The organism is Kitasatospora sp. DSM 101779, from assembly GCF_025655475.1.
In the GTDB taxonomy this organism is placed as follows: Bacteria; Actinomycetota; Actinomycetes; order Streptomycetales; family Streptomycetaceae; genus Kitasatospora.
The window spans coordinates 4,032,756-4,077,530 of the sequence record NZ_JAHTIK010000001.1 but is presented as its reverse complement, the minus strand read 5'-3'; the positions used below and the strand labels follow the sequence as shown (position 1 = coordinate 4,077,530).

At 73.7% G+C, this 44,775-nt stretch carries 35 protein-coding genes and 1 pseudogene; 21 read left to right on the top strand and 15 right to left on the bottom strand.

The genetic code is table 11. From position 1 onward, the window contains the following. Positions 1-493 (bottom strand): annotated as a pseudogene (locus tag KSNIM_RS18485) (hypothetical protein); the annotation flags it as partial. A 316-nt stretch (positions 494-809) separates the two neighbouring features. Between KSNIM_RS18485 and KSNIM_RS18480 the strand changes: the two are divergent. Further along, on the top strand, positions 810-2,201 hold the full coding sequence (locus tag KSNIM_RS18480; RefSeq protein ID WP_263104319.1) for a vWA domain-containing protein: 1,392 nt from the start codon (positions 810-812) through the stop codon (positions 2,199-2,201). A gap of 28 nt (positions 2,202-2,229) precedes the next feature. Here the strand turns inward: KSNIM_RS18480 and KSNIM_RS18475 are convergent, their stop codons facing one another. The 4 genes from KSNIM_RS18475 to KSNIM_RS18460 all read right to left on the bottom strand — a co-directional run bounded on the left by KSNIM_RS18475 (position 2,230) and on the right by KSNIM_RS18460 (position 6,958). After that, positions 2,230-3,093, bottom strand: coding sequence for a glycerophosphodiester phosphodiesterase (locus tag KSNIM_RS18475; RefSeq protein ID WP_263104317.1), 864 nt, complete (start codon positions 3,091-3,093; stop codon positions 2,230-2,232). A 168-nt stretch (positions 3,094-3,261) separates the two neighbouring features. Then, entirely contained in the window at positions 3,262-4,116 is an 855-nt protein-coding gene (locus tag KSNIM_RS18470) for a hypothetical protein (protein WP_263104315.1), read from the bottom strand. A gap of 260 nt (positions 4,117-4,376) precedes the next feature. Then, entirely contained in the window at positions 4,377-5,621 is a 1,245-nt protein-coding gene (locus KSNIM_RS39115; RefSeq protein ID WP_317634031.1) for a metallophosphoesterase, read from the bottom strand. A 170-nt stretch (positions 5,622-5,791) separates the two neighbouring features. Then, positions 5,792-6,958 (bottom strand): LacI family DNA-binding transcriptional regulator, encoded by a 1,167-nt coding sequence (locus KSNIM_RS18460; RefSeq protein ID WP_263104313.1) that lies wholly within the window; start codon positions 6,956-6,958, stop codon positions 5,792-5,794. Positions 6,959-7,298: 340 nt separating this feature from the next. On the opposite strand from KSNIM_RS18460, the gene hisC reads away from it, so the two are divergent. The 12 genes from hisC (at position 7,299) to KSNIM_RS18400 (ending at position 24,177) form a co-directional block, all read left to right on the top strand. Next, positions 7,299-8,378 carry a histidinol-phosphate transaminase gene (gene hisC, locus KSNIM_RS18455; protein WP_263104312.1) on the top strand — a complete coding sequence of 360 codons (1,080 nt, stop codon included), beginning with the start codon at positions 7,299-7,301 and terminating at the stop codon, positions 8,376-8,378. Positions 8,379-8,657: 279 nt separating this feature from the next. Continuing rightward, complete coding sequence (locus KSNIM_RS18450) at positions 8,658-10,031, top strand: efflux RND transporter periplasmic adaptor subunit (RefSeq protein WP_263104311.1); 1,374 nt, start codon at positions 8,658-8,660, stop codon at positions 10,029-10,031. A gap of 20 nt (positions 10,032-10,051) precedes the next feature. Beyond that, a complete protein-coding gene (locus KSNIM_RS18445) occupies positions 10,052-10,807 on the top strand; it encodes an ABC transporter ATP-binding protein (RefSeq protein WP_317634030.1) in 756 nt (251 codons plus the stop codon). Then, a complete protein-coding gene (locus KSNIM_RS18440) occupies positions 10,804-12,006 on the top strand; it encodes an ABC transporter permease (RefSeq protein ID WP_263104309.1) in 1,203 nt (400 codons plus the stop codon). Before KSNIM_RS18445 ends, KSNIM_RS18440 begins: the two co-directional genes overlap by 4 nt. A 16-nt stretch (positions 12,007-12,022) precedes the next feature. Next, positions 12,023-12,676 carry a DUF5666 domain-containing protein gene (locus KSNIM_RS18435; RefSeq protein ID WP_263104308.1) on the top strand — a complete coding sequence of 218 codons (654 nt, stop codon included), beginning with the start codon at positions 12,023-12,025 and terminating at the stop codon, positions 12,674-12,676. Between the two features lie 108 nt (positions 12,677-12,784). Continuing rightward, a complete protein-coding gene (locus KSNIM_RS18430) occupies positions 12,785-13,480 on the top strand; it encodes a VC0807 family protein (protein WP_263104306.1) in 696 nt (231 codons plus the stop codon). A gap of 117 nt (positions 13,481-13,597) precedes the next feature. Next, the gene (locus KSNIM_RS18425) at positions 13,598-14,356 is read left to right on the top strand and encodes a response regulator transcription factor (protein ID WP_263104305.1); all 759 of its coding nucleotides are present in this window, start codon (positions 13,598-13,600) and stop codon (positions 14,354-14,356) included. Positions 14,357-14,791: 435 nt separating this feature from the next. Then, a complete protein-coding gene (locus KSNIM_RS18420; RefSeq protein WP_411543870.1) occupies positions 14,792-15,937 on the top strand; it encodes a sensor histidine kinase in 1,146 nt (381 codons plus the stop codon). A 263-nt stretch (positions 15,938-16,200) separates the two neighbouring features. After that, complete coding sequence (locus tag KSNIM_RS18415) at positions 16,201-17,742, top strand: cytochrome ubiquinol oxidase subunit I (protein ID WP_263104303.1); 1,542 nt, start codon at positions 16,201-16,203, stop codon at positions 17,740-17,742. 13 nt (positions 17,743-17,755) lie between these two features. Continuing rightward, positions 17,756-18,766, top strand: coding sequence for a cytochrome d ubiquinol oxidase subunit II (gene cydB, locus KSNIM_RS18410; RefSeq protein ID WP_263104301.1), 1,011 nt, complete (start codon positions 17,756-17,758; stop codon positions 18,764-18,766). Further along, positions 18,763-22,197, top strand: a complete 3,435-nt coding sequence (cydD, locus tag KSNIM_RS18405) for a thiol reductant ABC exporter subunit CydD (protein WP_263104300.1) — start codon at positions 18,763-18,765, stop codon at positions 22,195-22,197. The genes cydB and cydD overlap by 4 nt, the downstream gene beginning before the upstream one ends. A gap of 216 nt (positions 22,198-22,413) precedes the next feature. Next, positions 22,414-24,177: a GAF domain-containing protein gene (locus KSNIM_RS18400; protein WP_263104299.1), complete on the top strand. Its 1,764-nt coding sequence runs from the start codon at positions 22,414-22,416 to the stop codon at positions 24,175-24,177. Between the two features lie 48 nt (positions 24,178-24,225). Here KSNIM_RS18400 and KSNIM_RS18395 read toward each other — a convergent pair whose 3' ends face one another. After that, a complete protein-coding gene (locus tag KSNIM_RS18395) occupies positions 24,226-25,041 on the bottom strand; it encodes an HAD family hydrolase (RefSeq protein WP_263104298.1) in 816 nt (271 codons plus the stop codon). Between the two features lie 137 nt (positions 25,042-25,178). After that, positions 25,179-25,934 (bottom strand): hypothetical protein, encoded by a 756-nt coding sequence (locus KSNIM_RS18390; RefSeq protein ID WP_263104297.1) that lies wholly within the window; start codon positions 25,932-25,934, stop codon positions 25,179-25,181. A 109-nt stretch (positions 25,935-26,043) separates the two neighbouring features. Between KSNIM_RS18390 and KSNIM_RS18385 the strand changes: the two genes are divergently transcribed. Beyond that, positions 26,044-26,934: an LLM class flavin-dependent oxidoreductase gene (locus KSNIM_RS18385; RefSeq protein ID WP_411543737.1), complete on the top strand. Its 891-nt coding sequence runs from the start codon at positions 26,044-26,046 to the stop codon at positions 26,932-26,934. A 90-nt stretch (positions 26,935-27,024) separates the two neighbouring features. Here the strand turns inward: KSNIM_RS18385 and KSNIM_RS18380 are convergent, their stop codons facing one another. Then, positions 27,025-28,140, bottom strand: coding sequence for a hypothetical protein (locus tag KSNIM_RS18380; protein ID WP_263104296.1), 1,116 nt, complete (start codon positions 28,138-28,140; stop codon positions 27,025-27,027). A 40-nt stretch (positions 28,141-28,180) separates the two neighbouring features. After that, a complete protein-coding gene (locus KSNIM_RS18375) occupies positions 28,181-29,857 on the bottom strand; it encodes a M48 family metallopeptidase (RefSeq protein ID WP_263104295.1) in 1,677 nt (558 codons plus the stop codon). Between the two features lie 266 nt (positions 29,858-30,123). On the opposite strand from KSNIM_RS18375, the gene KSNIM_RS18370 reads away from it, so the two are divergent. The 6 genes from KSNIM_RS18370 to KSNIM_RS18345 all read left to right on the top strand — a co-directional run bounded on the left by KSNIM_RS18370 (position 30,124) and on the right by KSNIM_RS18345 (position 36,094). Further along, on the top strand, positions 30,124-31,365 hold the full coding sequence (locus KSNIM_RS18370) for a hypothetical protein (protein WP_263104294.1): 1,242 nt from the start codon (positions 30,124-30,126) through the stop codon (positions 31,363-31,365). A gap of 657 nt (positions 31,366-32,022) precedes the next feature. Next, positions 32,023-32,400, top strand: a complete 378-nt coding sequence (locus KSNIM_RS18365; RefSeq protein WP_263104293.1) for a hypothetical protein — start codon at positions 32,023-32,025, stop codon at positions 32,398-32,400. A 93-nt stretch (positions 32,401-32,493) separates the two neighbouring features. Further along, positions 32,494-33,468, top strand: coding sequence for an ABC transporter ATP-binding protein (locus KSNIM_RS18360; protein ID WP_263104292.1), 975 nt, complete (start codon positions 32,494-32,496; stop codon positions 33,466-33,468). Beyond that, positions 33,452-34,360, top strand: a complete 909-nt coding sequence (locus tag KSNIM_RS18355; protein WP_263104291.1) for an ABC transporter permease — start codon at positions 33,452-33,454, stop codon at positions 34,358-34,360. Before KSNIM_RS18360 ends, KSNIM_RS18355 begins: the two co-directional genes overlap by 17 nt. A gap of 9 nt (positions 34,361-34,369) precedes the next feature. Beyond that, positions 34,370-35,287: an ABC transporter ATP-binding protein gene (locus KSNIM_RS18350; protein ID WP_263104289.1), complete on the top strand. Its 918-nt coding sequence runs from the start codon at positions 34,370-34,372 to the stop codon at positions 35,285-35,287. 90 nt (positions 35,288-35,377) lie between these two features. Beyond that, a complete protein-coding gene (locus tag KSNIM_RS18345; protein ID WP_263104288.1) occupies positions 35,378-36,094 on the top strand; it encodes an ABC transporter permease in 717 nt (238 codons plus the stop codon). Positions 36,095-36,122: 28 nt separating this feature from the next. On the opposite strand, the gene KSNIM_RS18340 is transcribed toward KSNIM_RS18345, so the two are convergent. Then, complete coding sequence (locus KSNIM_RS18340; protein ID WP_263104287.1) at positions 36,123-37,370, bottom strand: CynX/NimT family MFS transporter; 1,248 nt, start codon at positions 37,368-37,370, stop codon at positions 36,123-36,125. 71 nt (positions 37,371-37,441) lie between these two features. Continuing rightward, positions 37,442-38,173, bottom strand: a complete 732-nt coding sequence (locus KSNIM_RS18335) for a FadR/GntR family transcriptional regulator (RefSeq protein ID WP_263104286.1) — start codon at positions 38,171-38,173, stop codon at positions 37,442-37,444. Between the two features lie 270 nt (positions 38,174-38,443). Between KSNIM_RS18335 and KSNIM_RS18330 the strand changes: the two genes are divergently transcribed. Then, on the top strand, positions 38,444-40,204 hold the full coding sequence (locus KSNIM_RS18330; RefSeq protein ID WP_263104285.1) for an LCP family protein: 1,761 nt from the start codon (positions 38,444-38,446) through the stop codon (positions 40,202-40,204). Between the two features lie 103 nt (positions 40,205-40,307). On the opposite strand, the gene KSNIM_RS18325 is transcribed toward KSNIM_RS18330, so the two are convergent. The 4 genes from KSNIM_RS18325 to KSNIM_RS18310 all read right to left on the bottom strand — a co-directional run. Then, complete coding sequence (locus KSNIM_RS18325) at positions 40,308-41,132, bottom strand: HAD family hydrolase (RefSeq protein ID WP_263104284.1); 825 nt, start codon at positions 41,130-41,132, stop codon at positions 40,308-40,310. Then, entirely contained in the window at positions 41,129-42,406 is a 1,278-nt protein-coding gene (serS, locus tag KSNIM_RS18320; RefSeq protein WP_263104283.1) for a serine--tRNA ligase, read from the bottom strand. The genes KSNIM_RS18325 and serS overlap by 4 nt, the downstream gene beginning before the upstream one ends. Before the next feature lie 682 nt (positions 42,407-43,088). After that, positions 43,089-44,024, bottom strand: coding sequence for a prephenate dehydratase (pheA, locus tag KSNIM_RS18315; RefSeq protein WP_263104282.1), 936 nt, complete (start codon positions 44,022-44,024; stop codon positions 43,089-43,091). A gap of 148 nt (positions 44,025-44,172) precedes the next feature. Then, positions 44,173-44,775, bottom strand: a 603-nt coding sequence (locus KSNIM_RS18310; protein ID WP_263104281.1) for a FixH family protein, incomplete at its 5' end; no start/stop codon positions are given.

Below are 44,775 nucleotides of genomic sequence, written 5' to 3'. Positions count from 1 at the left end.
GGAGCCGGCGGTCCGTCTCGTGCAGCAGCCACTCCGGGTCCACGCCCTGCGGGGCGGGCAGGTGGTGCCGGGTCGGACCGCAGGCCAGGGTGCATCCGTCGACCCGTCCGGCGGCCACCGCGAAGGCACCGTCCAGGGCGGCCATCGTGCACATCAGCTGGAGCTCGGCCGCGCCCAGCAGGTCCCGCGCGACCAGTTCCGCGCCGGTCCGGTCACCGGCGGCGCCCGCCCGGCAGGCGGCCTCCCAGTCGGTGGTGCTGACCCGCCCGGAGCGCAGCAGCAGGGTGGCGACGTCCGGCGCGCCGGGGGAGTCGACCGCGGTGACGACGCCGGCGGCGAGGTGGAACACCCCGCCGGGGTCGCCGAGCACGGTGAGGGTGCCGGAGGGGTGCCCGCCCGGGGTGGTGGCGAGGGCGGTGGCCAGCCGCCCGGCGGCGTCCGTCCGCACCACGGCGGGCAGCGCGGAGCCGGCGGCAGGCCGCGGTGCCGTCACGCCTGAGCTCCGCGGTCTGCGCGGCGATCGGAAACGATCAGAAAAAGCCCCGCACCGGCAGCGCGGAGAAATATTCGGCCGGTCCCGGCGAATTCATGCACGACTCCCCCTCGGCGGAGGCCGAATACCGGCGAATTCCCCGCCGATGGCAACGTGCGACATCCAACCGCTCCTGTCGATCCGTAGTCAAGCCACTCCACCGTGTGATGGACAGCGGCAATTCCGGCGTGATATCCCACGGGCGTTTCATGGAATGTCCACGGCAACAACGCCGCTGGGACTGCCGCCCGTCCGGCCCGGTTGGCAGACTGGCGGGATGACGTCGAGTTCGCTGGGCAAGGGCGCCAACGTGATCGTCGCGGCGCCGGAGGTGCGGGCCGCGTTCTCCTGGGCGCAGGCGCCGGACGGTCCGGAGGTCCGGGTCTGGGCCGTCCTGCTCGGTGCGGACGGCCGGGCCCTCGGGGACGGCGGCGCGGTCGGCGGCCCCCGCCCGGCCGACCCCTCGGGCCGGATCCGGCTGAGCGGCGCCCGCACGGTCGATGCGGACCTGGCCGGCCTCCCACCGGAGGTCGAGCGGATCCTGCTCTGCGCCACCGTCGAGGACGGGCGGCTGGGACAACTGCGCGGCCTGGAACTACTGCTGACGGACGGCCGGACGGGCGTGCCGCTGGCGCACTTCCCGGTCGACGCCGGCCGGGAGACCGCGGTCGTCGGCGGCGAGCTCTACCGGCGGGCGGGCCAGTGGAAGTTCCGTGCCGTGGGCCAGGGCTGGGACACCGGTTGGGCCGGCCTCACCGCCGACCACGGAGCCGTCGAACCGTCCGGAGCCGTCGAACCGTCCGACGAGCAGTCGCCCGCCACGACAGCGCCCGCCACGGCACCGCCCGCCACGGCACCGCCCCCTCCGCCGCACCTGCCTCCCCTGCAGGAGACCCCGCGGACGCCGGCGGCCGAGCAGGCGCTGCCGGTGGACATCCGCAAGCGGCTCTCGCTGCGCAAGCAGCAGGTGGCGGTGAGCCTGGAGAAGCACGGTGCTGCCGGCGTCCGGGCCCGGGTGGTGCTGGTGCTGGACGCCTCCGGGTCGATGTCGGGCCTCTACCGCCGCGGCACGGTCGCCGGCGTGGTCGAGCGGATGGCCGCGGTCGCCGCGCAGTTGGCCGAGGACGGCCGGATGCACGCGTGGACCTTCGCGACCCACCCGGCCCGCCTGCCGGACCTGCACCTCGCCGAGCTGCCGGAGTGGATCCCGACCCACGTACGGGTCGGCGAGCTGACCCTGTTCGGGCGGCCCAGGAAGCCCCGGCGCGGCCTGCTGCCGGGCCAGGTCGACATGCGGACGGTCGGCATCCAGAACGAGGAGCAGAAGGTCATCGCCGAGGTCCGCGCGCACGTCCGGGCGCACCCCGTGGCGGATCCGACCCTGGTGCTCTTCTTCTCCGACGGCGGCGTCTACCGGAACGCGGCCATCGAGCAGGAGCTGCGGGCGGCCGTGGAGGAGCCGGTCTTCTGGCAGTTCGTGGGGCTCGGGCAGGCCGACTACGGGGTGCTGGAACGGTTCGACACGCTGCCCGGCCGCCGGGTGGACAACGTCGGCTTCTTCGCCGTGGACGACATCGACCTGATCTCCGACCCCGAGCTCTACGACCGGCTGCTCACCGAGTTCCCCTCCTGGCTCGCCGCCGCCCGGCGGGCGGGCATCCTGCGCTGACATTGCGGGGTGATCACCCGGCCGTGCGTCAGAGCACCGGCGGACAGTGGACGTCCGCCCACACCCGGGCGGCCGCCGGCACATCGGTGATCAGGGCGTCGGCGTGCCGGTCGGCCGCCGTCCGCCAGTCGGCCTCCCGGTCGGGCGTCCACACGTAGACCTGGCGGCCGGCGGCGTGCTCGGCGGCGATCCGCCCGGGGGTGGCGAGCGCCAGGTCGAGGGCGATGCCGTCGAGCCGCAGCCCGCCCGGGTCCTGGGCGACGGCCCGGCCCTGGAGGAGGACGACCGGCAGCCCGGGAGCGGCCTCGTGGGCCGCCCGGAGCACGGCCGGGAAGAAGGAGTACAGCACCACGTCGGCCCCGCTCGCCGCGGCTGCGCGGGCCGCCCGGGCCGCGTCCCCGGGGCTGTGCTGGTCCTTGATCTCCATGAGCAGTCTCGTCCGGGTGCCGGAGAGCTCGCGGAGCAGTTCGTCGAGGGTGGGGACGGGCTGCGCCGGTCCGGGGCCGGCGGTGACGTGCAGGGCGGCGACCTGTGCGGCCGTCAGGTCGGCCACCCGGCCGTGGCCGTCGGTGACCCGGTCGACGCTGTCGTCGTGCATCAGCACCGGCACGCCGTCCCGGGTGGTCCGCACGTCGGTCTCCAGCCAGTCCGCCCCGCCCGCCAGCGCGGCCCGGAAGGCGGCCATGGTGTTCTCCGGGGCGGCCTCCGGCGCTCCGCGGTGACCGGCCACCGCGAGCGAGGGGCAACGAGGGTCCGAGGGCAGGGGCGCGGGTCGGCGGACCGTGCGCAGGCTGCTGTCGTGCATGCCGCCGGCGGGCAGCACGAATGCGGTGATCACCAGGGTTGCGGCGACCACCGTTGCGGTCCGTACGGTCCGCCGGGAGGTTCTCATGCCGCGGATGATGGGCCGGCGTGCCTCTCCGGCCCGCTGTGTCACGGCTGATCTGCGCCGCTCGGCCCAGCCCGACCGCCCGTCCGGGTGACGGCCGTGACGGCGGCGGGGTGACGGAGCGGCAGGTGCCGGCCGGCGCGGCGGGTGCGCCCCGGTCGGGGCCCCGCCTCAGCCGGCGACCTCGTCGGGCCCGGTGAAGCCGGGCGGGGTGTAGCCGGGGCTGGTGAACTCGGCCGTCCGCGGCTCGCGTCCCTCCGGGTCGGTGAGCCCCTCCACGCCGGGGCTGGTGAATCCGGCGCTGCTGTACCCGGGCCGGCTGTAGCCGGGGCTGAGGAGGTCGGGCGGCACCGGCCGGCCGGCGGGCTGCGGGGACAGTGCCGGAGTGGAGCCGAGGTTGTCGTGGAGGTAGGGGAGCAGGGCGCGGTCACGCAGGGCGGTGTGCCAGGCCCCGCGGGCCTCGGCGACGTCGGCGGCGAGGCTCGGGTCCTGTCCGGCCGGCCCGGCGGAGCCGTCCCGCAGGGCGGTCAGCAGCAGGCCGACGATGCCGACGGCCATGGCGGCGGTGCCGACCGCAATGGCGGCCCAGCCGGCGGTGACCACGCTCCGGCCGAGCGGCAGGGCGGGCCGGGCGGCGCGCAACGCGTACCCGATGGCGAGCAGCAGCGCGGCGGCGGACCAGGACAGGATCGGCGCGAGCACGGTGAGCACCGGGAACAGGCCCGCTCCCTCGTCGGAGCGCAGTCGGCCGGAGAGCTCGCCGCCGAGCCCGCCGCCGTGGACGTGGGTCTGGCCGGGCGTGCGTCCGAGGTTCTCGCGCAGCCCGAGGTAGTGGCGGTACTCCGGTGCGGCGGCCGCTGCCACGGTCTCCGCGTTGAGCATCGCCTTGGTGCGCAGCTGTTCGGCGTTGAGATGGGGTTCTGGGGCGCGCAGTGCTTCGAGGATGGTGGCATCGCGCAGTGCTTCGTCGAGGATGCGCTCGTAGTCCGGGCGGTCCTCGGCGAGCAGGTGCGGGGCGTCGGTCATGGGGACCCCGTTCCGCTGATTCACGGAGGTGGACTGGTGCGACGCGGCGGCCCGGGTGGCGGGCGGGCGGCTGCGTGGTGCCTCGATGGTAGGGGTGACCACCGAGGCTCAGACAGTCGCTTTCCGGATTTTCAGCGCCTTCCGCGGACGTTCCGGGCCGTTCGTCGACGCTCCGTCAGCCGGTGCCGACACCGCGTCAGGAAACGGCCGTGGTGTTCAGCCCGCGGCGGCGGTGTTCAGTCCGCCGCGGCCGGCGGAGTTCAGTTCACCGGCAGCCGGGCGATCAGCAGGCGGCCCTCCATGGTGACCCCGCCGTCCATCGCGACGGCCAGCTCGTCCGCGTAGATGTACGGGCCGGGGACGTGCGGCGGCGCGCCGTCGTCCGCGTGCACCGCGCCGGTGAGGTACGGGATCGGGCTGTGGCCGTGCACCACGCGGTAGCCGCCGTACGCGGCGAGCAGCTCGTGGACGGCGTCCGGGCCGTTCTCGCCGCGGAAGGCGAACCGCTTGGTGAAGCGGCGGAAGCAGTCCCACCACTCGTCGACGCCCTCGTCCGCGAGCAGGACGTGGACGGCGTCGTTGACCTCGGCGATCGACTCGCCGTACTCCAGGTAGGCGGTGGTGTCGGAGTGCAGCAGCAGGTGGCCGTCCTCCAGCGCCATCGCGGGCAGCCGGGAGAGCCAGCTGATGTGGTGCGACTCCAGCCGGTCCAGGTCGTGCTGCTGGCCGCCGTTGAGCCGCCAGGCGGCGAGGAAGGACGCGGTGCCGGCGGTGGACTGGACGGGCTCGTCCCCGTACTTGGCGGCGCCGAGGAAGAGCAGTTCGTGATTGCCCATCAGGGCCCGGCAGTAGCCACCGGCCGCGGCGGCCTCCGCGGCGAGCTGCATGACCAGCTCGATCACGCCGATGCCGTCGGGGCCGCGGTCGGTGAAGTCGCCGAGGAACCACACCCGGGAGCGGCCGGCCGCCCAGTGGCCGTCCGCGTCGATCAGCGAGGCCTGGCGGAGCGCGGCGAGCAGTTCGTCCAGGTAGCCGTGCACGTCGCCGATCACGTACAGCGGGCCGGGTGCCTCGCCGGGCTCCGGCTGCGGGTACGGGAAGTTCACCGGCTGCTCGGTGAGCGGCGGCCCGAGCTCGATGGTCGGCGGGTCCTCGCCGGTCGTGGCGGCCGCGGTCGGCTGCTCGTGGGCGGCCTGCTCGTGAACGGCCTGCTCGTGAACGGCACGGTCGTGGAGGGCCTGCTCGTGACCGGGCCGGTGCAGGGTGCCGAGCTGCACGGTGGCGTCGTGGCCGCCGGGGTGCGCGCCGTGCTGGGCCGGGGAGTGCCAGTGCTGTTCGAGGTAGTGCGCGCCGCCGTAGCCGCTGTAGGTCTCGTCGTAGCCGTAGCCGGCCGGCGGCTCGGACGGTTCGTAGTAGGAGCCGTACGGGAGCACGTCGAGGTCCTGGTGGTGGCGGGGGCCTGAGTGGGGCAGATCAGGCCCGGGGAAGCGGTCCTCGGGTGTCATTCGACCATCATAGGAAGACCACTCTCCCGGCGTCCTCACCTGGTGGGCATCCAATCCTTCGGAGCGTCACCGGGTCGGGCCGGGCGGCCCGGTCCGACCCGGTCTGGGATGGTCTGGACCTCGTGCCGGAGCCTGCCGGACCCCGGCCCGGCACGGTGGGCCGCCGGGGCTCAGCCACCGCCCGGCGAGCGGGGCGGACTGACCGTCCTGCGGGGGCTGCGCCGCTGCGAGGAGGCGCGGACGATCAACTCGGTCGGCATCAGGGTGCCCGGCGGCGGACCCGTCCCCGCGGTGCGGAAGCGCGGCGGGAAGAGTCGTGATCCCTCCGCGCGGTGGCCGCCCGCCGAGCCGGGGTCGACTCCCTCGATGGCGTCGATCAGCAGGTTGACCACGGTGGTGCCGATCTTGCGGGGCTTGAGCGAGAGAGTGGTGATCGGCGGTTCGGTGCCCGCGTACACGTCGCTCTCGCTGCAGCAGACCAGCAGCAGGTCCTCCGGGACGCGCAGGCCGTACCGGCGGGCGGCGGCCAGCAGGTCGGTGCCGTTGGGGTCGAAGAGGCCGTAGACCGCGTCCGGCCGGTCCGGCCGGGCGAGCAGCCGGTCGGCCGCGACGGCGCCGGCCGCCGGGTCGTGCGCCGGGTAGGTCTCGTAGACCGGCTCCTGGCCGACCCGCCGGCACCAGCCGAGGTACGCCTCGGTGGAGAGCCGGGTGTAGGTGTCGGTGCTGGTGCCGGTGAGCAGGCCGATCCGGCGGGCGCCGGCCTCCGACAGGTGGTCCAGGATGTCCAGCACGGCGGCCTCGTGGTCGTTGTCGACCCAGGCGGTCACCGGGCAGTTGCCCGGCTTGCCGTCGCTGACCACGGGCACGCCGGACCGGTAGAGCTCGGTCACCAGCGGGTCCTGGTCGGGCGGGTCGATGACCACCGTGCCGTCCAGGGCGATGTTGCTCCAGACGTCGTGCCGGGACGACGCGGGGAGCACGACCAGGGCGAAGCCGCGGCCGAGCGCCGCGCTGGTGGCGGCCCGCGCCATCTCCGCGAAGTAGGCGAACTCGGTGAAGGTGAACGGCTCCTCGCCGTACGTGGTGACGGTGAGGCCGATCAGCCCCGATCGGCCGGTGCGCAGGGTGCGGGCGGCCGCGGAAGGTCGGTAGCCCAGGCGCTCGGCGACCTCGCGCACCCTGCTTCTGGTCTCGTCGGGCAGGCGGCCCTTGCCGTTGAGGGCGTCGGAGACCGTGGTGATCGACACTCCGGCGGCCGCCGCCACGTCCCGGATGCCGGCCCGCTCCAGGCGCCGCGAGGTGGACCGCCGACCGCTCTGGTTTGCTGCTGCTGTCATGGCGGACCGATCGTATGGCGCATGACAGCAGGCTGTGACCGGCCCCGGCCACCGGTCTGAAGATACGTTTCTCCAAGAGTCGGAACGGATCACACCCTTCGATACCCGCTCCGATCAGGGCCTGTTACCTCTGACATGTGCCGTGGGAACGCGGCAGAATGGCTGATCTGCACCCGTAACCCGATCGGGCATCTCACCCGCATGGGTGAGCCCGGCCGGTATCGTGCGGGGCACCCGACCGGGGTGGCGCGGGTGTGTGGCGAGGGGCGGCGCGGGATCGGCGAACCCGGCGTGCGCGGCCCGGCACGTGCGCCCAAGAGAGCACAGAAGGAGAACGACCGTGAGCGGTACCGCAGCGCAGGGGCCCCGGCTGAGGCCGACCCTGGACGGCATCCCCACCTACAAGCCGGGCAAGCCGGCCGGTGCCGACGCGTACAAGCTGTCCTCCAACGAGAACCCCTACCCGCCGCTGCCCGGCGTGCTGGAGGCGGCCACCGCCGCCGCGGGCTCGTTCAACCGCTACCCGGACATGGCCGTCACCGGCCTCACCGAGGAACTCGCCGCCCGCTTCGGCGTCCCGGCCGAGCACATCGCCACCGGCACCGGCTCGGTCGGCGTCGCCCAGTCCCTGGTGCTCGCCACCGCGGGCCCCGGCGAGGAGGTGATCTTCGCCTGGCGCTCCTTCGAGGCCTACCCGATCATCACCCAGGTGGCCGGTGCCACCCCCGTGCCCGTGCCGCTGACCGCGGACGAGGCGCACGACCTCGACGCGATGCTCGCCGCGATCACCGACCGCACCCGGCTGATCTTCGTCTGCAACCCGAACAACCCCACCGGCGCCGTGATCCACCGCGCCGAGCTGGAGCGCTTCCTCGACGCCGTGCCCGGCCACATCCTGGTCGTGGTCGACGAGGCCTACATCGAGTTCATCCGGGACGCCGAGGTGCCCAACGGCATCGACCTCTACCGCGACCGGCCGAACGTCTGCGTGCTGCGCACCTTCTCCAAGGCCTACGGCCTGGCCGGCCTGCGGGTCGGCTTCGCGGTCGCCCACGAGCCGGTGGCCACCGCGCTGCGCAAGACCGCGGTGCCGTTCGGCGTCAGCCAGCTCGCCCAGGACGCCGCCGTCGCCTCGCTGCGCGCCGAGGAGGCGCTGCTGGAGCGGGTCGAGACGCTGGTCGCCGAGCGCAGCCGGGTGCTTGCCGGGCTGCGCGCCCAGGGCTGGACGGTCGTCGACTCGCAGGCCAACTTCGTCTGGCTGCGGCTCGGTGAGCGCACCGTGGACTTCGCCGCCGCCTGCGCCGCCGCCGGCGTGGTCGTCCGGCCGTTCCCCGGCGAGGGCGTCCGGGTGTCGATCGGCGAGACCGCCGGCAACGACATCTTCCTGGCGGCCGCCGAGGCCTTCCGCAAGGAGCTCTGAGCGGAGAGGGTCCCGAGCCCTTCCGTACGGGCCCGCTGCCGGTGACGGTGGCGGGCCCGTCGTGTGCCCGCGTCCGGTCCCGTCCGCACCCCGGCAAGTTCAGAAGGTCGGACGTAAAGACTGGGAACTCCCTGGGAGGCGGATCAACGGTTCATCCCCAAGGGGTAGAGAAAGCCGCCCTGGTGCGGTGATGCGCGTTGATTGTCCGGATTGGCATCACCAGTCCGCTCCCAGGAAGGCGCCAGCAACCGGAAAGAGCACAGGACGAAGCTGTCCGCCATGAAGGTGCTCCCGCGACGGCGCCGTGCCGTCCTCGTCAACTCCGCGCTCGGTGTGGCCCTGCTCGGCGGGGCCGCGCTGGCGTACACCACCGTGGACTCCGGAACCAGCTCCGCCGCGAGCGGCTCGCGTGTGCGGACCGCCACGGTCGCCAAGGGCACGGTCCTGGCCACCGTGTCCGGTTCCGGCACGCTGTCCTCGCCCTCCGACACCGGGCAGGACTTCGTCACCGGCGGCAGGCTCACCTCGGTCAAGGTCGCCGTCGGCGACACCGTGACCAAGGGCCAGGTGCTGGCCACAGTCGACACCACCGCCGCCCAGCAGGACGTGGACGCCGCCGAGTCCGCGCTGTCCACCGCCAAGGCGAACCTCACCAAGGCCAAGGCCGGTGAGACCGTCACCACCACGTCCGGCGGCTCCGGCGGATCGACCGCCGGCACCAGCGGCGGCCGCGGCGGCAGCGCCGCCCAGCAGACGCCGACCACCACGACCACCACCAAGGTGGACGCCGCCCAGGTCGCCCAGGCCCAGCAGCAGGTGGACGCCGCCGAGACGGCCCTCACCAACGCCGAGACGGCCCTCGCCGGCACCACCCTCAAGGCCACCGCGGACGGCACCGTCGCCTCGGTCGCCGGCAAGGTCGGCGACACCGTGAGCGGCACCGGCGGCTCCTCCTCCGGCGGCGGCTCGGGCACCGGCAGCAAGACCAGCAGCGGCACGGGCACGGGCAGCAGCGCGTCCTCCTCCACCACTCCCACCGGCTTCGTGGTGCTGACCAACCCGACCGGCATGCAGGTGACCGCCAACTTCTCCGAGCTCGACTCGCTCAAGCTCAAGAAGGGCGAGTCCGCCACCGTCACCCTCAACGCGCAGTCCGACACCAAGCTGAACGCCACCGTGCTGTCCGTCAGCTCGCTGCCGAGCTCCTCCGGCGGCAACGGCGGCAGCGCCGCCGTCCAGTACGGCGCGGTGCTGCAGATCAGCAGCGACACCAGCAGGCTGCGCACCGGCCTGAGCGCGACCATCTCGGTCGTCGTCGGCGAGGCCGACAACGCGCTCTCCGTGCCCACCGCCGCACTCGCGGGCACCGGCAGCTCCCGCACCGCCACCCTCGTCCACGAGGACGGCTCCACCGAGCGGGTGTCGGTCACCGTCGGCATCGAGGGTGACACCACCGTCCAGGTGGTCGAGGGCCTCGCCGAGGGCGACAAGGTCGAGCTGACCTCCACCACCGCCGGCACCGGCAACGGCTTCCCGAACGGCGCCTTCCCCGGCGCGGGCGGGGCGGGCGGCGGGCTCGGCGGAGCCGGCGGCTTCGGCGGCGGCGGTGCCCGCACCACCGGCGGCACCCGCACCGGCGGCGGCACCCGCTGATGGCCGCCACCAAGCCCCCGGTGATCCGGATCAGTCGGGTCACCAAGTCGTACGGCCAGGGCGACTCCGCCGTGCACGCGCTGCGCGGCCCGTCGGCACCGGGCACCGGCGAGCCGCTGGGCGTCAGCCTCGACATCGAGGAGGGAGACTACGTCGCCGTGATGGGCAGCTCCGGCTCCGGCAAGTCCACGCTGATGAACATCCTCGGCTGCCTGGACGTACCGACCTCAGGCCGCTACCTGCTCGACGGCACCGACGTCGGCCACCTCGACGAGGGCCGGCTGTCGCTGGTGCGCAACCGCAAGATCGGCTTCATCTTCCAGTCGTTCAACCTGGTGCCCCGCACCACCGCCCTGGCCCAGGTCGAGCTGCCGCTCGCCTACGCCGGGGTGCGGGCCGCCGAACGGCGTCGCCGGGCGCTGGCCGCGCTGGAGCTGGTCGGCCTCGCCGACCGTGCCGGGCACAAGCCCAACGAGCTCTCCGGCGGTCAGCAGCAGCGCGTCGCGGTCGCCCGCGCCCTGGTCACCGCGCCCGCCATGCTGCTGGCCGACGAGCCCACCGGCAACCTCGACTCCCGTTCCACCGCGGAGGTGCTGGCGATCATCGACCGGCTCAACGCCGCCGGCCGCACGGTTGTGGTGATCACCCACGAGGACGAGGTCGCCCTGCACGCCAAGCGGGTGCTCAGGCTGGTCGACGGCGCGATCGTGGACGACGTCCGCCGCGCGCCGGTGGACGGCCCGCCGCCCGCCCTCGCCGCGGAGGTGCCCGCATGATCCTCTGGCAGATGATCCGCTTCGCGGTCGGCGGCCTGGTCGCCAACAAGGTCCGCTCCGCGCTCACCATGCTCGGCGTGCTCATCGGCGTCGCCTCGGTGATCCTGCTGCTCGCCGTCGGCAACGGTTCGTCGGAGGCGGTGAAGGCGTCCATCACCTCGCTCGGCACCAACGCGCTGACCGTCTCCTCCAACGCCGGCCGCGGGTCCGCCACGGCCGCCAAGGCGCTCACCGTGGCCGACGCCAAGGCGCTCGCCACCGACGCCGACGCCACGTCGATCAAGTCGGTGGCGCCGGTCGTCACCACCACCGGCACCGCGCTGTACGGGAACATCTCGTACCAGCCGGGCTCGATCGTCGGCACCTACCCGGCGTACTTCGAGACGTCCAACCTGAGGATCAAGGACGGCGACTACTTCTCCAACGACGACGTCCTCAACTCCCGCAAGGTGGCGGTGATCGGCGCCACCACCGCCAAGCAGCTCTTCGACACCGAGGAGCCCGTCGGCAAGCGGATCACCATCGGCGGCACCCCGTTCACCGTGGTCGGCGTGCTCACCGCCAAGGGCTCCACCGGCTTCAACGACCCGGACGACGTGGTGATCGCCCCGCTGCCCACCGTGCAGAACGCCTTCACCGGCTTCGGCTCGGTCAACCAGATCATGGTCCAGGCCGCCTCCGCCGAGGCCACCACCGAGGCGCAGAGCGACATCACCCGGATCCTGATGGGCACCCACGCCATCACCGACGCGACCAAGGTCGACTTCCGGATCAGCAGCCAGACCTCGCTGCTCACCGCCCGGGAGTCCACCACCAAGACCTTCACCGTGCTGCTCGGCGCGGTGGCGGCGATCTCGCTGCTGGTCGGCGGCATCGGCATCACCAACATCATGCTGGTGACCGTCACCGAGCGGACGAGGGAGATCGGCATCCGCAAGGCGCTCGGCGCCCCGCGCGGGGTCATCCTCGGCCAGTTCCTCACCGAGTCCACCCTGCTCTCGGTGACCGGCGCCGGTCTCGGCGTCGCCGCCGGCCTGATCGGCTCGCACTTCACGATCGTCGGCATCGAGCCGGTGGTCATCCCGGAGTCCGTCCTCGGCGCCTTCGGCATCGCCGTCGCCATCGGACTGTTCTTCGGCAGCTACCCCGCCAGCCGGGCCGCCTCGCTGCGCCCGATCGAAGCCCTCCGCCACGAGTGACCCAGGAGCACCCGACATGACCAGCGAGAACGAGCCCGGCCGCACCCTCGGCCCGGTCGAGGCGACCGAGCTGCTCAACACCGCGCCCGACGCCCGCGACATCGCCGCGGAGCTCGCCGCCCCGCCCCGCCCCCGGCTGCCCTGGCCCACCCTGGTGCTGGCCGGCGCGGTGATAGCCACCGCCGCCTTCGCCGGTGGCGCCTGGTACGCCAAGGACGACGGCAACGGCGCCGGCCGGCAGGCGGCGGCCGGCCGGCAGGGCGCCGGCCCTGGCGGCTTCGGCGGCTACGGCGGCTTCCCCGGCGCCGGCGGCAACGGCCGGGCCGGGACCGCGGGCGGGAACGCCCCCGGCGGGCAGAACGGCGCCGGTTTCACCCGCGGCACCGTCGCCTCGGTGGACGGCACGACCGTCTACCTCACCGATGCCTCCGGCAACACCGTCAAGGTGACCACCGGCGACAGCACCAGGGTCAGCCTCAACAAGGAGGGCAAGGTCGGCGACCTGCAGCCCGGACAGACCGTCACCGTGCTCGGCCAGAAGGGGTCCGACGGCTCCTACACCGCCACCCAGCTCACCGAGGGCGCGGCCGCGGGCGGCTTCGGCGGCTTCGGCGGGCGGGGCGCCGGCGGTGGTGCGGGCGGCGCGGGCAACGGCACCGGCAGCCGCTGACCCACGGCGGGCCTCGACCGGAGTCCTTGACCTTTTCTTTCATGGCGAACCTGACGCAGCCTCACTAGGCTGTCATGGCTCGACATGTACAGATAAATCGGGGGAATCGTGTCGGAGAACAAGCCTGCCCGCGGTGGCGGTGGCGGCGGCGCGACCGCGCTGGGCTGGGTGCTGACCATCGGCCTGAACGTGGTGGCGCCGCTGCTCACCTACAACAACCTGGTCGACCACGGCCACAGCGAGGTCACCGCCCTGCTGCTCTCCGGCCTGTGGCCGGTGGTCGACGTGATCATCTACCTCGCCTGGCACCGGCGGGTCGACGAGTTCGCCGCGATCACCCTGGTCTTCCTGGCGATCACCGTGCTGGTCACGGTGGCCGGCCCGAACAGCGCCCGCCTCCTGCTGGTCAAGGACTCGCTGGTGACCGGGCTGTTCGGGGCGGTCTGCCTGGCCTCGCTGGCCGCGCCCCGGCCGCTGATGTTCTACTTCGGCCGAAAGTTCGGCACCGACGGCAGCGCCGAGGGCCTGGCCCGGTGGAACGGCCTCTGGCAGTTCGAGGGCTTCCGCCGGGTGCAGCGCAACCTGACCCTCGGCTGGGGCCTCGGCTACGTCGCCGAGGCGCTCGTCCGGGTCGGCCTCACCTACGTGCTGTCCACCGGAGCGATGGTCGCGGTGAACTCGGTGCTCTCCTACGGCGTCACCGGCCTGCTCGTGCTGTGGACGGTGCTCTACGCCAAGCGCGCCCGGGCCCGCGGTGCGGCGGCAGCGGCAGCCGCGGCGACTTCGGCGGTGACCGTCGGGTAGCCCGGCGGAGCGCTTACGATGGCGGGGCCCATCATCCAACTTTCATCAACCCCGCATAGCCTTCCCGGGCTATCGTCCGATGAGAAGATTTCGTGAGGACCGGGAGGCGTAGCGCACGTGTCAGGGACAGTACAGACCGCAAGCGGGCCGGCCGCTCCCGGTGAGGCGTTCCTGCTGGTCGTCGACGACGAGCCGAACATCCGCGAACTGCTCTCCGCCAGCCTGCGGTTCTCCGGCTTCCGGGTGGCCTCGGCGGCGACCGGCGAGGAGGCCCTCGCCGCCGTCGCCGCCGAGCGGCCCGACCTCGTCGTCCTCGACGTGATGCTCCCCGACCTCGACGGCTTCACCGTCGTCGAGCGGCTGCGCGACCAGACCCGGTGGCCGACCGCGGGCGAGCACGTGCCGGTGCTGCTGCTCACCGCCCGGGACGCCACCGGCGACAAGGTCCAGGGCCTCGCCCTCGGCGCGGACGACTACGTCACCAAGCCGTTCAGCCTGGAGGAGCTGATAGCCCGGATCCGGGCGATCCTCCGCCGGGCCGGCGGCCCCGCCGAGGACGGCCGGCTGGTCGTCGCCGACCTCGCCCTCGACCCGGTCGCGCACGAGGTGACCCGGGCGGGCCGGCCGGTCTCGCTCTCCCCCACCGAGTTCAAGCTGCTTCACTACCTGATGGCCAACGTCGGCCGGGTGGTCTCCAAGGCGCAGATCCTGGACCACGTGTGGGCCTACGACTTCGGCGGCGACCTCTCGATCGTGGAGTCCTACATCTCCTACCTGCGGCGCAAGCTCGACTCCGGCGCCACCGTGCACGGGCCCAAGCTGATCCACACCGTCCGCGGCATCGGCTACGCGCTACGGCGCCCGCCGCAGGCCTGACCGGTGCTCGCCCGGCTCTCCCTGCGCGTCCGGCTGCTGGTGCTGGCCCTGCTGCTGGTCACCACCGGCCTGGTGGTCAGCGACACCCTGGTCATCGCCACCGTAGAGTCGCAGCTGATCGAGCGCACCGACCAGCAGTTGCAGCGCTTCGGCGAACCGCTCTCCCGCCGTGTGCCCGGCCGGATGCCCGGCCAAGGGGGCGGCCAGGGCACTGGGCAGGGTGCGGGTCAGAGCGGCACCGGCCAGCGGGCCGGGGCGGGCAACGGCCAGGCCGACGGCAGCGGGGGCGGCACCGGGCGCCGGATCAACCAGTTCCTGCCCAGCCAGTACGTCGTCCAGTACCTGGCCGCGGACGGCGCGGTGGAGATGGTGCTGCGCCAGCCGGTCAGCGACTCCGACGGCGCCCCGTACCTCGGCGGCCTCACCGGCGGCACCCTGGCGGCACACAGGAGCACCGCCTTCGACGTCCCCGCCGAGCGCGACGCCGGCGAGTGGCGCGTCCTGGTGCTGCCGGTCGACCCGGGTGCCGCGGTCGGCATGCCGACCGGCAACCCCGGCGCCGCCGCGACCGGGCAGGGCACCCAGCTCCCCGCCTACGTGCTGGTGGCGGTCTCCCTGGACGACGTCCGTGGCACCGTCAACCGGTTGCGCACCGCCTTCCTGGCGATCGGCGGCGCGGTGCTGCTGCTGATCGCCGTGCTCGGCCTGTTCGCCGTCCGGGCCGGACTCGGCCCGCTGCGCCGGATCGAGGAGGGCGCCGCCCGGATCGCCTCCGGCGAGCTCTCGCACCGGATGCCCGAGCTGGCGCCGGGCACCGAGGTCGGCCGGCTGTCCGCCGCGCTGAACGGGATGCTGGCCCAGATCGAGGCGGCCTTCGCGGCCCGGGCGGAGTCCGAGGCCCGGATGCGGCGCTTCGTCGCCGACGCCTCGCACGAGCTGCGCACCCCGCTGGCGGGCATCCGCGGCTTCGCCGAGCTGCACCGGATGGGCGCGCTGCCGGACACCGACCGGGCGATGGACCGGATCGAGGCCGAGGCCGTCCGGATGGGCGGCCTGGTCGAGGACCTGCTGATGCTGGCCCGGCTCGACGAGGAGCGCCCGCTCGACCTCGCGCCGATGGACCTGCGCACGCTGGCCGCGGACGCGCTGCACGACCTGACCGCGCTGGACCCGGGCCGGCCGGTCTCGCTCACCGGCCCTGCCGGCGCCGGGGCCCCGCAGGCCGCGCCGGTCATGGGCGACGAGGCGCGGCTGCGCCAGGTGGTCACCAACCTGGTCGGCAACGCGGTGAAGCACACCCCGCCGGGCACCGCGGTGCGGATCGGCGTCGGGTCGGTGGACGGCCGCTGCCTGCTGGAGGTCGCCGACCGGGGGCCGGGCATGACGGGCGACCAGGCCGCCCTGGTCTTCGAACGGTTCTACCGGGTGGACGCCTCGCGCAGCCGTCGGGATGGCGGGGGAGCGGGCCTCGGCCTGGCCATCGCCTCGGCCCTGGTGAATGCGCACGGCGGCACCCTGACCCTGGACACCGCGCCGGGCGACGGCGCCGCCTTCCGGATGCTGCTGCCGCGCCAGCTCTGAGCCGGTCGTACGCCGGCCCGTCCTGTCAAGTGCCAGGTCGTCGAACCGACGTGCCCGGACGCCGCTTGTGACCGCCGTGGATCACGTCGGATCATCCGATGGACGCACGAACACACCCCCGCCTCATCTGCCGATGTAGGGGTGGTGCATACTTCGCTTGTGAACGTGTTCACTTTCACAAGCGGACAAGCTTGGCACGCTTCGTCGTGGATGCGTGCTAGACACCCGTTTGTCCGGATGATGGCGGATTCAAGGAGAGCGCTGTGGACCTGGCAGTCGCGCACGAGACGGTCGCCAGATGGCAGTTCGGCATCACCACCGTCTACCACTTCCTGTTCGTCCCGCTGACGATCAGCCTGGCCGCGACCGTCGCCGGTCTGGAGACGGCCTGGGTCAGGACGGGCAAGGAGAAGTACTTCCACGCCACCAAGTTCTGGGGCAAGCTCTTCCTGATCAACATCGCGATGGGCGTGGTCACCGGCATCGTGCAGGAGTTCCAGTTCGGCATGAACTGGTCCGACTACTCGCGCTTCGTCGGCGACGTGTTCGGCGCCCCGCTCGCGATGGAGGCGCTGATCGCCTTCTTCTTCGAGTCCACCTTCATCGGCCTGTGGATCTTCGGCTGGGACCGGCTGCCGAAGAAGATCCACTGCGCCTGCATCTGGATGGTCGCGATCGGCACCGTGCTGTCCGCGTACTTCATCCTGGCCGCCAACTCCTGGATGCAGCACCCGGTGGGCTACAAGGTCGACGCGGCCACCCACAAGGCGCAACTCACCGACATCGCCCGGGTACTGTTCCAGAACACCACCCTCGTCCAGGCCTTCCACACCCTCACCGCCGCCTTCCTCACCGGCGCCGCCTTCGTGGTCGGCATCGCCTCGTACCACCTGTGGCGGGCCAAGCGCGGCAAGGAGACCGACGGCCGGAAGACCGCCGCGATGCGCACCTCGCTCCGGGTGGGCCTCGCCATGGCCGTGGTCGCCGGCCTCGGCACCGCCGTCAGCGGCGACACCCTGGCCAAGGTCATGTTCGAGCAGCAGCCGATGAAGATGGCCGCCGCCGAGGCGCTCTGGGACACCCAGTCGCCCGCCCCGTTCTCGATCTTCGCGGTCGGCGACGTCTCCCGCGGCCACAACTCGGTCGAGCTGGAGATCCCCGGAATACTGTCCTTCCTCGCCCACAGCGACTTCTCCAGCTCCGTCCCCGGCATCAACGACACCGCCGCCGCGGAGGCCGCCGAGTACGGCGGGCAGCCGCAGGACTACATCCCGAGCATCTTCGTCACCTACTGGGGCTTCCGCCTCATGATCGGCTTCGGTATGACGTCCTTCGTCGCCGCGCTGATCGGCCTGTGGACCACCCGGCGGAAGTTCTGGCTCGCCGAGGAGTACCGCACCGGCGAGGAGGAACCGCCCCGCCTGATGCTCACCAAGCACCGCGAGATGAACACCTTCTTCACCCAGTGGAGCTGGCGGATCGGCATCCTCACCATGGGCTTCCCGCTGATCGCCAACAGCTTCGGCTGGATTTTCACCGAGATGGGCCGCCAGCCCTGGGTCGTCTTCGGCCTGATGAAGACCGCCAACGCCTCCTCCCCCAGCGTCGGCGTCGGACTGCAGACCGGATCGCTGATCACCCTCACCGCGCTCTACGCGATCCTCGCCGTCGTCGAGGTCGGACTCCTGGTCAAATACGCCAAGCCCGGCCCCGACACCTCGGAGCGGCCGCCCGCGAAGGACCCGGTGCTGCGCGGCCCGTCCGACGGCGACGACGCCGACAAGCCCCTCGCCTTCGCCTACTGAGGACGGAAACGGCATGCACCTCCACGACCTCTGGTTCATCCTCATCGCCGTCCTGTGGACGGGCTACTTCTTCCTCGAGGGCTTCGACTTCGGCGTCGGCATCCTCACCCGCACCCTCGCCCGCAACACCAACGAGCGGCGCGTCCTGATCAACACCATCGGCCCGGTCTGGGACGGCAACGAGGTCTGGCTGCTGACCGCAGGCGGCGCCACCTTCGCGGCCTTCCCCGACTGGTACGCCACCCTGTTCAGCGGCTTCTACATCCCGCTGCTGGTCATCCTGGTCTGCCTGATCGTCCGCGGCGTCGCCTTCGAGTACCGGGCCAAGCGCACCGAGCAGAACTGGCAGCGCAACTGGGAGCTGGCCATCTTCTGGACCTCCCTGATCCCCGCCTTCCTCTGGGGCGTCGCCTTCGCCAACATCGTCCACGGCGTCGACATCGACGCGCAGAAGAACTACGCCGGCACCTTCTGGGACCTGCTGAACCCCTACGCGATCCTCGGCGGGCTCACCACCCTGGTGCTCTTCACCTTCCACGGCGCCGTGTTCACCGCGCTCAAGACCGTCGGGGAGATCCGCGAACGCTCCCGGGCCCAGGCCCTGCGGCTCGGGCTCGCCACCGCCGTCCTCGCCGCCGCCTTCCTGATCTGGACCCAGGTCGACTCCGGCGACGGCTGGAGCCTCGCCGCCCTGGTCGTCGCCGTCCTCGCCCTGCTCGGCGCCCTGGCGGCCAACCAGGTCGGCCGTGAGGGCTGGGCGTTCGCCCTCTCCGGGGCCACCGTGGCCGCCGCCACCGCGATGCTCTTCCTCGCACTCTTCCCCGACGTCATGCCCTCCACCCTGAACCCGGCGTTCAGCCTCACCGTCGAGAACGCCGCCTCCTCGGCCTACACCCTCAAGGTGATGACCGTCGTCGCCCTGGTCTTCACCCCGCTCGTGCTGCTCTACCAGGGCTGGACGTACTGGGTGTTCCGCCGGCGGATCGGCGTCCAGCACATCCCCGCGCCGGTACAGCACCGATGAAGCCCGTCGACCCCCGGCTGCTGCGGTACGCCGCCGCCACGCGCGCCTTCCTCGCCGGCTCCGTCCTGCTCGGCGGAGCCGGGGCCGTCCTGGTCGTCCTCCAGGCCGGCCTGATCGCCGAGATCGTCGTCCGTGCCTTCCAGCAGCACCGGTACGACCTCACCGGACCGCTGCTCGCCCTGGCCGCCACCGCGGCCGGGCGGGCCGCCGTCGCCTGGCTCACCGAACTCACCGCCCACCGCTCGGTCGCCCGGGTCAAGTCCACCCTGCGCGGCCGGCTGCTCGACCACGCCACCGCACTCGGCCCCGACGCCCTCGACGGCCGCCGCACCGGCGAACTCACCGCCCTCGCCACCCGCGGGATCGACGCCCTCGACGACTACTTCGCCCGCTACCTGCCGCAGCTCGCCCTCGCCGTCGTCGTCCCCGCCGTCGTCCTCGCCCGGATCCTCGGCGCCGACTGGGTCTCCGCCGCGATCATCGCCGTCACCCTGCCGCTCATCCCGCTCTTCATGGTGCTGATCGGCCTCGCCACCCAGGCCCGCACCGACCGCCAGTGGCAGCAGCTCGCCCGGCTCTCCCACCACTTCCTCGACGTGGTCGCCGGCCTGCCCACCCTCAAGGTCTTCGGCCGGGCCCGGGCCCAGGCCCGCACCATCGCCCGGATCACCGACGAGCACCGCCGCGCCACCCTGCGCACCCTGCGGATCGCCTTCGTCTCCTCCTTCGCCCTGGAACTCCTCTCCACCCTCTCCGTCGCCCTGGTCGCCGTCTCCGTCGGCTTCCGGCTGGTCGACGGCACCCTCGACCTGGAGACCGGGCTCCTCGTCCTCGTCCTCGCCCCCGAGGTCCACCTGCCGATCCGCCAGGTCGGCGCGCTCTACCACGCCAGCGCCGAAGGGCTCAGCGCCGCCGGACAGGTCTTCGACCTGCTGGAGACCCCGCTGCCCGCCGCCGGCACCCGGCCCGTCCCGCCGCTCGCCACCACCCCGGTCGAACTCGACGGGGTCACCGTGCTGCGCCCCGGCCGCAGCACCCCCGCCCTGGACGGCGCCACCCTCACCCTGGAACCCGGCACCACCACCGCCCTCACCGGGCCCAGCGGCGCCGGCAAGTCCACCCTGATCGCCGCCCTGCTCGGATTCGTCCGGCCCGACGCCGGCACCGTCCGGGTCGGCGGCCACGACCTCGCCGACCTGGACCCGCAGGAGTGGCGCCGGCAGATCGCCTGGGTACCCCAGCACCCCCACCTGTTCGCCGGAACCGTCGCCGAGAACGTCCGGCTCGCCCGCCCCGAGGCCACCGACAGCCAGGTCCGTGCCGTGCTCGCCGCCGCCCACGCCCTCGACTTCGCCGACCCCGACACGGTGCTCGGCGAAGGCGGCGCGGGCCTCTCCGCCGGCCAGCGGCAGCGCCTCGCGCTCGCCCGCGCCCTGCTCACCGACCGGCCGCTGCTGGTGCTCGACGAACCCACCGCCCACCTCGACAACACCACCGAGGCCGCCGTCGTCGACGCCGTCCGGGCCCTGCACGGCACCCGCACCGTCCTGCTGGTCGCCCACCGGCCCGCCCTGCTGGCCGCCGCCGACCACGTCCACCACCTGCCCGGCCCGACCGCCGACACCGCGGCCGAACCGCTGCCCGCCCGCCCGGCCACCGTCCGGCCCGTGCAGGTCCGGCCCGCCACCGAGGACGGGCCCGAGCCCCACCCGCCGACCCGCCCCCGGCTCGCCGGCGCCGTCCTGCTCGGCACCCTCGCCCTCGGCTGTGCGGTCGCCCTCCTCGGCACCTCGGGCTGGCTGATCTCCCGCGCCTCCCAGATGCCGCCGGTGCTGTACCTGATGGTGGCCGTCACCTCCGTCCGCGCCTTCGGCATCGGCCGGTCCGTCTTCCGCTACGCCGAGCGGCTGGTCTCCCACGACGCCGTCCTCAAGGCCCTGGCCGGGGTCCGGGTCGCCGTCTACCGCCGCCTCGAACGGCTCGCCCCCGCCGGCCTGCCCGCCTACCGCCGCGGCGACCTGCTCGCCCGCCTGGTCGCCGACGTCGACGCCGTCCAGGACCACCACCTGCGCTGGCGGCTGCCCGCGGCCGTCGCCGTGCTCGTCTCCGCCGGCTCCGCCGCCGCCCTCGGCCTGCTGCTGCCCGCCGCCGGGGCCGTCCTCGCCCTCGGCCTGCTGCTGGCCGGCGCCGCCGTCCCCGCGCTCGCCACCAGGATCTCCGGCCGCGCCGAACGCCGCCAGGCCGCCGCGCGCGGCGCCCTCACCACCGCCGTCGTCGACACCCTCACCGGCACCGCCGAACTCACCGTCGCCGGCGCCCTCCCCCGCCGCCTCGCCGCCGCCCGCGACGCCGACGACCGGCTCACCGCCCTCGCCGCCCGCTCCGCCGCCGGCACCGCCCTCGGCGCCGGACTCACCACCCTCGTCACCGGACTCACCGTCGTCCTCGCCGCCGCCGTCGGCGTGCACGGCGTCAGCACCGGCGCCCTGTCCGGGGTCTGCCTCGCCGTCGTCGTGCTCACCCCGCTCGCCGCGTTCGAGGCCGTCGCCGGGATGCCCACCGCCGTCCGCTTCCGCGAGCGCAGCCGCACCGCCCGGGCCCGCCTCGACGAGGTCCTCACCGCCCCCGAACCCGTCACGGAACCCGCCGAACCCCGCCCGCTGCCCGCCGACCCCTTGCCGGTCGCCGTCCGCGGCCTCACCGCCCGCTGGCCCGGACAGCACACCGACGCCCTGCACGACGTCGACCTCGACCTCGCCCCCGGCCGCCGGATCGCCGTCGTCGGCGCCTCCGGCTCCGGCAAGACCACCCTCGCCCACGTCCTCCTGCGGTTCCTCGACCAGACCTCCGGCAGCATCACCCTCGGACCGGACACCGTCGACACCCGCAACCTCACCGGCGAGGACGTCCGCCGGGTGATCGGCCTCTGCGCGCAGGACGCCCACGTCTTCGACAGCTCCCTGCGGGAGAACCTGCGGCTCGCCCGGCCGGACGCCGACGAGGACGCCCTCCGTGAGGCGCTCGCCGCCGCCCGCCTGCTGCCCTGGGTCGACACCCTCCCCGACGGGCTCGACACCATGGTCGGCGAACACGGCGCCCGCCTCTCCGGCGGCCAGCGCCAGCGGCTCGCCCTCGCCCGCGCCCTGCTCGCGGACTTCCCCGTCCTGATCCTCGACGAGCCCGCCGAGCACCTCGACCTGCCCACCGCCGACGCCCTCACCGCGGACCTCCTCGCGGCCACCGCCGGCCGCACCACCCTCCTCATCACCCACCGCCTCGCCGGCCTCGACGACACCACCGTCGACGAGGTCCTCGTCCTCGACCACGGCCGCATCGCCGAACGCGGCCGCTGGTCCGACCTCATCACCCGCCCCGGCTCCCACCTCGCCACCCTCGCCCACCACGAAGTCACCCCGGTGGCACAGGGGTAGCCGGTCAGGGGCGCGGGGGACTGCGGGGATCACCCCCCGGGGGCGGAACTGCGCAGTCCGGGGCGGGGCATACCTACGGGACTGGGGCAGCCACAGCAGGGACGCCGCGGACTGCAGGGACACCCCCAGCGCCCCTGGGGTTGACCTCCGCCGTTCCCAACTCCCCTGGCGGTGCCCTCCCTGCGGGGTGGCTTGGTGCGGCATACGCTCGGCTGCATGGAGTCGCCTGCCGACCGGGGCCGGGGTCGGGCCTCGGAGATCTCGTCGCTGGGCCTGGACACCCTGGTCAGCGAGGTGTCGGAGCGCCTGCAGTCGGCCGCCGCGGTCACCGACCGGATGCAGCGCCTGCTGGAGGCCGTGGTCTCGGTCGGTGCGGGTCTGGACCTGCACGTGACGCTGCAGCGGATCGCCGCCGGCGCGGCCGAGCTGGTCGACGCCGAGTACGCCGCCCTGGGCGTGGTCTCCCCGCAGGGCGGGCTCTCCGACTTCATCCACGTCGGCATCGACGACGAGACGGCGGCCGGGATCGGCGAACTCCCCTCCGGCCGCGGCATCCTCGGGGTGCTGATCGACCACCCCGAGTCGCTGCGCCTGGCCGATCTGCGACAGGATCCGCGCTCGTCCGGATTCCCGCCGCACCACCCGCAGATGACCTCGTTCCTGGGTGTGCCGATCCGGGTCCGCGGCAAGGTGTTCGGGAACCTGTACCTCACGGAGAAGCTGGGTGGCGGCGGCTTCACCCCGGAGGACGAGCAGGTCGTCCAGGCGCTGGCGACGGCCGCCGGCGTGGCGATCGAGAACGCCCGGCTGTACGAGGCTGGGCGCCGCCGCGAGCGGTGGATCGCCGGTGCGGCGGCGGTGACCACGGCCCTGCTCTCGACGGACGAGGCCGAGGTCGCGCTGACGGTCGCCGCGGAGCAGGTCCGGGAGCTGGCGGCCGGCGCCCTGGGGATGATCCTGCTGCCGACCTCGGACGGCAGGCTGCGGGTGGCGCACGCCTCGGGCGAGGCCGCCGAGTTCGTCCGGGGCGAGCTGATGCCGCAGGGCGGGTTCGCGGGGCGGCTGCTGGCGGGGGAGAGCGTCTACTTCGACGACATGTCCACCGATCCGGCCGTCGTGCTCCGGCTGGCCCGCCGGTTCGGTCCGGCGATGGCGGTGCCGATGGTGTCCTCGGGCCGGGTGCTCGGCGGGCTGGTGGTGTGGCGGACGAGGGGGGCGGCACCGTTCACGGGCGGCGAGAAGCAGCTCGCGCAGACCTTCGCCTCGCAGGCGGCGCTGGCGCTTCGGCTCGCCGAGGGCCAGCGGGACCAGCAGCGGCTGGCGGTGTTCCAGGACCGCGACCGGATCGCCCGCGACCTGCACGACCTGGTGATCCAGCGGCTGTTCGCCACCGGGATGATGCTGGAGGGGGCTGCCCGCAGGGCGGTCGTCCCGGAGGTGAGGGAGGGCATCGGCAAGGCGGTGGACGAGCTGGACGCGACGATCCAGGAGGTCCGCACCACGATCTACGCCCTGCAGCACGACACCGGGAACGAGCCGGACACCCTGCGCACCCGGGTGCTGCGGGAGGCCAGCCAGGCCGCGGCGGCGCTCGGGTTCAAGCCGTCGGTCGGGTTCACCGGTCCGGTGGAGAGCCTGGTGGGGGCCGGTACGGGCCGTCAGCTGCTGGCCGCGCTGCGGGAGATGCTGTCGAACACGGCCCGGCACGCGCGGGCCTCCCGGGTGGCGGTCGAGGTCGACGCGACGGTGCATCTGGACGACGAGGGGCGGCCGCTCGCCGGCGATCCCGAGGCGCTGGAGAGTGGGCGGCCCGGGGTGCTGCTGACCGTGACCGACGACGGCGTCGGGATCCCCGTGGGCGGTCGCCGCAGCGGGCTGCGCAACCTCACCCGGCGTGCGGAGGCGCTGGGCGGCGACGCCTGGCACGAGCCCGGCCCGCGCGGTCGCGGCACCCGGGTCCGCTGGACGGCCAGGCTCTGACCGTCCGCGTCCGCGTCGCCGTCCCGTCCGGGGGGTCGGACCCGGGGCTCAGAAGAGTGTCTCGATGACGGCCGCCACGCCGTCGTCCTCGTTGCTCACGGTGTGCTGGGCCACGGCGGCGAGCACGTCCGGATGGGCGTTCGCGACGGCGTACGAGGCGCCGGCCCAGGCGAGCATCTCCAGGTCGTTCGGCATGTCTCCGAAGGCGACCACCTCGGAGCGGTCGATGTCCTGTTCCCGGCACCACCGGGCCAGGGTGCTGGCCTTGGTCACGCCGGCGGCGCTGATCTCCAGCAGGCTGACCGGGCTGGACCGGGTGATCTCGGCGAGGTGCCCGGCGGCCTCGCGGGCCCGGCGGAGGAAGGTGTCCGGGTCGAGGTCGGGGTGCTTGGCGAGCAGCTTGAAGAGACCGGCGACGCGGCCGTCGGCGATCAGCTTCTCGGCGTCCGCGACCGGGTGCTCCTTGTCCGACTCCCACATCACCAGGGTGTACTCGGGCTCCCGCGCGAAGCCGCCGGGGAACTCGAAGGCGAAGGCCGTGCCGGGCAGCCGCTCGCGCAGCGCGCGGACCACCGCCAGGGCCTCCTCCGCGTCGAGCGGGAAGGTCTCCAGCAGTTCGCCCCGCCGGACGTCGACGACCGCGCCGCCGTTGGAGCAGATGGCCACCCCGTGGCCGCCGATGTGGCCGCTGAGCTGAGCCATCCAGCGCGGCGGCCGGCCGGTCACGAAGACCACCTGGAGCCCGGCCCGCTCGGCTGCGGCCAGTGCCGCCGCCGTCCGGTCGGAGACGGTGCCGCCGCTGCACAGCAGCGTGCCGTCCAGGTCGGTGGCGATCAGGCGGGGGCGAGGGGTGGTGGGGGTCACCGGTCCATCTTCGCGTACCGTGCGGCGGCCCCGGGAGGGGGCGGTCCCTGGAGGGGGCGTCGCCGGACCCTCCCGGGCACCGGGATCGGGCCGCGCACGGCGGCGGCGCGGCGGTGCGTGCCGCCCGCCGCCGGGGACTACTGCGGCGGCACCTTCGCCAGCAGGGCGGCCAGCACCGTGCGGGACTGCTCGCGGGCGGCCGTCAGGCCCTGTGCCTGCTCCACCTCGACGAACACGCCGACCACCGTCGCGCCCTTGCGGGCCGCGACCCGGACGAACGGGAACTCGCCCGCCGTGCCGTCCAGCGCGGAGGCCTGCCCCTCCTCGGCGTAGACCTCGTCGGCGGCGGTGGTCCGCGGCGGTGCGACCTCGCGGGTGGCCCGGTACTTCCGGCCGTACCGCCCGTCGACCACCTGCTGGCACCGGCGGGCGTCGGTCCGCAGGGCGGAGACCGCCTCGTGCGCGTCCTCGGCCCGTACGTACACGTCGGCGGACGAGCGGCCGGTCACCGCGGTGGCCGCGCCGGCGGCCGGACGGCGTACCGCCCGCGTCATCGTGCCGATCCGGCCGGTGCCCTCGGAGCTCGGCACGTACTCGCAGGAGGTGTCGACCATCCGCTCGGCCAGGGCGGCCACCTCGTACGGCTCGCCGGGAACGAACCCGGCCGCCCACTCCTGCGGCTTCAACGCCACCGAGGCGGCGAGCGCGGGCGCGTCGGGCGCCTCCCGCACCGCGGGCGCACTCGAGCCGGCCGCCCCCGTGGCGGACGGCGCGGCGGCCGCGGACGAGGGCGCGGTGGCGCCGCCCGAACCGGACCCGGCACACGCGGAGAGCAGGAGGACGGAGGCGAGGCCGCAGACAGCGGTGGTCTTTCGTATGAATGGATGTGTCACGGAGAACAACTAAATCATCATCAGATCGCACCGGAGGGTCACGGTTCGCGATCGTCGCGGGGCGGCGGGAAGCCGCTGCTCGGGGCGCGGTCCGACTAGGGTCGACGGCATGCGACTGAGCACGGTGATCCTCCCCGTCCACCGGTGGGCCGAGGGACAGAAGATCTGGCGACGGGCCGAAGAACTCGGCTTCCACGCCGCCTACACGTACGACCACCTGTCGTGGCGGACCTTCCGCGAGGAACCGTGGTTCGGTTCCGTCCCGACGCTGACCGCGGCGGCGACGGCCACCGAGCGGCTCCGGCTGGGGACGCTCGTGACGTCGCCGAACTTCCGCCACCCGGTGACCCTGGCGAAGGAGCTGATCACGCTGGACGACGTGTCCGGCGGGAGGGTGACGCTGGGGATCGGGGCCGGCGGGACGGGCTTCGACGCCACGGCGATGGGGCAGGAGGCGTGGTCGCCGAAGGAACGGGCGGACCGCTTCGGCGAGTTCCTGCCGCTGCTGGACGGCCTGCTCCGCAACGATGCCACGACGAGCGAGGGCACCTACTACTCGGCGATCGAGGCGCGGAACATCCCGGGCTGCGTCCAGACACCGCGGCTGCCGTTCTACGTGGCGGCGACCGGGCCGCGCGGGCTGCGGCTGGCGGCGGAGTACGGGCAGGGCTGGGTGACCTACGGCGACCCGAAGGGCCCGGCGGAGGTGCCGGTCGAGCAGGCTCCCGCGGTGATCGCGCGGCAGATCGAGAAGCTGACCGCGGCCTGCGCGACGACGGGCCGGGACGTGGGCGAGCTGGAGAAGGTGCTGCTGCAGGGCTCGACCGCGGAGAAGCCGCTGCAGTCGGTGGACGCCTTCGTCGACTGGGCCGGCACGTACCGGGAGCTGGGAATCACGGAGCTGGTGGTCCACTGGCCGGTGCCGGACTCGATCTTCGAGAACGACCTCGCCGTCTTCGAGGAGATCGCCACCGAGGGCCTCGCCCAGCTGGACCGGTGAGGAACCGGCCGCCGACGGGGCCGGGGCGCTCCCCGCGGTCCGCGCCGCCGGTCCGCGTGGAGCGGCCGGCGGCGCCCGTCGCCACCCGTCTCAGACCTGCGGCACCGCAGGCCGCCCGGCGTCCTCCCAGCCCGCCACGGCAGTGGCGCGGGACCCGCCGAACGCCTTGAGCGGGCTGCCGTAGTAGGTCCACGGGACCGCCCCGCAGAACGGGCCGATCAACTGGAACTGCTCCACGGCCTCGGCGTACCGGCCGCTGCACTCCAGGGCGTTCGCCAGGATGTGCCGGACCTCCGGCAGCCGGTGGTGTCCGGCAGGCGCCGCAGCCACCACGCGCCACGCCGCATCCACCGCGGCCGCGGTGGCAGGCAGCCGGTAGATGTCCTCGTTCCCGTCCCGGTACTCCTGCTCGAAGACGGCGAACAGCGGCAGCGCTGCCAGCAGGTCGCCGGGCGGCGCCGACGCGGCTGCCTGCCGGGCGAACTCGTGCATCAGCTCGTGGGAGCCCTGCCACTTCGCGCAGCAGTACTGCAGCGCGGCCCGGTGCGCGCCGAAGTGGTGCGGCGCCCGGGACACGACCTCGGCCCACAGGGTCCGGAACCGCTCGTGCGACCAGCCCAGACCCCTCGCGATCGTGATCCGGGCGATGTACGGGCTCGGATCCTCCGGGGCGAGCTCGGCGGCCCGGAGACAGGCGGCCTCCGAGTCGGCGAGCACCCGGTGGAAGGCGTCGAACTGCTCGTGCGTGGTGTGCTGGGCGCCCAGCGCGCCACGCAGCTTCCCGGCCAGCATGACCATGCCGTCCGCGTGCACCAGGGCGGCGCTCGGGTCGTCCGGACGAGCGGCCTGCCACGCCTTGACGAACGCGTCGTCCTCGGCCGCCGCCTCGGCGAGGTAGCCGAGCCGGCGCCACCGCAGGTCCCAGTCGGAGCCGGCCGCTTCGAGGTAGGCGGCGGGCGTCCGCCAGTCGCCCGCCAGCGCAGCCGCCCGCGCGGCCTCGCCCTCGGGGTCCGAGGAGGCCTTGGTGGTGTCGATCCGGTCCCCGGGAGCCATCCCGTAGGCGGTGGGGTCGATCGCCCGTCCGCCACCGGCCGGGGCGGGCGCGGCCGCAGCGACCCGCTGGGCCCGGCGGGACTTGCGGTAGGCGGACACGGCGGCGACGACCATCACGCCGGTGCCGCCGCCGAGGGCGGTGAGTACGTCCATGGTGAGCTCGATTTCTCATGACGGGGGACGAAGCGGGGGATCAGCAGGGGGCCGGAGGGAGGGGAAGGCCGGCATCCGCCAGCAGGGTGCGCAGTGGCTGCCGGTCCGGGACGTCCGCGACCGCGGCGTCGAGCGCGGCCGGCAGCCCCCGGGCCACGGCATCGGGCAGGCGCAGCCGCACCGGCTCCGCCCACGAGACGTCCCAGTCGGCCGTCCCGGCGTCGGCCAGCACGATCAGGACCAGGTCGGACAGTGCGCTCCGAAGCACCGGCCGGGTGAACTCGCGGGCGGCCCGGCCGGTCGCGGCCCGGGCCTGCGGACTCTTCGGCAACCGGTCGGCGATCTCCCGGAGGTGACCGGTCATCACCTCGGCCAGCAGTGCGGCGGCCGGCAGGTCCCGGCCGACGGCCTGCCGCAGGGCGTCCACGCCCGCGGCGTGCCGGGCCCGGCCGGTCCGCCGGGCCAGCTCGGGCCAGTCCAGCCGGGTCATTCCGGCGGACTCCGGTGGCAGGGTGACAGCCTCGACCTCCGCGACGGTCCGCTCCGGAGCGGACAGCAGGGCCAGGGCAGGTCCGGAGCCGGTCGTAGCCCGTCCGTCCGGCGGCAGCGACTCGACGGCGGCGATCCGGGCCGGGAGCGGCGGGTGCGAGTCGTACGGGTCGTGCTCGGCGTCGGCCGCCTCCGGCTCCAGCCGGCCCAGCTCCTCCCGGCGGCCCGGTTCGGCCAGCAGGTGGGCCAGACCGCCGTAGACCTGCCCGGGCAGTGGCAGCAGGCCGTCCTCCCAGCCGACCATCGCGTACCGGTGCAGGTGGTACTCCAGCGCCGTGTCGATCACCGGGAGCCTGCGCAGTGCCGAAGCCGTCGCGTCCCGGCCGACGAGCCGGACCGCGGCGAGGTCGGCGGCGATCTCCTGCCGGCGGCTCACCGCGGCCGAGACGGTGAGGTACAGCCCGGCGTACGCCGCGAAGATCCGCGCGAGCACCTGGTCGACACCTCCGGACGCCTGAGGTGTCCGCGTCCGCCTGCCCTTGGCACGCCGTACCGCCGCCGACGCCGCGAGCTCGGCGGCATGCGCGGCCCGGTTCCGGGCGGCACGCTCGTGCAGGGCGTGGACGGTGTGCGCGACCGCTCGCCGGCCCGAATGCGTCAGCCCACCGATCCGGGTGTCCTTGTTGCCGAAGTGACCCAGTTCGTGGGCGATCACCGCGTCGAGTTCCGCCTGGTTGAAACCGATCAGCAGCGGGATCCCGAGCTCCATCCGCCGGCGCCCGGGCAACAGCCCCAGCAGCCGGACGTCCTCGCAGACCTGAGCGTTGGCCTCGGCGACGAGCCGCAGCTCGTCCGGCGCGCGGGTGCCGTACTCATCCGCCAGCTGCCGCACGCGCTCCCACAGGACCGGCTGCTCCGCCGGGCCGACGGACAGCCCCGGCAACGGCTCCGGGGCGGGCTTGTGACGGTGCGTGAGGAAGACCGTGCGCAGTACCGGGTACGCGAGGACTGCGCTCACCGCGTACACCTTCAGCCCGCCCAGGCCGAACGGGTGCGCCGAGTTCACCGCGAGCAGGACATCGACGGCGAGCAGACCGCCGACGATACCGAGGGCCAGCAGGTAGAAGCCGGCGAGCAGCGCCAGGGCCAGCAGACCGCGTGCCAGGAACCCGATGCCGCCGGGCGGCAGGAGCGCAGGACCGTCGGCCGGCCGGGGCGCAGTGCGCATGCTGGAGCTTCCTCGCCGGACAGGACATGGTCGGACCGCCGACACGGACTGTGACAACGGGCGGCGATCGTATCCAGGGAGCGTTCGGTTGGAAAGCGCTGCCCCGGCCGGGGCCGACGCGGCCGAGCACAGCCGGGCGGTGTGGCCGGCGGGGGGCTCCGCGCCCCTTGCTTCGTCCCCGACCCCCTGGCGGCGGGCGTCGGGGGCGCCTTCTACGCTTCGGTCTCGCGCCGCGGCCGCGGCGGGTCGAGGGGAGAGGACCGACGATGAGCAGCAGCGGGGACTGGCGGGGGCCGCACCACGGGCCCGGCGGGCCGGGCGGGGTGCCCTGGGGGTACGCCGTGGAGGCGCCGAAGCCCGGAGTGGTGCCGTTGCGGCCACTGGGCGTCGGCGAGATCATCTCGGGCGTCTTCACGACCGTGCAGCGCTACCCGGCCCAGTTGCTCGTGCCGGTGCTGTGGACGGCCCTGGGCGCCGTGGCGGCCTTCGGCGCGTTCGCCGTCGTCGCCGCCGCCGCGCTGGACGGGCCGTGGCAGGCCGTCCGCAACGAGGAACTGCCCTCCACGGCGGACGCGGTCGCCGTCACGGTGACCGTCGCCGGCGCCGTTCTGCTCCTCATGGTGGTGCTGACCGCGCTCTACGCGGTGTCCTCGGCGACCGCCACGGTGGTGCTGCGGTACGCGGTGATCGGCCGCAGGATCGCCACCCGGGCCGTCTGGGCCGAGGCGCGGCCGATGCTGTGGCGCGTGGTGGCGACGCAGGTGCTCACCGGCCTGCTCGCCGGCGGGATCCTGGTGGTCTCCTTCCTGCTGCCGCTGCTGGCCGGGCTGCTCTTCGGCTCCGAGACGGGACTCGTCCTGGGCGTGCTGTTCTTCGTGCCGGGCTGGGCGGCCGCGGTCTACGTGCAGGTGCGCCTGGTGCTGGAGGTGCCGGTCCTGGTGCTGGAGAACGCCCGACCGGTTGCCGCGCTCCGCCGCGCCTGGCGGCTGAACGAGGGCAACTGGTGGCGCAGCCTGGGCATCCCGTACATCGTCGGACTGGTCGGCTCGTTCGCCGCCCAGATCGTCGCGGTGCCGTGCATGGTGGTCGGAATGTTCGTGCTGTTCGCCTCGACGGGGAACGCGGCGGCGGCCGACCCGTACGCGCAGAGTGCCGCGCCCGGCGTGGGCGCGCTGGTGACCTTCGCCTTCTGCACGGTGACGGGCGTCGTGCTCGCCACCGCACTCACCGTGCCGCTGACACCGCTCACCAACGGCCTCCTGTACATCGACCGCCGGATCCGCCGCGAGAGTCTGGACGTCACGCTCGCCGAGGCCGCCGGACTGTCCGGCGGGCCCGCCGCGTACGTCCCGGGCCAGGCCGGTGCCCCGGCCGCGGAGGAGACGGCCGCGCAGCCGACGCCGGATCAGACCCCGACGGGTCAGGCCCCGGTGGATCGGACCCCGGCGGACGGGCCGCAGGCCGCCGCACCGGGGACGGCGGCGAAGCAGGAATCCGGCGAGGACTGACACCGGCAGAACTGCCGCTCGTTGCGGTTCGATCACGACGTGTCGGACATGGGCGGACCTCGGCGGAATGTCTCCGGGAACTCCATTGTCGGCCGGCTCGCCGCTCCCACAATTCCGTGTCACGCGTGGTCAGAGGCTCGGACGGCGGCGAACGGGGTGCCCGTCCGGAGCCCGCGCGCGGCAATCCGGCTGCCTCTCCCGGGGGAGTTCCCTGTCTGCGCCCGAAAACGCGCCCGTGCCCGAAGGCGCGCCCGCGCCCGAACCCGCGCCCGAACCCGCGCCCGGAGCTCCGGCAGCGCCGGTCGGCGTGCCGCCCGCACCCGCACCCGCTTTTGCCGCACCAGGTGCTGACGCCCCGGCAGCCGACACCCCGGCCGCCGGGGTGCGGCAGCTGCCGCGCGGAGTGCGGTGGGCGCCGGCCGCGGTCGGCCTGCTCGCCGTGACGGCGGCCAGTGCCACCGCCGCCGTGGCCGTTCGGACGGCCCGACAGCCCGTCGCGGGCCGTCGCGGCGCCGTCCGCCGCACCTGTGCCCCGGCGTCCGCCACGCCGTCCGCCGCACCTGTGCCCCGGCGTCCGCCACGCCGTCCGCGGCACCGTCCCCGGCGGCCCCCGCGCCCTCGCCGACGCTCCCGCCGACACCCTCCCCGGCGAGCACCGTGCACGGCACCGTCGACGGCTCCACGCACGGCGGCGACATCCGCTCCTTCCTGCTGCCGATGCCGGCCGGCGCCGAGTCCTGCGGACCCTCGAACGGCACCGCGCTGAGCACCGACGACGTCGCCGAGCAGTTCGGCCACGCCTCCGAGATGCCGGCGATCCTCCGCTCGTACGGCTACAAGGACGACGCCGCCGAGCGCCGCTACCGCACCGCCGACGGCACCCAGGAGGTGTACGTCCGGCCGCTGCGCTTCAAGAGTCGCCAGACGGCGGAGGAGTTCGCCGACGGGCTGAGTCGCAGATGCTGCGCTGACCCCGGGCCGGTCCTGCGCCGACGAACCGCCCGGTGCAGGTCACGGGGCGGCGGCGACCCCTAGGGGACGCCGCCGCCCCGTCATACCGGAGCATCACGCCGGGCTCGTCATCCCAGCTCATTCCCGTGGGGGCGCCGCACCACTACGTTGAGGGGCGTGTCCACAGTCATCGCAACGGACGGCCTCACCAAGAGGTTCCCCCGGGTCACCGCCCTCGACCAGCTGACCGTAGAGGTGCAGCCCGGGGTGGTCGGCCTGGTGGGCGCCAACGGTGCGGGCAAGTCCACCCTGATCAAGATCCTGCTCGGGCTCTCCCCGGCCACCTCCGGCACCGGGCGCGTGCTCGGCCTCGACATCGCCACCGAGGGCGCCGCGATCCGCGAGCGGGTCGGCTACATGCCCGAGCACGACTGCCTGCCGCCGGACGTCTCCGCGACCGAGTTCGTGGTGCACATGGCCCGGATGGCCGGCCTGCCCGCCGCGGCCGCCCGCGAGCGTACCGCCGACATCCTGCGCCACGTCGGCCTGTACGAGGAGCGCTACCGCCCGATGGGCGGCTACTCGACGGGCATGAAGCAGCGGGTCAAGCTCGCCCAGGCGCTCGTCCACGACCCGCAGCTGGTGCTGCTCGACGAGCCGACCAACGGCCTCGACCCGGTCGGCCGCGACGAGATGCTCGGCCTGATCCGCCGCGTGCACACCGACTTCGGCATCTCGGTGCTGGTCACCACGCACCTGCTCGGCGAGCTGGAGCGCACCTGCGACCACCTCGTGGTGATCGACGGCGGACGGCTGCTGCGCTCGTCCTCCACCGCCTCCTTCACCGAGGCGACCCAGGTCCTCGCGGTCGAGGTCACCGACCACCCGCAGGACGCCCTCGCCGACCCGGACGCCGCCGTGCGCGAGCGCCTCGCCGCGGCCGGGCTCTCCGTCGCCATGGACGGCTCCCGCATCCTGCTCGTCGAGATCAAGGACGACAGCACCTACGACACCGTCCGCGACACCGTCGCCGACCTCGGCCTCGGCCTGGTCCGCCTGGAGCAGCGCCGCCACCGGGTCGCCGAGATCTTCACCCAGCCCGCCGACCGGGCCGAGCGGACAGGAGGTCCCGCCGATGCATCCGTCTCCTGACGCCCGCACCGCCGCCGCCGACGGCGGCGTGATCCACAACATCGGCTACCGCCGTTACGAGGGCCCCCGGCTCGGCCGCGGCTACGCCACCCGCTCGCTCTACCAGCAGAGCCTGCGCGCCGCCTTCGGCCTCGGCCGCTCCGGCCGCTCCAAGGTGCTGCCGATGGTGGTGCTGGCGCTGCCGCTGCTCTTCGCCCTGGTCGTGGCCGCCGTGCAGATCTTCATGAAGATGGAGAAGCCGGTCCTGGACTACACCGAGCTGCTGGACGGCATCGGTGTGCTGACCTGGATCTTCCTCGCCGCCCAGGCGCCGGTGCTGCTCTCCCGCGACCTGCGGCACCACACCGTCCCGCTGTACTTCTCCCGCCCGATCACCCGCGCCGACTACGTGCGGGCCAAGTTCGCGGCGATGACCAGCGCGATGCTGATCGTCACGGCCGGTCCGCTGCTGGTGCTGTACATCGGTGCGCTGCTCGGCCGCATGGACTTCGGACACCACACCGTCCACCTGCTCTACGGACTGGCCGCCGCACTGCTCTACGCGGTGCTCTACTCCGCGATCGGCCTGCTGATCGCGGCGAGCACCCCGCGCCGGGGCTTCGGCGTCGCGTCGATCATGGGCGTGATGTCGATCAGCGCCGTCATCGCCCGGATCGTGTACGCGCTGGCCGGCGGCGAGTGGGCGGACGTTCCGGAGAAGGCCAACTGGGCCGCGATGCTCTCGCCGAGCTGGCTCGTCAACGGCTTCACCAACCAGGTCTTCGGACTGGTCACCGACTCGCGCGTGGTGCACGCCCCCGGCGCCGGCGCCGCCGTGCTCTTCGGTGCCGAGATCCTGCTGCTCACCGCCGCCTGCTACTGGTTCACCGACCGCCGCTACCGGAAGATCTGAGAGCTCGCCATGGCCGTCATCACCATCGACCGGGTCTCCCGCTGGTTCGGCAACGTCGTCGCCGTGAACGACGTCTCCATGCAGATCGGGCCGGGCGTCACCGGCCTGCTCGGCCCCAACGGCGCCGGCAAGTCCACCCTCATCCACATGATGAGCGGCTTCCTGCCGCCGTCCGCCGGCGAGGTCGCCCTGGACGGCGTCCCGATCTGGCGCAACCAGGAGGTGTACCGGGCGATCGGCCTGGTCCCCGAGCGGGAGTCGATGTACGACTACCTGACGGGCTGGGAGTTCGTCCTCGCCAACGCCGAGCTGCACGGCCTCGCCGATCCGGCCGCCGCCGCCCGGCGCGCCCTCGGCCTGGTCGAGATGGAGTACGCCCAGGACCGGAAGACCGGCACCTACTCCAAGGGCATGAAGCAGCGGGTCAAGATGGCCTCCGCGCTCGTCCACGACCCCGCCGTGCTGCTGCTCGACGAGCCGTTCAACGGCATGGACCCGCGCCAGCGCCTCCAGCTGATGGAGCTGCTGCGCCGCTTCGGCGCCGAGGGCCGAACCGTGCTCTTCTCCTCGCACATTCTGGAGGAGGTCGAGCAGCTCGCCCGGCACATCGAGGTCGTGGTCGCCGGCCGCCACGCGGCCTCCGGCGACTTCCGCAGGATCCGGCGGCTGATGACCAACCGCCCGCACCGCTACCTGGTCCGCTCCAGCGACGACCGCCGGCTGGCCGCCGCACTGATCGCGGACGGCTCCACGGCCGGCATCGAGTTCGACGGGCAGGAGCGCGCCCTGCGCATCCAGGCGGTCGACTTCCAGGGCTTCACCACCCTGCTCCCCCGCGTCGCCAAGGACGCCGGCATCCGGCTGTACACCGTGTCCCCGGCCGACGAGTCGCTGGAGAGCGTCTTCTCCTACCTCGTCGCCTCCTGAGCCGGCCCCGGACCGTCTCCGGGCCGTCCGCGGACGGCCCGGAACCCGCCCGAACCCCCGCCCGAACCACGCCCGAAGGAAGGCCGAACCGTGAACGTGACCGTCGCCAGGCTGACCGTGCGCGGCCTGCTGGGGCGCCGCAGCGGCATCCTGCTGCTGGTCGTCCCCGCCCTGCTGCTGCTCGTCGCCGTCATCGCCCGGCTGACCGCCGACACCCCGGAGGACCTCGCCGCCACCGTCCTCGGCCGGCTCGGCATGGGCACCCTGCTGCCGATCCTGGCGCTGGTGGTCGGCACCGGCGTGATCGCCACCGAGATCGAGGACGGCTCGATCGTCTACCTGCTGGCCAAGCCGCTGCCCCGGCACTGGATCGTCACCACCAAGCTCACCGTGGCGATCGCCGCGACCTGGCTGCTCGCCGCGGTGCCCATGCTGATCGCCGGCCTGCTGCTCTGCGGCACCCGGGACGGCGTGGCCGTCGCCTACGCCGCCGGCACGCTCGTCGCCGGCGCCGCCTACAGCGCGCTCTTCCTGCTGCTCGGCGTCGCCACCCGGCACGCGGTGGTGGCCGGCCTCGGCTACGCGCTGGTCTGGGAGAGCCTGGTCGGCAACTTCGTGCCGGGTGCCCGGACGCTGAGCATCCAGCAGTGGGGCCTGTCGGTGGCGAAGTCGATCGCCGTCCAGGGCTCGATCGCCGCGGACGTGGCACTCACCGTCGCCGTCCCGCTGCTCGTCGTCGTCGCCGTGGCCTCCACCCTGCTGGCCGCGGTCCGGCTCGGCGGACTCACCCTCGCCGGCGAGGAGTGACAACACCCGGGCTACGGGGCCTGGGGCCTCACCGCACGGTGACGTCCCGGCCCGCTCCCCAGCCCGCCGCCGCGGCGGCACCCGCCAGCACCAGCAGCAGGGCCAGCGGCACCGTCCACCCCCCGGTCGCCTGGTGCAGCGCACCGGCGCCGACCGGCCCGGCCGCCGCCACCAGGTAGCCGACCGCCTGGGCCATGCCGCTCAGCCGGGCCGCGCCCGCCGCGCTGTCGGTGCGCAGCACGATGAAGGCCAGCGCCAGGCCCAGCGAGCCGCCCTGGGCGACACCGAGGACGGCGGCCGCCGCCCACGCCCCGGAGACCGGGGCGAGCAGCAGCACGGCGATGCCGACACCGTTGAGGACGGCCATCGCCGCAGCCAGCGCCCGCTGCCGGGTCATCCGGCCGGCGATCAGCGGCACCAGGAAGGCCCCGGCCACCTGCACCAGGTTGGAGAAGGCGAAGACCAGGCCGGCCTCGCCGCGGTCCATCCCGTGGTCGGCCAGCACGGTGGGCATCCAGGCGACCAGGCTGTAGACCAGCAGCGACGAGATCCCCATGAACGCGCTGATCTGCCAGGCCGTCGCGGAGCGCCACGGGCCGCGGCCCGCCGCGGCGGGAGCGGTCCGCGCGGTGGCAGCAGCCGTGGCGGGCGACTGCGCCCGACGGGCCTGCAGCAGCTGCGGCAGCCAGGCCAGCGCCGCGACCAGGGCCAGCAGCGACCAGGCGCCGAGCGAGGCGCGCCAGCCGCCGCCGAACGCCTGCTCCAGCGGGACGGACACCCCGGCCGCCAGGGTGGCGCCGACCAGCATGGTGGTGGAGTAGACGCCGGTCATCGCGGCCGCCCGGTGCGGGAACTCCCGCTTCACCAGTGCAGGCATCGAGACGTTCAGCACGGCGATCGCCACGCCGATCACCACGCACCCGGCGTACAGCGCGGCCGCCGAGGGCAGCACCCGCAGCAGCACTCCGGCGCCCAGCACCAGCACTGCGCCGAGGACGACGCGCTCGGCGCCGAAGCGCCGGGTCAGCCGGGGGGTGAGCGGCGCGCCGACCCCCTGGAAGAGCACCGGCACGGTGGTGATCAGGCCGCTCGCGGTGGCGGAGAGGCCCAGCGAGCGCTGGATCTCCCCGACCATCGGCGAGATCGCTGCCAGGCAGGCCCGCATGTTCAGGGCGACGAGCAGGATGCCGGCGAGCATCAGCGCGGGGTGCGCGAGAGCGGTGCGGGTACGGACCACCTGGGTGGCGACGGGCTGCGGGGCGCGGGTGACCGCCATGGTTGGCAGAGCTCTTTCGAAGTCGGTGCGTCAGAGGTCGGGAGTGCGGGGGCGGGCGCTCGGCCCGGTCGTCACTTCCGGGCCGCGATGGCGGCGATCAGCTGCTCGACGGCGGCCGTCGGCCCCGCCAGCAGCGCGCGACAGGCCGCCTCGGCCCGGTCCGGGTCGCCGCTCTCCACCGCGTCGACCAGCGCCTCGTGGGTCTCCAGCGAGACCTCGGGCATGTCGTGGTCGCCGAAGGCCGTCCGCATCGCCTCGCGCACCGAGGCGCCGAAGTAGCGGTACAGCTCGGCCAGTGCCGGGTTGTGGGCGGCCTCGACCACCGCGGTGTGGAACTCCAGGTCGTGCTCGACCGTGGCCTCGCGGCCGGCCCGCTCGGGGTGGGCGGCCATCACCTCGGCCTCCCTGGCGAGCGCCGCGCGCATCCGGGCGACGTCTTCGGCGGTGTGCCGGACGGCGGCCAGCCGGGCGGCCTCCGCCTCCAGCGCGGCCCGCACCTCCAGCACGTCCCGGACGCCGGATCGCTGCACGCCGCGCAGCACCGCGGCCGGGTCGGTGGTGGAGCGGACGAAGGTGCCCTCGCCCTGCCGGGAGAGCAGCATTCCGGCGTGCACCAGCACCCGGATGGCCTCCCGCACGGTGTTCCGCCCGACCTGCAGCCGCTCGGCCAGCTCGTGCTCGGTGGGGATGCGATCCCCGACCTGCCACACGCCCGCGCCGAGCTGCTCACGCAGCTGCTCGATGGTCTCGTCCACCAGGGAACGGCGCCCTGCGGCGTGCAGTCCGTCGGTGCGGCCGGGCATGGCGGGGCTCCCTTCGCGAGTCCAGAGGTCGGCTTGCCCAGTCATCCTACAACTGGACTAGAGGGACAACCGACCTAGAATCGGCTACTCCCGAGTTCGTCGCATCTCCTTCGAGGGTCGGCCACGGGACTTGTCCGATTGTGCAATCGGCGGCCCGGACCGTGACTCTTCAATGATGCCTTTATATGCTCCGCAGAAGCTCACGCGGCAGTACTCCACCAGGGTGCGTTGCTGCGGCACGTGTTGGCTGCGCCGGTGGAAGGTGTACGAATGTCAGGCCAGAGGGCGGGGGCGTCGGACCACGACGCCGGCTGGTGGCACGACGATGCCCCGTACCAGGACGGCTACCGCCACGACGCCCCGCGCCGCGACGACGCTTACACCGCACCCCCGCGCCGTCCCGCCGCGCCCCGGCCGCGCCGCAGCGACGAGCAGGACCGCCCGCAGGTGCCCCGCCAGGGTGGCCGCGCCGAAGCCCGCCGCGCCCAGCAGGGCGGCCGCGGCGGTGACGACGGCTCCGGCGGAGGAGGCGGGGGTGGCCGGGCCGATGCCCGCCGGGCCCGCAAGAGACCGAAGGGCCGCAAGAAGGTCGTCGTCTGGGTGGCCGTCGCCACGCTCGGCCTCGTCACCGCCGCGGGCGGTGCGCTCTACCTGAAGTTCAGCGGCAACATCAAGGCGTTCGACGGCGACGGCCTCAGCAAGAACCGGCCCGACGCCGCGACGCCCGACGCCAACGGCCACACCCCGATCAACGTCCTGCTGATCGGCTCCGACTCGCGCAGCGGCGACAACAAGGACCTCGGCGGCGGCGAGGACGGCGGCGCCCGCTCGGACACCACGATCCTGCTCCACGTCTACGCCGACCACAAGCACGCCGTCGGCGTCTCCTTCCCCCGCGACGCCCTGGTCGACATTCCGCCGTGCAAGCTGCCCGACGGCTCGTGGACGAAGAAGAAGACCGACGTCATGTTCAACAGCGCCTTCTCGACCGGCAACAGCGAGGAGGGCAACCCGGCCTGCACCCAGAACACGGTGGAGGCGCTCACGAACATACGCATCGACCACACCATGGTGGTGAACTTCGAGGGCTTCTCCGCGATGACCTCGGCGGTCGGCGGCGTCAACGTCTGCCTCCCGAACGCCATCTACGAGGGCGACCTCAACCCCAACCTGGGCAAGAAGGGCAAGCAGATCTACCCCAAGGGCGAGCAGAAGGTCGAGGGCAAGGCCGCGCTCGACTACGTCCGGCTGCGGCACGGCATCGGCGACGGCTCCGACGTCGGCCGGATGAAGCGCCAGCAGGCCTTCATGGCCTCGCTGATCAAGAGCGTCAAGACCAAGGGCATGGACCCGACCACCCTGCTGCCGCTCGCCGACGCCGCCACCAAGTCGATGATCGTCGACCCGGGCCTGAACTCCCCGGCCAAGCTGATCTCCTTCGCCATGCAGATGAAGGACATCGACCTCCACAACATCAAGTTCCTGACCACGCCGTGGAAGTTCTCCGGTGCCCGGATCGACCTCGTCCACCCCGACGTCGACACCCTGTGGCAGGCACTCAAGGCCGACCGCACCCTGGACGGCCAGGACGCCAGTGCCGACGCCGGTGCCTCGGCCTCCGCGGCGCCCGCCCCCACCCCCACCCCGGCGACCGTGGACGGCGCCGGCATCAAGGTCGGTGTCTACAACGGCACCCTGACCAGCGGGCTCACCACCAAGGCGGCCGCCACCCTCACCGGCTCCGGCTTCACCGTCGCCGGCCGGGGCAACGCCACCGCGCAGAACCACGAGAAGACGCTCGTCCAGTACGGCCCCGGCCAGAAGGACGAGGCCGAGCAGGTGGCCAAGCTCTTCCCCGGTGCCACCCTGCAGTCCTCCACCAAGGCCGGCGTCAGCCTGGTGCTCGGTGCGGACTACGCAGCCGGATCCGGCGGCGCGGCGAGCGCGGTGCCCAGCACCCTGCCGTCCAGCGTGGCCAAGGAGGCGCGCTCCGCGGACGACGACCCCTGCTCCAACGTCAGCTACGGCTGACCGGGCCGCGCCGGGCCGGCACCACCGGCCCGGCGGGCCCCGCCGCCCGGACGCGCACGACGCGCACGACGCGCGCGACGGGGCGCGACGAAGGAAGGCCGGCTCAGGCCAGGTCGAAGACCCGCTCCAGCACCACGGCCACGCCGTCCTCGTCGTTGCCGGCGGTCACCTCGTCGGCCACCGCGCGCAGCTCCTCGTGCGCACCCGCCATCGCCACCCCGTACGAGGCCCAGGCGAACATCGGGATGTCGTTCGGCATGTCACCGAAGGCGATGGTCTCGGTGCGCTTCACCCCGAGCCGCATCGCGGCCACCGCGAGCCCGGTCGCCTTGGACAGCCCCGGCGGCAGCAGCTCGACCACGCCCGGACCGGCCATCACCACGCCCACCAGCCCACCGGCCGCCTGCACCGCGGCCGCCGCGAGGGCGTCGTCGGAGAGCTCCGGGTGCTGGATGTACAGCTTGGCCACCGGCTCCGTGAGCAGGTCGCCGCGGGCGGCGTCCGCCACCGGCAGCTCGGTGCCGATCCGCAGCCGGAAGCCCGGGCCGGCCAGCACCTGGCCGTCCAGGCCGTCCTGGTTGGCGGCCACCGCCAGCGGGCCGGTCAGCTCCTCGATCGCGGCGAGCGCCCGGGCGGCCACCTGCCGGTCCAGGGTGAGCGAGGTGAGCAGCCGGTGCGCCCCGGCGTCGTACACCTGGGCGCCCTGGCCGCAGACCGCTATGCCGGTGTAGCCGATCCCGTCGAAGACCGGGCGTGCCCAGGCCGCCGAACGGCCGGTCACGATGATGTGCCGGGCCCCGGCGTCGACCGCGCCCGCGAGGGCGTCCAGCGTCCGCGCGCTCACCTTCTCGGCGGAGGTGAGCAGGGTTCCGTCGAGGTCGGTGGCGACCAGCCGGTACGGCAGGCCGCCACCGGGGGCGGTGCTCACTTGGCGACGGGCTCGATCACCGAGCGGCCGCCGAGGAAGGGCCGCAGCGCCTCGGGGACGACCACCGAGCCGTCGGCCTGCTGGTGGTTCTCCAGGATCGCCACGATGGTGCGCGGGACGGCGACCAGGGTGCCGTTCAGCGTGGCCAGCGGGCGGACCTTGCCCTCCTCGCGCATCCGGATGGAGAGCCGGCGCGACTGGTACTCGGTCGTGTTGGAGGTCGAGGTGACCTCGCGGTACTTGCCCTGGGTCGGGATCCACGCCTCGATGTCGAACTTGCGCGCGGCGGAGGAGCCGAGGTCGCCGGAGGCGACGTCGATCACCCGGTAGGGCAGCTCCAGCGCGTTGAGGAAGTCCTTCTCCCACTGGAGCAGGCGGCGGTGCTCGGCCTCGGCCTCCTCCGGCGAGGTGAAGACGAACATCTCCACCTTCTCGAACTGGTGGACGCGGATGATGCCGCGGGTGTCCTTGCCGTAGGTGCCGGCCTCACGGCGGAAGCAGGACGAGAAGCCCGCGTAGCGCAGCGGCAGCTGGCCCGCGTCGAGGATCTCGTCCATGTGGTAGGCGGCGAGCGGGACCTCGCTGGTGCCGACCAGGTAGCGCTCCTCCTCGGGGAGGTAGTACACGTTCTCGGCGGCCTGGCCGAGGAAGCCGGTGCCGTCCATGGCCGCCGGGCGGACCAGGGCCGGGGTGATCATGGCGGTGAAGCCGGCCGCGGTGGCCTGTGCCATCGCCATGTTGACCAGGGCGAGCTCCAGCAGCGCACCGACGCCGGTCAGGTAGTACGAGCGGGCGCCGGCGACCTTGGCGCCGCGCTCGGTGTCGATCGCGCCCAGGATCTGGCCGAGCTCGACGTGGTCGCGGGGCTCGAAGCCCTCGGCGGCGAAGTCGCGCGGGGTGCCGATCTCCTCCAGCGTGACGAAGTCCTCCTCGCCGCCGACCGGGGCGGCCGGGTCGATGAGGTTCGCCAGCGAGCGGAGCAGGCGGTCCGCCTCCTCCTTGGCCTCGTTCTGCTCGGCGTCGGCGGCCTTCACCGCGGCGGCGAGGTCCTTGGTGCGCTGGAGCAGCGCGACCTTCTCCTCGCCCTGGGCCTTGGGGACGAGCTTGCCGAGCGACTTCTGCTCGTTGCGGAGCTCGTCGAAGCGACTGCCCGAGGACCGGCGCCGTTCGTCGGCGGAGAGGAGGGCGTCGACGATGTCGACGTCCTCACCACGGACGCGCTGCGAGGCGCGCACTCGGTCGGGGTCCTCACGGAGCAGGCGAAGGTCAATCACGGGCCAAGCCTACCGGTGGGCGGGCCCCGGACCGGAACCGGTTTCCCCGGGGTTTCGCGCCGGCCCGCACCGGACGCGCGCCGGCCCCGCACCGGACGCGCGCCCGACGCGCCGGGTGTCGTGCCCGGAGAAGGCCGCGGCCGGCGTCCGTGATTCACTGTTTTCGGAACCGACCGGTAACTCCAGCCGCTTTGTCCTTTCCTGTCCGGGATTCTGCGGGCCTGTTCGGCGGTGCGCGGTCCGGGGGCGCGCCCGGGGCCGTGGAGAGCCCCGGACGCCCTGGGGATAACTTCCGCGATCCTGTGGATAACTCCTGTGGGAAACCGCTGCGGGCGGCCTTTGTCCACAGGCACCGCTCCGCCCCTGTGGACGAACCGAAAGCCAAGGCGTGCGGCGCGATTCGCGGCGGAATTGAGGTTTCAAACCTCGATGGGCCTTCTCGGGTGAGGGATTTCGCTCGCTCGGACGGGTGATTTGCCGGCAGAAGGGTGACTCTGGTCCGATGAGTCGCCTCTGCAGCCAAGTGTGATGATCTGACCAGTTCCAGCAATGGCTATACCGGTTTGTCGACTCGACCCGCAGCCTGTGGATAACCCGAAGCCTGTGCACCCCTGTGGACGAAGCGCCCCGCCTGTGGATGAACGGCCGCCCGGCGGCCGTCCCCGCACCGTGACCGAACCGGTCAGATCTCCCCGCGGCCGTCCAGGCAGCGCGACAGCCAGTCGGCCGCCGCCGAGAAGTCCGCGTCGGAGGTGCCCGGCCGCACCGCCCGCTGGCTGCCCCTGTCCGCCCGCGGGTACGAGCCGAGGAACCGCACCTGCGGGCAGATCCGCTTGAGGCCCATCAGCGCCTCGGAGACCCGCCGCTCGCTCAGGTGCCCCTCGCAGTCGATCAGGAAGCAGTAGTTGCCCATGCCCTCGCCGGTGGGCCGGGACTCGATGCGCATCAGGTTGATGCCGCGCACCGCGAACTCCTGCAGCAGCTCCAGCAGCGCACCCGGGTGGTCGTCCGGCAGCCAGACCACCATCGAGGTCTTGTCCAGCCCGGTCGGCGAGGAGACCCGCCCCGGCCGGCCCACCAGCAGGAAGCGGGTGGTCGCGTTGGCCGCGTCGTGGATGTCCCTGACCAGCGGCTCCAGCCCGTACAGCGCGGCCGCGAACTCGCCCGCGAAGGCACCGTCGAACCGGCCCTCCTGGACGAGCCGGGCGCCGTCCGCATTGGACGCGGCGGCCTCCCACTGGGCGTCGGGGAGGTTCGCCGCCAGCCAGCGCCGCACCTGCGGCTGGGCCACCGGGTGGCTGGTGACCGTCTTGATGTCGGCCAGCGAGATGCCCGGGCGCACCAGCAGCGCGAAGGTGATCGGGAGCAGCACCTCGCGGTAGATCATCAGCGGCGCACCGGAGGCCAGCTCGTCGCTGGTCGCCGTCACGGCGCCCTCGACCGAGTTCTCCACCGGCACGAACGCCCCGGCGGCCTCGCCCGCCCGGACGGCGTCCAGCGCGGCCGGCACGGAGGCGAGCGGCACCAGCTCGCGGGTCGCCGCCTCCGGCAGCGTGCGCAGGGCGGCCTCGGTGAAGGTGCCTTCCGGCCCGAGATAGGTGTAGCGGGTCGCCGACATGCCGCCTCCGTACGCAAGGGTGGTGCTGAGCAGGACTCGGCCTGCCACCATAGTCACTCCCGGCGCCCGTCCGGACACCGTTCCGCCCAGTGGTCGCCCGTCCCCGGCCGGCCGCGCGAGGGGCACGGCCGGCCGGGGACGGTCCGGGTCAGCCGACCTTCAGCTGCTCGGTGGCCGTGCTCTGGTCGATGTCCGAGGAGCGGACGGTCACCGACACCACCCAGTTCCCGGCGAGCGGCAGCTGGGCGGTGCCCGACCAGCGCCCGGTGCCCTGCGCAGCCAGCGTGACCGGCAGCGGGCCGAGGTCGCGGTCCGGCAGGGTGAAGGCGAGCTGTACCTCCGGCACCTGGACCGGCTTGCCGGACTTGTCGTCCAGCTTCAGCGTGACCTCGTTCGGGCCGGTCGCGACCGGACCGACCGTCACCGTGGCGGTGCCCTTGGCGTTCGGGGTGCTGCCGCCGGTGTCGTACGGCAGCTTCAGCTCCACCGTCCGGCCCGGCACCGCGCTCGCACCGGACGCGGGCGACTGCGAGGTCGCGGCGACCGCCCGGGCGACCCGGCCGGGCGGCGAGTTGGTCAGCATGGTGGTCACCACCAGCACGGCGACCGCGACCACCGACTCCAGCAGCACCGTCCGCCGCAGCCCGGCCCGGGCCGGCCCGCCGTCCCGGGTGTCCCGCTCGGCGGCCAGGTCGCGGGCCGCCTGCTGGCGGGCCAGTTGGGCGCGGCGCGCCCGGTCGTCGCCCTTCCC

What these genes read in the sequence shown, in the direction of transcription:
- KSNIM_RS18440 (WP_263104309.1), top strand. Translation starts at nt 10,804, where the DNA reads ATGATCCTCTGGCAGATGATCCGCTTCGCGGTCGGCGGCCTGGTCGCC.
- KSNIM_RS18385 (WP_411543737.1), top strand. Translation starts at nt 26,044, where the DNA reads ATGCGACTGAGCACGGTGATCCTCCCCGTCCACCGGTGGGCCGAGGGA.
- KSNIM_RS18435 (WP_263104308.1), top strand. Translation starts at nt 12,023, where the DNA reads ATGACCAGCGAGAACGAGCCCGGCCGCACCCTCGGCCCGGTCGAGGCG.
- KSNIM_RS39115 (WP_317634031.1), bottom strand. Translation starts at nt 5,621, where the DNA reads ATGACACCCGAGGACCGCTTCCCCGGGCCTGATCTGCCCCACTCAGGC.
- cydB (WP_263104301.1), top strand. Translation starts at nt 17,756, where the DNA reads ATGCACCTCCACGACCTCTGGTTCATCCTCATCGCCGTCCTGTGGACG.
- cydD (WP_263104300.1), top strand. Translation starts at nt 18,763, where the DNA reads ATGAAGCCCGTCGACCCCCGGCTGCTGCGGTACGCCGCCGCCACGCGC.
- KSNIM_RS18380 (WP_263104296.1), bottom strand. Translation starts at nt 28,140, where the DNA reads ATGGACGTACTCACCGCCCTCGGCGGCGGCACCGGCGTGATGGTCGTC.
- KSNIM_RS18375 (WP_263104295.1), bottom strand. Translation starts at nt 29,857, where the DNA reads ATGCGCACTGCGCCCCGGCCGGCCGACGGTCCTGCGCTCCTGCCGCCC.
- KSNIM_RS18470 (WP_263104315.1), bottom strand. Translation starts at nt 4,116, where the DNA reads ATGACCGACGCCCCGCACCTGCTCGCCGAGGACCGCCCGGACTACGAG.
- pheA (WP_263104282.1), bottom strand. Translation starts at nt 44,024, where the DNA reads ATGTCGGCGACCCGCTACACCTATCTCGGGCCGGAAGGCACCTTCACC.
- KSNIM_RS18450 (WP_263104311.1), top strand. Translation starts at nt 8,658, where the DNA reads ATGAAGGTGCTCCCGCGACGGCGCCGTGCCGTCCTCGTCAACTCCGCG.
- KSNIM_RS18460 (WP_263104313.1), bottom strand. Translation starts at nt 6,958, where the DNA reads ATGACAGCAGCAGCAAACCAGAGCGGTCGGCGGTCCACCTCGCGGCGC.
- KSNIM_RS18400 (WP_263104299.1), top strand. Translation starts at nt 22,414, where the DNA reads ATGGAGTCGCCTGCCGACCGGGGCCGGGGTCGGGCCTCGGAGATCTCG.
- KSNIM_RS18335 (WP_263104286.1), bottom strand. Translation starts at nt 38,173, where the DNA reads ATGCCCGGCCGCACCGACGGACTGCACGCCGCAGGGCGCCGTTCCCTG.
- KSNIM_RS18330 (WP_263104285.1), top strand. Translation starts at nt 38,444, where the DNA reads ATGTCAGGCCAGAGGGCGGGGGCGTCGGACCACGACGCCGGCTGGTGG.
- KSNIM_RS18370 (WP_263104294.1), top strand. Translation starts at nt 30,124, where the DNA reads ATGAGCAGCAGCGGGGACTGGCGGGGGCCGCACCACGGGCCCGGCGGG.
- KSNIM_RS18355 (WP_263104291.1), top strand. Translation starts at nt 33,452, where the DNA reads ATGCATCCGTCTCCTGACGCCCGCACCGCCGCCGCCGACGGCGGCGTG.
- KSNIM_RS18475 (WP_263104317.1), bottom strand. Translation starts at nt 3,093, where the DNA reads ATGAGAACCTCCCGGCGGACCGTACGGACCGCAACGGTGGTCGCCGCA.
- KSNIM_RS18480 (WP_263104319.1), top strand. Translation starts at nt 810, where the DNA reads ATGACGTCGAGTTCGCTGGGCAAGGGCGCCAACGTGATCGTCGCGGCG.
- KSNIM_RS18340 (WP_263104287.1), bottom strand. Translation starts at nt 37,370, where the DNA reads ATGGCGGTCACCCGCGCCCCGCAGCCCGTCGCCACCCAGGTGGTCCGT.
- KSNIM_RS18350 (WP_263104289.1), top strand. Translation starts at nt 34,370, where the DNA reads ATGGCCGTCATCACCATCGACCGGGTCTCCCGCTGGTTCGGCAACGTC.